Source organism: Klebsiella sp. BIGb0399 (assembly GCF_003752615.1).
Taxonomy (GTDB): Bacteria; Pseudomonadota; Gammaproteobacteria; order Enterobacterales; family Enterobacteriaceae; genus Klebsiella; species Klebsiella lignicola.
In genome coordinates, this window is the sequence record NZ_RKHT01000007.1 from 397,219 (window position 1) to 454,023 (window position 56,805).

General features: G+C 55.5%; 56 protein-coding genes and 1 pseudogene (1 of these 57 only partly in view). 24 read left to right on the top strand and 33 right to left on the bottom strand.

The window, feature by feature from the left end:
- The 14 genes from fimE to EDF82_RS16580 all read right to left on the bottom strand — a co-directional run.
- Positions 1–478: the 5' portion of a type 1 fimbria switch DNA invertase FimE gene (fimE, locus tag EDF82_RS16515; protein WP_123756605.1), read on the bottom strand. It extends 119 nt beyond the left edge of the window; 478 of the gene's 597 nt are visible here — the first part of the coding sequence; the start codon lies at positions 476–478; its stop codon lies off the left edge, out of view.
- Positions 479–960: 482 nt separating this feature from the next.
- The gene (locus tag EDF82_RS16520; RefSeq protein ID WP_123756606.1) at positions 961–1,566 is read right to left on the bottom strand and encodes a tyrosine-type DNA invertase; all 606 of its coding nucleotides are present in this window, start codon (positions 1,564–1,566) and stop codon (positions 961–963) included.
- A gap of 995 nt (positions 1,567–2,561) precedes the next feature.
- A complete protein-coding gene (locus EDF82_RS16525; protein WP_123756607.1) occupies positions 2,562–2,807 on the bottom strand; it encodes a hypothetical protein in 246 nt (81 codons plus the stop codon).
- 193 nt (positions 2,808–3,000) lie between these two features.
- Positions 3,001–4,272, bottom strand: coding sequence for an MFS transporter (locus tag EDF82_RS16530; RefSeq protein WP_123756608.1), 1,272 nt, complete (start codon positions 4,270–4,272; stop codon positions 3,001–3,003).
- 187 nt (positions 4,273–4,459) lie between these two features.
- Complete coding sequence (locus EDF82_RS16535) at positions 4,460–4,954, bottom strand: flavin reductase (RefSeq protein WP_123756609.1); 495 nt, start codon at positions 4,952–4,954, stop codon at positions 4,460–4,462.
- 11 nt (positions 4,955–4,965) lie between these two features.
- Positions 4,966–5,934, bottom strand: a complete 969-nt coding sequence (locus EDF82_RS16540) for a PDR/VanB family oxidoreductase (protein WP_123756610.1) — start codon at positions 5,932–5,934, stop codon at positions 4,966–4,968.
- Positions 5,935–5,958: 24 nt separating this feature from the next.
- On the bottom strand, positions 5,959–6,699 hold the full coding sequence (locus EDF82_RS16545) for an SDR family NAD(P)-dependent oxidoreductase (protein ID WP_123756611.1): 741 nt from the start codon (positions 6,697–6,699) through the stop codon (positions 5,959–5,961).
- Between the two features lie 7 nt (positions 6,700–6,706).
- Entirely contained in the window at positions 6,707–7,186 is a 480-nt protein-coding gene (locus EDF82_RS16550) for an aromatic-ring-hydroxylating dioxygenase subunit beta (protein ID WP_123756612.1), read from the bottom strand.
- Positions 7,183–8,490 (bottom strand): Rieske 2Fe-2S domain-containing protein, encoded by a 1,308-nt coding sequence (locus EDF82_RS16555; RefSeq protein ID WP_123756613.1) that lies wholly within the window; start codon positions 8,488–8,490, stop codon positions 7,183–7,185. Before EDF82_RS16555 ends, EDF82_RS16550 begins: the two co-directional genes overlap by 4 nt.
- A 53-nt stretch (positions 8,491–8,543) precedes the next feature.
- Positions 8,544–9,071 carry a nuclear transport factor 2 family protein gene (locus tag EDF82_RS16560; RefSeq protein ID WP_123756614.1) on the bottom strand — a complete coding sequence of 176 codons (528 nt, stop codon included), beginning with the start codon at positions 9,069–9,071 and terminating at the stop codon, positions 8,544–8,546.
- Between the two features lie 3 nt (positions 9,072–9,074).
- The gene (locus EDF82_RS16565; protein ID WP_123756615.1) at positions 9,075–9,419 is read right to left on the bottom strand and encodes an IacB protein; all 345 of its coding nucleotides are present in this window, start codon (positions 9,417–9,419) and stop codon (positions 9,075–9,077) included.
- A 19-nt stretch (positions 9,420–9,438) separates the two neighbouring features.
- Positions 9,439–10,605, bottom strand: a complete 1,167-nt coding sequence (locus EDF82_RS16570; RefSeq protein WP_123756616.1) for an acyl-CoA dehydrogenase family protein — start codon at positions 10,603–10,605, stop codon at positions 9,439–9,441.
- Positions 10,606–10,673: 68 nt separating this feature from the next.
- Entirely contained in the window at positions 10,674–11,816 is a 1,143-nt protein-coding gene (locus EDF82_RS16575) for an amidase (protein WP_123756617.1), read from the bottom strand.
- Between the two features lie 357 nt (positions 11,817–12,173).
- On the bottom strand, positions 12,174–12,644 hold the full coding sequence (locus tag EDF82_RS16580; protein ID WP_123756941.1) for a MarR family winged helix-turn-helix transcriptional regulator: 471 nt from the start codon (positions 12,642–12,644) through the stop codon (positions 12,174–12,176).
- Positions 12,645–12,754: 110 nt separating this feature from the next.
- On the opposite strand from EDF82_RS16580, the gene EDF82_RS16585 reads away from it, so the two are divergent.
- Entirely contained in the window at positions 12,755–13,714 is a 960-nt protein-coding gene (locus EDF82_RS16585; RefSeq protein ID WP_123756618.1) for a nickel/cobalt transporter, read from the top strand.
- On the opposite strand, the gene EDF82_RS16590 is transcribed toward EDF82_RS16585, so the two are convergent.
- Complete coding sequence (locus EDF82_RS16590) at positions 13,711–14,217, bottom strand: MarR family winged helix-turn-helix transcriptional regulator (protein ID WP_123756619.1); 507 nt, start codon at positions 14,215–14,217, stop codon at positions 13,711–13,713. The genes EDF82_RS16585 and EDF82_RS16590 overlap by 4 nt on opposite strands.
- 81 nt (positions 14,218–14,298) lie before the next feature.
- Between EDF82_RS16590 and EDF82_RS16595 the strand changes: the two genes are divergently transcribed.
- Positions 14,299–15,171 carry an EamA family transporter gene (locus tag EDF82_RS16595; RefSeq protein ID WP_123756620.1) on the top strand — a complete coding sequence of 291 codons (873 nt, stop codon included), beginning with the start codon at positions 14,299–14,301 and terminating at the stop codon, positions 15,169–15,171.
- 95 nt (positions 15,172–15,266) lie between these two features.
- Here the strand turns inward: EDF82_RS16595 and EDF82_RS16600 are convergent, their stop codons facing one another.
- Positions 15,267–15,479, bottom strand: coding sequence for a YdgH/BhsA/McbA-like domain containing protein (locus tag EDF82_RS16600; RefSeq protein WP_015585822.1), 213 nt, complete (start codon positions 15,477–15,479; stop codon positions 15,267–15,269).
- Between the two features lie 365 nt (positions 15,480–15,844).
- Here EDF82_RS16600 and EDF82_RS16605 point away from each other — a divergent pair, with 365 nt between their 5' ends.
- The 8 genes from EDF82_RS16605 (at position 15,845) to EDF82_RS16640 (ending at position 23,253) form a co-directional block, all read left to right on the top strand.
- Positions 15,845–16,171 carry an antibiotic biosynthesis monooxygenase gene (locus EDF82_RS16605; RefSeq protein WP_123756621.1) on the top strand — a complete coding sequence of 109 codons (327 nt, stop codon included), beginning with the start codon at positions 15,845–15,847 and terminating at the stop codon, positions 16,169–16,171.
- Positions 16,164–16,550, top strand: a complete 387-nt coding sequence (locus EDF82_RS16610) for an amino acid-binding protein (RefSeq protein ID WP_123756622.1) — start codon at positions 16,164–16,166, stop codon at positions 16,548–16,550. The genes EDF82_RS16605 and EDF82_RS16610 overlap by 8 nt, the downstream gene beginning before the upstream one ends.
- A gap of 9 nt (positions 16,551–16,559) precedes the next feature.
- Positions 16,560–17,258 (top strand): helix-turn-helix transcriptional regulator, encoded by a 699-nt coding sequence (locus EDF82_RS16615; protein WP_123756623.1) that lies wholly within the window; start codon positions 16,560–16,562, stop codon positions 17,256–17,258.
- 442 nt (positions 17,259–17,700) lie between these two features.
- Entirely contained in the window at positions 17,701–18,309 is a 609-nt protein-coding gene (locus EDF82_RS16620; protein WP_123756624.1) for a fimbrial protein, read from the top strand.
- Between the two features lie 96 nt (positions 18,310–18,405).
- Positions 18,406–19,107, top strand: coding sequence for a molecular chaperone (locus EDF82_RS16625; protein WP_123756625.1), 702 nt, complete (start codon positions 18,406–18,408; stop codon positions 19,105–19,107).
- An 11-nt stretch (positions 19,108–19,118) separates the two neighbouring features.
- Positions 19,119–21,605 carry a fimbria/pilus outer membrane usher protein gene (locus EDF82_RS16630; RefSeq protein ID WP_123756626.1) on the top strand — a complete coding sequence of 829 codons (2,487 nt, stop codon included), beginning with the start codon at positions 19,119–19,121 and terminating at the stop codon, positions 21,603–21,605.
- Entirely contained in the window at positions 21,596–22,588 is a 993-nt protein-coding gene (locus EDF82_RS16635; RefSeq protein WP_123756627.1) for a fimbrial protein, read from the top strand. The genes EDF82_RS16630 and EDF82_RS16635 overlap by 10 nt, the downstream gene beginning before the upstream one ends.
- A gap of 77 nt (positions 22,589–22,665) precedes the next feature.
- Positions 22,666–23,253 carry a fimbrial protein gene (locus tag EDF82_RS16640; RefSeq protein ID WP_227540144.1) on the top strand — a complete coding sequence of 196 codons (588 nt, stop codon included), beginning with the start codon at positions 22,666–22,668 and terminating at the stop codon, positions 23,251–23,253.
- 47 nt (positions 23,254–23,300) lie between these two features.
- Here the strand turns inward: EDF82_RS16640 and EDF82_RS16645 are convergent, their stop codons facing one another.
- The 6 genes from EDF82_RS16645 to EDF82_RS16675 form a co-directional block, all read right to left on the bottom strand.
- Complete coding sequence (locus tag EDF82_RS16645) at positions 23,301–24,017, bottom strand: EAL domain-containing protein (RefSeq protein ID WP_123756629.1); 717 nt, start codon at positions 24,015–24,017, stop codon at positions 23,301–23,303.
- 160 nt (positions 24,018–24,177) lie between these two features.
- Positions 24,178–24,753, bottom strand: a complete 576-nt coding sequence (locus EDF82_RS16650; protein ID WP_123756630.1) for a helix-turn-helix transcriptional regulator — start codon at positions 24,751–24,753, stop codon at positions 24,178–24,180.
- A gap of 4 nt (positions 24,754–24,757) precedes the next feature.
- Entirely contained in the window at positions 24,758–25,462 is a 705-nt protein-coding gene (locus EDF82_RS16655) for a flagellar brake protein (RefSeq protein ID WP_123756631.1), read from the bottom strand.
- Positions 25,463–25,983: 521 nt separating this feature from the next.
- Entirely contained in the window at positions 25,984–26,850 is an 867-nt protein-coding gene (locus EDF82_RS16665) for an aldo/keto reductase family oxidoreductase (RefSeq protein ID WP_123756632.1), read from the bottom strand.
- A 152-nt stretch (positions 26,851–27,002) separates the two neighbouring features.
- Positions 27,003–28,232 carry an amino acid permease gene (locus EDF82_RS16670; RefSeq protein WP_123756633.1) on the bottom strand — a complete coding sequence of 410 codons (1,230 nt, stop codon included), beginning with the start codon at positions 28,230–28,232 and terminating at the stop codon, positions 27,003–27,005.
- A gap of 134 nt (positions 28,233–28,366) precedes the next feature.
- Complete coding sequence (locus EDF82_RS16675) at positions 28,367–28,828, bottom strand: multidrug/biocide efflux PACE transporter (protein ID WP_123756634.1); 462 nt, start codon at positions 28,826–28,828, stop codon at positions 28,367–28,369.
- Between the two features lie 136 nt (positions 28,829–28,964).
- On the opposite strand from EDF82_RS16675, the gene EDF82_RS16680 reads away from it, so the two are divergent.
- From EDF82_RS16680 to EDF82_RS16695, 3 genes are all read left to right on the top strand, one after another.
- Positions 28,965–29,834: a LysR family transcriptional regulator gene (locus EDF82_RS16680; RefSeq protein WP_123756635.1), complete on the top strand. Its 870-nt coding sequence runs from the start codon at positions 28,965–28,967 to the stop codon at positions 29,832–29,834.
- Positions 29,835–29,951: 117 nt separating this feature from the next.
- Positions 29,952–31,130 carry an acetyl-CoA C-acetyltransferase gene (locus tag EDF82_RS16685; protein WP_123756636.1) on the top strand — a complete coding sequence of 393 codons (1,179 nt, stop codon included), beginning with the start codon at positions 29,952–29,954 and terminating at the stop codon, positions 31,128–31,130.
- 243 nt (positions 31,131–31,373) lie between these two features.
- The gene (locus tag EDF82_RS16695) at positions 31,374–32,069 is read left to right on the top strand and encodes an oligogalacturonate-specific porin KdgM family protein (protein ID WP_123756638.1); all 696 of its coding nucleotides are present in this window, start codon (positions 31,374–31,376) and stop codon (positions 32,067–32,069) included.
- A gap of 219 nt (positions 32,070–32,288) precedes the next feature.
- On the opposite strand, the gene EDF82_RS16700 is transcribed toward EDF82_RS16695, so the two are convergent.
- Positions 32,289–33,464 (bottom strand): oligogalacturonate lyase family protein, encoded by a 1,176-nt coding sequence (locus EDF82_RS16700; RefSeq protein ID WP_123756639.1) that lies wholly within the window; start codon positions 33,462–33,464, stop codon positions 32,289–32,291.
- Between the two features lie 553 nt (positions 33,465–34,017).
- Here EDF82_RS16700 and kduD point away from each other — a divergent pair.
- Positions 34,018–34,779, top strand: coding sequence for a 2-dehydro-3-deoxy-D-gluconate 5-dehydrogenase KduD (gene kduD, locus EDF82_RS16705; RefSeq protein ID WP_123756640.1), 762 nt, complete (start codon positions 34,018–34,020; stop codon positions 34,777–34,779).
- A gap of 308 nt (positions 34,780–35,087) precedes the next feature.
- The gene (locus EDF82_RS16710; protein ID WP_123756641.1) at positions 35,088–36,506 is read left to right on the top strand and encodes a sugar porter family MFS transporter; all 1,419 of its coding nucleotides are present in this window, start codon (positions 35,088–35,090) and stop codon (positions 36,504–36,506) included.
- On the opposite strand, the gene EDF82_RS16715 is transcribed toward EDF82_RS16710, so the two are convergent.
- Positions 36,507–37,502, bottom strand: a complete 996-nt coding sequence (locus EDF82_RS16715) for a LacI family DNA-binding transcriptional regulator (protein ID WP_123756642.1) — start codon at positions 37,500–37,502, stop codon at positions 36,507–36,509.
- A 109-nt stretch (positions 37,503–37,611) separates the two neighbouring features.
- Between EDF82_RS16715 and EDF82_RS25675 the strand changes: the two are divergent.
- From EDF82_RS25675 to EDF82_RS16725, 3 genes and pseudogenes are all read left to right on the top strand, one after another.
- A pseudogene (locus EDF82_RS25675) lies at positions 37,612–37,689 on the top strand (hypothetical protein); the annotation flags it as partial.
- 58 nt (positions 37,690–37,747) lie between these two features.
- Complete coding sequence (locus EDF82_RS16720) at positions 37,748–38,989, top strand: MFS transporter (RefSeq protein WP_123756643.1); 1,242 nt, start codon at positions 37,748–37,750, stop codon at positions 38,987–38,989.
- 18 nt (positions 38,990–39,007) lie between these two features.
- Positions 39,008–40,441 carry a glycoside hydrolase family 32 protein gene (locus tag EDF82_RS16725; RefSeq protein WP_123756644.1) on the top strand — a complete coding sequence of 478 codons (1,434 nt, stop codon included), beginning with the start codon at positions 39,008–39,010 and terminating at the stop codon, positions 40,439–40,441.
- 53 nt (positions 40,442–40,494) lie between these two features.
- Here the strand turns inward: EDF82_RS16725 and EDF82_RS16730 are convergent, their stop codons facing one another.
- The 6 genes from EDF82_RS16730 to EDF82_RS16755 all read right to left on the bottom strand — a co-directional run bounded on the left by EDF82_RS16730 (position 40,495) and on the right by EDF82_RS16755 (position 46,740).
- Positions 40,495–41,622: an oligogalacturonate lyase family protein gene (locus EDF82_RS16730; RefSeq protein ID WP_123756645.1), complete on the bottom strand. Its 1,128-nt coding sequence runs from the start codon at positions 41,620–41,622 to the stop codon at positions 40,495–40,497.
- A gap of 64 nt (positions 41,623–41,686) precedes the next feature.
- Entirely contained in the window at positions 41,687–42,973 is a 1,287-nt protein-coding gene (locus EDF82_RS16735) for an ABC transporter substrate-binding protein (RefSeq protein ID WP_123756646.1), read from the bottom strand.
- A gap of 16 nt (positions 42,974–42,989) precedes the next feature.
- Positions 42,990–44,117, bottom strand: coding sequence for an ABC transporter ATP-binding protein (locus EDF82_RS16740; RefSeq protein ID WP_123756647.1), 1,128 nt, complete (start codon positions 44,115–44,117; stop codon positions 42,990–42,992).
- 12 nt (positions 44,118–44,129) lie between these two features.
- Positions 44,130–45,032: a carbohydrate ABC transporter permease gene (locus tag EDF82_RS16745; RefSeq protein WP_123756648.1), complete on the bottom strand. Its 903-nt coding sequence runs from the start codon at positions 45,030–45,032 to the stop codon at positions 44,130–44,132.
- Entirely contained in the window at positions 45,025–45,915 is an 891-nt protein-coding gene (locus EDF82_RS16750; RefSeq protein WP_123756649.1) for a carbohydrate ABC transporter permease, read from the bottom strand. The genes EDF82_RS16745 and EDF82_RS16750 overlap by 8 nt, the downstream gene beginning before the upstream one ends.
- Before the next feature lie 504 nt (positions 45,916–46,419).
- The gene (locus EDF82_RS16755; RefSeq protein ID WP_123756650.1) at positions 46,420–46,740 is read right to left on the bottom strand and encodes a cupin domain-containing protein; all 321 of its coding nucleotides are present in this window, start codon (positions 46,738–46,740) and stop codon (positions 46,420–46,422) included.
- Positions 46,741–46,879: 139 nt separating this feature from the next.
- Here EDF82_RS16755 and EDF82_RS16760 point away from each other — a divergent pair, with 139 nt between their 5' ends.
- Positions 46,880–47,572 carry an aspartate/glutamate racemase gene (locus EDF82_RS16760; protein ID WP_123756651.1) on the top strand — a complete coding sequence of 231 codons (693 nt, stop codon included), beginning with the start codon at positions 46,880–46,882 and terminating at the stop codon, positions 47,570–47,572.
- Here EDF82_RS16760 and EDF82_RS16765 read toward each other — a convergent pair.
- A complete protein-coding gene (locus tag EDF82_RS16765) occupies positions 47,559–48,485 on the bottom strand; it encodes a LysR family transcriptional regulator (protein ID WP_123756652.1) in 927 nt (308 codons plus the stop codon). The two genes, EDF82_RS16760 and EDF82_RS16765, sit on opposite strands and share 14 nt — an antisense overlap.
- Before the next feature lie 135 nt (positions 48,486–48,620).
- On the opposite strand from EDF82_RS16765, the gene lysA reads away from it, so the two are divergent.
- Positions 48,621–49,883, top strand: coding sequence for a diaminopimelate decarboxylase (lysA, locus tag EDF82_RS16770; protein ID WP_123756653.1), 1,263 nt, complete (start codon positions 48,621–48,623; stop codon positions 49,881–49,883).
- Here lysA and EDF82_RS16775 read toward each other — a convergent pair.
- A complete protein-coding gene (locus EDF82_RS16775) occupies positions 49,849–50,877 on the bottom strand; it encodes a LacI family DNA-binding transcriptional regulator (RefSeq protein ID WP_187043083.1) in 1,029 nt (342 codons plus the stop codon). The genes lysA and EDF82_RS16775 overlap by 35 nt on opposite strands.
- A gap of 313 nt (positions 50,878–51,190) precedes the next feature.
- On the opposite strand from EDF82_RS16775, the gene EDF82_RS16780 reads away from it, so the two are divergent.
- From EDF82_RS16780 to EDF82_RS16795, 4 genes are all read left to right on the top strand, one after another.
- Complete coding sequence (locus EDF82_RS16780; protein WP_123756655.1) at positions 51,191–52,528, top strand: PTS sugar transporter subunit IIC; 1,338 nt, start codon at positions 51,191–51,193, stop codon at positions 52,526–52,528.
- Positions 52,529–52,535: 7 nt separating this feature from the next.
- Positions 52,536–53,963: a glycoside hydrolase family 1 protein gene (locus EDF82_RS16785; protein ID WP_123756656.1), complete on the top strand. Its 1,428-nt coding sequence runs from the start codon at positions 52,536–52,538 to the stop codon at positions 53,961–53,963.
- 67 nt (positions 53,964–54,030) lie between these two features.
- Positions 54,031–54,804: a GntR family transcriptional regulator gene (locus EDF82_RS16790; RefSeq protein ID WP_123756657.1), complete on the top strand. Its 774-nt coding sequence runs from the start codon at positions 54,031–54,033 to the stop codon at positions 54,802–54,804.
- Positions 54,801–55,280, top strand: coding sequence for a GNAT family N-acetyltransferase (locus EDF82_RS16795; RefSeq protein WP_123756658.1), 480 nt, complete (start codon positions 54,801–54,803; stop codon positions 55,278–55,280). The genes EDF82_RS16790 and EDF82_RS16795 overlap by 4 nt, the downstream gene beginning before the upstream one ends.
- Here the strand turns inward: EDF82_RS16795 and galR are convergent.
- The gene (gene galR / locus EDF82_RS16800; RefSeq protein ID WP_123756659.1) at positions 55,241–56,257 is read right to left on the bottom strand and encodes an HTH-type transcriptional regulator GalR; all 1,017 of its coding nucleotides are present in this window, start codon (positions 56,255–56,257) and stop codon (positions 55,241–55,243) included. The two genes, EDF82_RS16795 and galR, sit on opposite strands and share 40 nt — an antisense overlap.
- Between the last annotated feature and the right edge of the window lie 548 nt (positions 56,258–56,805).

The window sequence follows — 56,805 nt, forward strand, 5'->3', positions numbered from 1 at the left end:
GATAATCCTGAATCAAACGCGTATCGGTGCCTCTTTCCGCAAGTTCATAGCCACAGGCGTGGCGCAACATATGCGGATGGGTTTGGGTCGCGGTGCCCGCGTGCTCGCCGGCGCTGCGAATAATCCGATAGGCCTGCTGGCGGGAGAGCTGGGTTCCTCGGCGTGAAATAAAGATCGCACTGGTTTTCTGCGCGGCTTTCCAGCCGGCACGTACCTGACTCCAGCGTTCAATCGCTTCCAGTTCGTCAAATCGCAGGGGGTGAATGGTCGAAAATCCATTTTTCAGCCGGCGGACATTGATCCGTCCCTCAGTAAGATCCAGATCCCGATAGTGCAGGTCGAGAAGCTCACTGATACGCATACCATGGCGGAACGCCAGCAGTATCAGACAATAGTCCCGCTCTCCGGTGGGACCCTGCTGGGCAGCCAGCATCATCGCCTGAACTTCTTTGGCGGTAAGAAAACGACGTCGATTCACAATACATTGCTCCTGAAATTGATGAACGAAGGCGCCGCCCTGAAAGAAATCAGGGCGGCTAAAAAATAATCCGCAATGTTAAAGGTGTATTCAAAAAAACAAATGCTCACATTACATTTACACATAGTTAAAATATCGCCAGGCGATAAATCTTATTTTTATGGATTTTAGGTCATATCACAATAGCGTTAAGCGCAGCGAATGCCAGGTTCATAAAATTACAGGAGAAAAAGTTATGGGCGGCGAGGATTTAAACGGAAAATATAATGCTGAATGGTTTAATCCGACAATAAATAACGAATTGAAATCCTGGTTATTTACAAGGATATCACTTGTCGGGCTATTATGAATGAAACCAGAACTTGCGGGAACAATAATCTTAATTAACGCATGGTTAATATTTGCTAATGTTTTTAGTAACAGTTGCTCATTTTAACGCCATCCATGGCATCAGACTCTGAACCCCGTTGCTGAGACGGGTATCAACGCAAGAGGTTGTTGCGCTGCTTCTCTTTCTTATTGTCCCAGATGCCGTAAAAACGCCCGGCGTTGCTGGCGGTATACCAGACGGTATGACGGATATTGCGATGGCCGAGATAATCCTGAATAAGGCGGGTATCGATACCCATATTCGCCAGCGCAAATCCACATGAATGGCGGAGCATGTGGGGATGTATTTCAATGGTCAATCCGGCGTTATCTCCGGCAGTCGAAATAATCTGGTAAAACTGCTGGCGGGAGAGTGGATTGCCTTTGCGGGATAAAAACAGCCATTCGCTGTCAGCATCCGGATATGACCTGCGAATATCCAGCCAGACTTTTAACGCCTGAATTTCTTTATTTAATAACGGATGGGTCGTTGAAAACCCTTTTTTAAGTCGGCGGATGTAAATACATTTAGAGCGTAAATCAATATCCGAGATTTGCAGACGGCAAATTTCACTGGCGCGAAAACCATGAATAAAGCAGAGTAAGGTCAGGCAATAGTTACGTGCAGCGTGGACTCCGCTATTTGCTGCTTTGAGGAGCGACTCAATCTCGTTTTGAGTCAGGAAGTTCCTCTTCTTGATTTCAGCAGTACTCTTCATGTTATTCCCTTTTAATTGAAGGCATTCATTCCGTGTGGTCTTCGTTGCCAGGCCAGCGCGTTGATCAGTAGGTGTTGTTGAACATTTATTTTTCGTCATAGCGCGGTATGCTTTTATAACGGATAAAAGTTCCTCAGCATATATCATGCTGAACCGGGGACTCCGAATGCGGGCTGGTTTTAAACATGAAGCCTCTCCCTTCGTCGCGGGGGAATAACCTCATGTAATATTGTGATATAACGTTTTTTGTTAATAAATATTAATATTCGGGGAGGGTTCCATATTCTGCTCATCCTACATTCCTTCTGGTTATGCACTCCTGGAATACGGAGGCGCAGGGGGCGGGCGGCCCACTGAATATTGCATAAAGTGCGTCGCAGTATGGCAAAAACGATATGCCAGACCGGATAGCATTCACTGCATGACGATAACCGTGATTAAACCATACTGCAAAATTATGCCGGAGAATAGCAATAATAAACCTGAGGTATGTATTCCCGGGTGATATATGACTTAATTGTTGAGGTGTATCACGCCGGAATCCGGTACTTTTGCGAATCAGGATTGCTGGCTTATCTCGTTTTACTGGAGTGTTTAGAATGATGGGTTCTGGTGGCGGTGACAATATAATGTTGTTTAATATCAAATTGTTGCTGATTTGTTGTAAATGATTTCAGGAATTTTCAAACGTGTTTTTATTGTATTTTTGGTATGCGGAATTGAGGGGCGAAACAGGGGGCGGTAAGAGATGGGTTAAATATCTCCCGGCTTTCGTCGGACTGCGTCAAATAGCATACTTATGGCGCGAATAGTTGCCCACGAAATTATCCCGGCCAGCCATCGCGCGGAAATAAAAAGTCACTGAACGTAACCTATAGTAACGTATTTGTTGGCGGATATCGCCTGCTCCGTGGAGATTCTGTTTGAAGAATGTAAATCTTGACCTGCGTAATAGCAGGCGTGTTTACCACACACCTGCTGTTTTTGTCAGTGGATCACCACTTCTCGTCGCGGGCATCCTGACGACCGTCGCGGCGATTCTCGCGTTTGTCCTGACGGCAACCGGCATTGCTCTTGTTGTTGTCCCGGACGCATTGCTGCTTGGTATCACGTCCTTCCTCGCGAGAGTCCTGGCGGATATTTCGTGCGTCCTGGCGGTTATCGCTGCGGTAAGTTGCATGGGCTGACAGCGCTGGCAGCAACAGGGCTGCGGTGATCAGAGGAATAATAAACTTTTTCATATAAATTGCCTTTCTGATAAATCCAACATTCCAATATATAAAATAGAAGACGGTGCCATTGTGGCGTGGAACTATTTATCAGGTTCAGCAAAAAGTGCCGGCTTAATCATTGTTTTGTTTAAATTTAAATTTGAAGGCTGGGGGTTCAGAACGGGCAACATCCTTGTTGCACAGACCATCATGCCGATGGGTATTACAGGGCCGGTTGCCGCTGCGGGCGTGCGGTGGTGGGCTGGCGAATACTGAACAGCGCGACCAGCGCCAGTAATGCAAAGGCCAGCAGCATCAAGGCGACCGGGACGTAGCTGTCCCACTTGATTAAAAACGCCACCGCCAGCATCGGGCTAATCCCGCCGGAGATCACGGCGCCAATTTCATGGCCGAGCGCCAGACCGGTATAGCGCACTTCCACCGGGAACAGCTCCACCATCATGCACGGCTGGGCGGCAATCATCGCCCCGTGGCACACCGGCAGGGCCAGCAGCATCGCCAGCAGAATCGCCGGGAAGCTGTGCATTTGCAGGAGCCAGAAGAACGGAAACGCCACCAGGGCCATGCCAATCACGCCGATGTAATAGAGCGCTTTCCGGCCGATGCGATCTGACAACCAGCCCCAGGCGAGAATGGTGACAATCTCCACCGCCATAGCGATGGTCACCGCGGCAATCACCAGCCGGGTTTCAATGCCGATATGTTTGCAATAGACCACTGAGAAGGTGAAAAAGATATACACCGCGCCGTTTTCCGCCAGCCGCAAACCGATGGCCTGCAAAATGGCTTTCGGGTGATGTTTGAAGGCGCTACGTACCGGTAGCTGCGCGTCCTCGGACTGCTCTTTGCGGGCGACGAACTCGGCATTCTCCTCGATATTGCGCCGGATATAGACCCCCACCAGAAAGATAAACAGGCTCAGCAGGAACGGGATGCGCCACGCCCAGGCCAGTATATCTTCCTGGGGCAGCAACTGAACCAGATAGAACGCCAGCGACGAAAGGACAAAGCCGCCGGAAACGCCCACCTGACTCCAGGCGGTGTAGTAGCCCTTTTGATGTTCCGGGGCATTCTCGCTCAGCATCAGTACGCCGCCGCCCCATTCGCCGCCGGAGGCCACGCCCTGCACGAAACGCAGGGTAATCAGGGCGATGGGCGCCAGCACACCGATGTGCTCGTAGGTTGGCAACAGACCTATCAAAAAGGTGCTGGCCCCCATCAGCGTCAGGGTGATGATCAGGGTCATTTTGCGACTGTATTTATCTCCGAGATGGCCGAAGGCGATACCGCCCAGCGGCCTGGCGATAAAGCCAATGGCAAACCCCGAAAAGGCCAGGAAGGCGCCGAGCAGCGGGTCATCGGTGGCCGGGAAGAACAGCGGCCCGAACACCAGCGCTGCCGCCGTGCCGTAGAGAAAAAAGTCGTACCACTCAAGAGAGTTACCCAGAAAAGAACCGATAATCAATTTGCGCATTGATTGGGGTTTGCTTACCGGCGTATCGCTCGCAGTTCCAGACATCACATGTACTCCAGTGCAGGTGAAAAGAGGGCGCCGACGAGTCAGCACCTTGACGCCACCCAAAGGCGATGGGGAGGCGTAATGCGATAGGGTATTTTTTTGAGCCTGATGGACAGGCTCTTATGGGTTGTTATGCAAACACTTAGCGGTACGGTTGCGCGCTGAGGGTATGGAACTGACGGTTGAACCACACCAGTCCGTCGCCGGCCTGGTTGTGACGGATCTGTCGAACCTCACAATAAAACACGCTGTGGCTGCCCACTTCATGGCTGGTGGCGATCGTGCAGTCGACGTTGGCGACGGCAGACGCCAGCACCGGTGAACCGGTTTCCAGTGCCAGCCACTGGTCATGCAAAAAACGCTCCTCCGATCGCAGCTGGCTATTGGCGAAGATGCCGGAAAGATCCTGATGCTGAGCGGAGAGTACGTTCACGCACAGCACGCCGTTCTCTTTAAACTTGCTATGAGCGAACGAGGAGCGATTCATACAGACCAGCAGCGTGGGCGGCGAATCGGTGACGCTGCACACGGCCGAGGCGGTAAAACCAAAGCGGCCCGCCGGACCATCGGTAGTGATGATGGTGATGGCGCTGCCCAACTGCGCCATGGCATTACGGAAATCTGATGTCAGGTTCATAGCGGTATCCGTTATTTCAGTTTGACGTATTCGAAGCTTTCGATAACCAGCCGGGGAGTTCTGGCACGTGAACAGCACAGCAGGATCTGATCGTTATCTTCACGTTCTTCATCGGTTAAGTATTCGTCGCGGTGGTCCGGAACACCGCTACACACGTTGGCAAGGCAGGTTCCGCACACCCCCTGTTCGCAGGAGACTTTGACCTTGATCCCCGCCTTCTGCAGCGCGGCGACGATAGTCTCGTTCTCCTCGACGGTGACGGTTAAGCCCAGCTCCGGGACATCGACGTCAAAGCGGTCGCCGCCGGTTTCGACTTCACGATTGAAGTACTCCTGATGCAGGCGTTCCGGGGAATAGCCGTAGCCGCGCGCGGCATCGGATAGCCAGGCCATAAACCCTTCCGGACCACAGACATAAACATGCGCATCAGCATGGTGCGGCGCCAGCACGTCTTCGGGGCGGATCTTGTGCCCTTCGTCACTGATATGCAGATGGACATGTTGGCTGAAGTGGCAGTCCGCCAGCTCGTGCAAAAAGGCCATTCCCTCGCGGCTGTGCCCGCAATAATGCATCTCGAAGGGCTTGCCGGCGCGGAACAAGGCATCCGCCATGGCCAGCATCGGCGTAATGCCGATCCCGCCGCCTACCAGCAGGCTGCGGCTGGCGTCCATCGCCAGCGGGAACAGATTGCGCGGTGGGCTAATCGCCACTGTGGCGCCGACCTGCAGCCGATGCGCCGCCAGCGATCCGCCGCGCGAAGCCCGATCCTTCAGGATGCCCAGACGATACTGCTCCGGGTGATGCGGGCTGCTACACAGCGAATACTGGCGGACGATCTCCTCGCCGAGGTGGAGATCGATATGCGCCCCGGCGCTAAAGGCGGGCAGGGCGGTTCCGTCCAGCGAGGCCAGCGTCAGGACGACGACCTCGGTTCCCTGAATTTCGCGTTCTACGACGCGTACGGTCAGCGTTTCAACCATCTTTCTTCTCCACCCTGCAAGGGCTTAACGCATATAGATGCCGCCGTTGATATCCCAGGTCGCCCCGGTGATAAAGGTGGCGGAAGGGGCGGCCAGCAGCTCTACCGCGCGGGCGACCAGCAGCGGATCCCCCAGGCGTTTCATCGGGATCATCTCCAGCAGCGCCGGCATTTTTTCTTGCGGTACCGCCGCCCGCACCGACGGGAGATCCAGTGGGCCAGGTGCGATGGCGTTGACGCTGACGCCGGCGGCGCTTAGCGCGCGGGCGAACACTTTGGTCAGGGTCAGAATGCCGCCTTTCGACGCCGCGTAGTGGGCGCCGGAAGCGGTGCCGCCGTTTTGCCCCGCCAGCGAGGCGAGGTTGATAATGCTGCCCTGCTGACGCTCGCTAAAATAGCGGCCGACGGTCTGGCAGCCGAGAAACGTGCCCCGCAGGTTGGTGCTGGTGACGCTATCGAATTCTTCGACGCCGATCTCCATGATCGGCGTGGTCAGGGTGAGCGCGGCGTTATTCACCAGCACATCCAGCGCACCAAAGTGGCGGCACACCTGATCCAGCGCGGCCTGGAACTGCTTGGCTTCACGGATATCCAGCGCCAGCGGCAGCAGCCGCTGCTGGTCGGCGTCAATCTGTCGGGCGCTCTGGCGCGCGGCGTCGAGAGAGATATCGGCCATCGCAACCTGATAGCCCTGCTCCCAGAGATGGCGGCTGATGACCAGCCCAAGGCCGTTGGCCGCGCCGGTTACTAATACGGTTCTGTTCATTGCGGCCTCACAGGATGTAGCCAATGCTATGCAGATAGTCATCGCCGTTAATCAACCGGACGACCTTCTGCGCAATAAGGAAGCTCTCTCCCTGCGGCACCAGGGTGTAGCTCAGGTCAGCAACGTAGTGCTGCTCGTTACCTTTACGGTATTCATAGAGAAACTGGGCGCAGCGGATCTCGACCTGCTCGCTGTCCTGCGCCACCAGACGATGGCGGCCGGTCATGCGAATGGTGCGCGCCCGTGGTGTCGTGGAGATCGACTCGCCGCTGTACAGACGATGGACACGCTTTTCGCGCATCGCGTGGTTGTCATAGGCGTAATTCAGCGCATTGGCGAAATCGGTGGTCTGCTGGTCGACGGGGATGATGTACATCCCCTGCGGCTGCCACAATGTCAGCCATTCGCGAAACTCACCCTGGTCGAGCAGGTCAGCTTCGAGGTTAATAAAGTGGATGGCGGCGGTTAAGGTGGACTGTGCGCTCATTTTTGCCCCCGGCTTTCGGCAGTCATGTACTTTTTCCATTGCTGATAGGCGGCACGCATGCCGGTTTCGGCGCTGACGTCGCTGCGCAAACCGTCGGCGGTGCGGGTCTCTCCCGGCAGGCCGCGGTTGAGCATGATCCACAGATCGTTACCCGCGCCGCCGCCGCGCTGGACGCGCTCCCATGCTTCTGAATCATCCGGCGTGCCAAAGCCCATCGGCCCCTGGAAGTGTTCGTGCATCCGCAGGCGCGCCTGGTTGGCGATCGCCGGGCCATCTTTCATGGTCAGCACCACGTGGTGGATTTCGGTTTCCTGTACCGACACGGGCTGCAGTACGCGGAAGAACGCCATCGAGCAGGCCACGTTGGGGAACAGGTTCAGGTTAAAGCCGCTGCCGCCCACCGCGCGGACGATGCGACGCACCTGCAGCTCTTCATGACCTTCCTCGCGTAGCGCCTGGGCCAGTTCGAGGAAACGGTCCGGCACCGGCGCATCGAGGTTCTTTTCGAGATCAATCAACTCCGGGATCATCACCATCACGCTGTGCCCGTTGCCGAGGTCTTCGACAAAACCTTTGCCGTCGACGAAGTTGAGCATCTCTTCCGTCTGCTTATCGACCGAGCTGAGGAATGATTTATGCACGATGGGGAAGTGGTAGCCGTCGGTGGTATTTTCCAGCTGGATCTTCCAGTTGCCAGGGAAGCGGAAGCGGTGGGCGGTGGTGGCCTGCAGCGCATAGCCCGCCCCCTGTTTCATAAACAGATCCATCCACTTCATGGCCGGGCCGAGGAAATCCGTCAGCGGTTCGATCTCATGGTCGAAGGTGGCGAAGATCATCCCGGCGTAGCTTTCGGTTCGCAGACGCACCATCCCGAGCTGGTCTTTTTCCAGGGTATCGCCGTAGCTTTCCGGATGCGGCACGCCGCGCAGGGCGCCATCGAGGCCGTAGCCCCAGCCGTGATACGGGCAGACGAAGCTGTTGGTTTTTCCGCTGCGGTGTTCGCAGACGGTGGCGGCGCGGTGACGGCAGCGGTTCAGCAGGACGTTGATATTGCCCTTGCGGTCACGCACCACGATGACCGGCTGGGTGCCGACCATCGACGACTTAAAGCTGCCGGTGTCCGGGACTTCGCTTTCGTGCGCCACCCACACCCAGGTGTGGTTAAAAATCTTCTCAATCTCGAGGGCGAAGATATCGCCGGAGGTGTACAGCGAGGTATGCACCCGGTCTGACTGCACCAGGGCGGCTAACGTGGCGGCGCAGTAGCCGCTCTCTATATTTTTAACCGGAATACATTCAGACATTGCTCAATCTCCTGAGGCCCCGTGATGGTTCTGCGGGCGGACTGCCCGCGGAATCATTCCGGAGACTGCGTTGCATTAGGTACGGGTAAATCCGCCTGCGAGTGCCAGTAATCCACCGGGCGACTCAATAAATTGCGGGTGGTGAAATGATCGATCAGCCAGTGGTCGTCGGCTTTTTTAAAGCGGATGACCAGTTCAGCGCTGTTGAGATGCGACCCGCCGGCGCGGAAGGTGGAAACCTGCAACATTTTCCAGCGTCCGATGGCCTCTTTCTCCGCACAAATATCAATATATTCTGACGTTAAATAATGAACGTTAATAGCAAAGTGAGAGGGCTCGCTAATATAGTTGGCCATCATGCTGGCAATGTTTTCGCGTCCGCAATAACGCCCTAATTTCATTTGATATAAACTGCCGATACCTTCCCAGATAGCCGCTTCGCTAAATAAGTCAGCAATTTTATTGGCGATATCCGGATGGGATAAATCGTCGCATAAATGCATATACTGGCTCATCAGATTACGGATCTGGTTGGCGGCTTCGAGTTTATCCAGGCGCTGCAGCAGTTTATCGTTATTCATTTATCAGGCCTGAATAATTAATTCACGCCCGGTACGGGCTTCGACTTTACAATATTTCCACAGGCGGTCCGGACCGCCGCCAACCTGCACGCTGCGGAACAAATTGCAGGCGGCGGTCACGGCGTCAAAATCGCGGGCGTCGGCGAGGACGTAGGTGGTCCACGGCCAGCCGGTAGAGGGCCCGACCATTACCCGGTCGTCATCCATATTGCCGATCACCTGAATACCGTCGGTGTTTTCAATCCCTATCATCATTTCGCCAAACGCGGCCCAGACCTGCTTGCCGACCTCCGGGGTGGCATCGAAAAAGTTCTGATTTACGCCGATACAAAATAGAACACGGATCATCGTCATACTCCTTAAAAGGTTATAAATAGCCGGGCAGCGGCGAGTGGCCGAAGAACATGTTCCCGGCATTGATGTAAGTCAGTTCGCCCATAAAGGCATGCTGAGTGATCACCATCGAATCGCGGGCATAGCGCTGCAGCGGGCTACGCATGGCGACGCCGGGCATACCGGCCAGCTTCAGCGCGCGGGTGGTCACGGAGGAAGAGACGCGGGTGATATGCGTCGAGGACAGCCGCAGGGCGTTGATCATCTCTTCGCCTGGGGTATCACCGCGTAAAATGGTCTGCCAGACGTCGTCGATGGCGTCGTAGAACCAGCAGCGGGCCGAGCGCAGCTCCGCTTCGCAGTGGGCGATTTCCATCTGTGCGAACTGGCGGTCGGCGAGACACGGAGCGCCGGTGACCGAACTCTGGCGCTCGGCGATGGCGTAGATCTCGCTGAGCGCGGCGCGGGCGATACCCAGCGCTACCACCGAGAGTACCTGGGTTGCCAGCGACAGCACCGGGTAGCGGTAAAGCGCGCCGTCCAGATTGAGTTCGCCGCCGCGAATAAAGGTCCACTCTTCGGGGACAAACGCCTCTTTGAGCACTACGTCATGGCTGCCGGTGCCGGCCAGACCGACGGTATTCCATACCGGGTCGATGGTGAAGCGATCGGCGGGAAGCACCGCGATACGCGGCAGCGGGCGGGCAGAGCCGTCATCCGGCAGAATGCCCACGCCGATAAGCTCTGCGCCGGTGCAGCCGCTGGCGAAGCTCCAGCGCCCGCTGACCTGGAATCCGCCGTCCTGGGCGGTGGCTTTTTGCGGAGGGAAAATCCCGCCGGCAAAGACCACATCCGGGCCATGGCGATAAATTTCATCCAGCGTGCTTAAGGGCAGGCCGCCGAGATAGAAAGGGTTCATGCCAAAGCTGGCGACCCATCCGGCGGAGCCGTCGGCGCTGGCGATGGTTTCAATCAGCTGGCAAAATTCGGCGGGTGAAATTTCATCCCCGCCATATTGCGCCGGGACTAATGCACGATAAACGCCAATTTTTTTAAAGCGCGCAATAATATCGCCAGAGATATATCGCTGCTGTTCAAATTCCTCACTGCGCGATTTTAATTCGCCGAGTAATTCGTTTAATTCACTATTTGTTGCGTGCCGGGTCTTTTCCGCACGCAGTGATGCCGACGGGTTTAACATGTGACATTGCCTCTTCCAGTTAAAGAGAGTGAATTATTTTTGTTATTCTTATTAGTTTGCGAGTCTGATTATTTTAACTTTGCCATTAATGCTTCGGCAAAATGGAGTAAATCGAATTCTTTATTTTTCCGCCCGACGATTTGTAAGGCCACCGGGCGTTGATTTATTTCCCCGATGGGAAGCGTCAGCGCCGGATGGCCGCTGAGATTAAACGGCCGCACCAGCCGGGTCAGGTTCACCACGTTTAGCGGGTCGGCGGCTTCGGCCAGCGTCGGCGGGAAGGCCGGCAGGGTCGGCAGTAAAATCACCGGCGTGCGGGCCAGTTGGGCATCAACGGCCTGGCTGAAGATCTGGCGTATATCTTCGGCGGCCCGGCGCTGGGCCGGGCTAATGTCCACCCCCGCGCGGATGCGCACGGCCACATCCTGGGCCAGCAGCGGGGAGTCGACGATGGTGTGAAACGCCTGCCAGTTTTCCTGGCTGATTATCGTCAGGCCGGCCTGATGGGCGTCGGCAAAACCTGGCAGCGAAGTCTGCGCCGCATGGATCCCCGCCTGTGTCAGGCGGGCAAGGATCAACTGTTCAATGTCGGCCGTCGCCAACCCGCAGAGAAAGGCCGTAGCCGGCTGAGCCGGGGCGGCCGGGGCGCGCTCGCCCAGTACGGTTTCCAGCACCGGTCGCAGGGTTGCCACGTCGCGACTGAAGAAACCAACGCAGTCCAGCGAACTGTCGGTGGGCATCACTCCCTGGCGACTCACGCGGCCCCAGGTCGGTTTCAGACCCACCACGCCGCAACAGGCCGCCGGCATACGCACCGAACCGCCGGTGTCGGTGCCAATCGCAAAATCGACCTCGCCCGCGGCGACCACGGTGGCGGAACCGCTCGACGATCCGCCGGGGATCAGCGCCGGATAGTGCGGGTTGACCGGGGTTCCGCTCCAGCGGTTGATGCCGGTGACGCCAAAGGCCAGCTCATGCAGGGTCGTTTTCCCGCGCAGCTGATAGCCGTTATCCAGCAGTTGCTGAACCACCCGGGCGTGGGCTTCAGCCGCCGGCACATTCTGCCGCACCGGGCTGCCGGCCTGGGTAGCGTGGTCGGCGATATCAATGGTGTCTTTGACCGCAAACGTCACTTCTCCGGCGCCCAGCGTAAAGCGCGAGATAAATCCTGAAGGCGCGGATGTCATGTCTGAGCAATGTTCATTAGCCATGGTTCTTTATCCGTTTAACGATACTGAGCGAAGTGATATGGGCATAAAACGTACAGTGTCGAACTTGAGATAATCTTGTCATTAAAACTTGAAAGTTCAAGTAATTTGTAACGTATTTTTCACATCGAATTTGATGATATGAATTTTTTATAAATAAAAAATAATTTTTAATTTATTGTTTTTTATGATTATTATTGGGTGGTTATATTTTAATCTCTTGAGGGTGGTCACAAAAAACAGCGCAAAAATATAAGTTAATAAAATGATAAAAACTGTGCGAAAAACGTAGGGGAAACGGGAAGAACGACAATACCCTTTTTACTATCAAGGTTATTGTCGCGTCGTCAGAAGGGGGAACTAATCGTTGAGGTTGTGGAGCAGCAGGGACAGCACGTGATTCATTTTCTTTTCCTGGGCGGGGGTAATGCCTTTAAATGCCCTGGCGAACACTTTTTTGCTCAGCACCTGGGCCTCGGCGACCTTTGCCTGACCGGCGGGCGTCAGCTCGGCTTCCGTGACGCGGCCATCGCTGGCGCTGATGTGGGTGGTCAGCAGTCCGTCATCGCGCAGGCGTCCCACGATTTTGGTGACGGTGGGCATTTTACTGACGGCATACTCCGTAATACGGGAAATACTGGCCCGGTGATATTGATGAACCAGCATCAGCACCCGGAAACGGGAAAGATCGATATCGATTTTTTTTAATTCTATTTCCATCAACTGCGTATACTTTGCATACACGTTGACCACCCAGAAGAAGGGAAACTCCTCTTTATGGAAGCGGCTCTCGTGGCTGTCGGGGTGTTCAGAGGTGTTATTTTGATCCACAAGCATCTCCTTGCCTGACGACGGTAGAATGGCTGATGGTATGCGTAATTGACGGGTATTGTAAAATGCAATCTACGCCTGCTGAGGTAGGCTCTTAATGGCTAAAAATGATGACAACTCGCATTCTGACGCGTGACTGGCGTCTTCTCTCACTGGGGCTGCCGGTGCTGGCGCTGCTGTGGGCCGGGGTGGCGCTCCATGCGCACTGGGGCGCTTTCCTGCAATGGTGCCTGGCCACCCAAATCACGCTGCACCGCTATCTGGTGATGTATCTTTTGCAGCTCAACAACCATGAGTACAGCGGCGGGCTGTGGCTGCTGGGCGGGGCGTTTCTGTATGGCGCGCTCCACGCGGTAGGCCCCGGGCACGGTAAATTTATCGTCACCACATATCTCAGCACCAACCAGGAGAGCCTGCTGGCGGCGCGGGTGGTGCCGTTTCTCGGCAGCCTGATGCAGGGCGTCAGCGCTATTCTGTTTGTCTTTATTCTGGCGGTGGGGCTGAATCTGGCTTCCGGCGATCTCAGTACCAGCCGCTGGTATGTGGAGAAAATCAGCGCCCTGATGATCGGGGCGTTCGGCGCTTTTGTGATTTATCAAACCCTCAGGGGCCTGCGGCCGCGGAAGATGACCATCCGCGCGGCGACCCCGTTGCACCAGCACGACGACCATTGCGGCTGCGGCCATCATGGCGTCGGGCATGACCTGACTCAGGTTGACTGGAAAACCCGGCTTGGGGTGGTGCTGGCGATTGGCGCCAGGCCCTGCAGCGGGGCGATCATGATCCTGCTGTTTTCCAACGCTCTGGGGATCGTCAGCTGGGGTATTGCCGCAGTGATGACCATGTCGCTGGGGACCGCGTTATCGATCCTCGGCCTGTCGCTGGCGGTCCGCTACGCGCGTGAACGGGCGGTCAGCCTGTTTGCCGGAGACGATGAGCGCCGCCTGACGTGGCTGGTCCCGACGGTAAAAATTATCGGCGGGGTGATCCTGATGTTATTCGCCTGCGTGCTGTTTTTAACGGTGATCCCGATGAGCGCGAACGGCGACTATATCGCCGCCGGTTGCTAGCGCTCTTCCAGCAAACGCATCAACAGCGCCAGCGACTGATCCAGCTGCTGGCGCTGGGCGGTGGTCAGCCCGGCCAGCAGCTGGCGTTCGTTTTCCACATGGGTTTCTACCGCCTCATCGATCCGCTCGCGCCCTTCAGGCGTCAGGGCGACCAGCATGCTTCGCGCATCGTTCGGGTCAGCTAACCGGCTGACAAAGCCTCTTTTCTCCAGCGCTTTCAGACGATGGGTCATGGTGCCGGAGGTGATCATCAGCGTCGAAAAAAGCTGGGTGGGAGAGAGGATAAACGGCGCGCCGGCCCGGCGCAGCGTTGCCAGCATGTCAAACTCCCAGCGCACCAGATCGTGGCGAATAAACGCGACTTCTATTTGCGGTTCCAGCAACATGGCGCAGCGCTTCAGGCGCCCGATCGGCCCCATCGGGCTGCAATCGAGATCCGGGCGCTCCCGTTTCCACTGTTCAAGAATGCGATCTACGGCGTCAGCCGGGCGGGACTTGTCCAATTGTGCTCACTTATCTTGATATCAAGACATTTATCGATACATACTTAAGCCATCAATTTACCTTGAAGTGAAGATAAAATCATGCGCTTTCTCTCGCGATCGCCCGTTGTAGATTTACTGTTAACCGCCCTGGCTCCGGCTATCTGGGGAACGACCTATATTGTGACCTCGCAGTTTTTGCCGCCGGACCGGCCCTTTATCGCGGCGCTGCTGCGGGTGCTGCCGGCAGGCGTGGCGCTGCTGATCTGGTGTCGGCGTTTTCCGCGGCGCGGGGAGTGGTGGAAGCTGATCGTCACCGGGATCCTCAATATTGGCGCGTTTCAGGCGCTGCTGTTTATTGCCGCCTACCGTCTGCCCGGCGGACTGGCCGCGGTGATTGGCGCGATACAGCCGCTGCTGGTGATGCTGCTGGCCTGGTGTGTCGACCGACAGCGTTCGCCGTGGCTGGCGGTGATCGCGGCGTGCAGCGGCATTATCGGCATGGCGCTGTTGCTGCTGTCGCCGGACGTTGTGCTGGATCCGCTGGGGATCCTGGCGGCGTTCGCCGGGGCGGTGAGTATGGCGCTGGGCACCTGGCTGTCGCGGCGTTGGGCGATATCGCTGCCGGTGGTGGCGTTGACGGGCTGGCAACTGCTGATTGGCGGTGTGGTGCTGGCGCCGGTGGCATGGTGGGTGGATCCGCCTTTGCAGCAGGTGACAATGACCCAGGTCGCAGGCTATCTGTGGCTGTGCGTGGCCGGGGCAATGCTGGCTTACGGGCTATGGTTCCGGGGGATTAGCCGTCTGCCTTCGGTTGCGGTATCGGCATTAAGTTTGCTGAGCCCGGTGACGGCGGTCTTGTTAGGCTGGATTTTTCTTGGACAGAAAATTGAGGGGCTGGCGCTGGTGGGGCTGATCGTGGTGCTGGTGAGCGTGCTGACTATCCAGCGCGCGCTAACAAAAAAAGCCCCATAAAGGGGCTCGACATTGCTGCATGGTGCTTGTGCGGCGGGAACCAAACGGGCCGCCTTTCAGCGGCCAGTCTGGCAGTTCCCTCTGCAACCATTCTGTTATTTAGACAGCTCGGCGGTCATATGAACCTGATTACCGGTATACGCTTCGGTAATGTGGTAAGACGCGCCCTGATCTTTAGCGATAGTGGCAATTTTTGCTTCTGCGCTGTCGAGGGTATCTGCAGTGACGCTGACCGGGTGCTGAGCAAAGCTAGCGAAAGAAACCAGGGAGAGCATACCGGCAGCGGCAAGTAATTTTACGTTTTTCATGGTGTGTATCCTTTTAACTTTTTAGGTGGAAAGCGTTGTGCTTTCGATGGGTTTATAATAAGCCTGCTAACTATAACCAGCGTGGCAAAAAGTGCGATTTAGATCACACTTTTGTGCCGGAAGGATGACGGTCAGATGACGTTTGGGATCTTGTCTCTATCGAAAACAATGGCTTAGTTGCCTGTTTGTGAGCCCGGAAAATTAAAAAAAAGTATTGCTGATACCATGATTTTTTGAAGAGTACGGAGAAGACATGCCTGCCAGCCGGGTTAAAAGAGGGCAAATGATACTTCGCTGGCCGACGAAGCATCGGCTGAACCGGAGTATTACAGTGGCGTTATCACTGACAGCAGAAGGACGACACGATGATCGCGGTACTCTTTGAAGCCGATGTCACACCGGCAAAACAGGCGCGTTACCTGGCCCTGGCGGCGGAGCTGAAACCGTTGCTCAGCACCATCGATGGTTTTATCAGCATCGAGCGCTTTCAAAGCCTGACGACGGAGGGGAAAATTCTCTCCCTCTCGTGGTGGCGTGATGAACAGGCGGTGCTGGCCTGGAAACAGAACCTCTGCCACCAGGCGGCCCAGCAGGAGGGCAAGGCAGAAATCTTCGCCGCCTGGCAGATTCGAATTGCGCAGGTTATCCGCGCCTACGGCTCGGCCAGCCGGGAGGAGCACGGTGATGTATGATATTCATGTGATCCTGCCCAATACTCCCGGCCAGCTGGCGAAACTTGGGCAAACGCTGGGGGAACAGGGCGTGGGGCTGGAAGGGGGCGGCGTGTTCACCTGCGGCAATCAATGCCATGCCCATTTTCTGGTGGTTGAAGGCGAACGGGCCAGAACGGTGCTGGAGCAGGCGGGGATCCCGGTCGCGGGCGTTTGCCAGCCGCTCATCCGCAGGTTAAAACAGGAACAACCCGGTGAACTGGGCGCGATAGCGCAGGCGCTGGCTGAGCAGGGAATCAATATCCTGACCCAGTACAGCGATCACGCCAATCGCCTGATTCTGGTCACCGATAACTTTTCACTGGCGCAGGACGTGACGCGTGCCTGGGCCACCACCTGACGAGGCGCTATGTTAAAACCGGCCAACATTATTGCTGATGATGAGTCACTGGCAGAATCCATCACCGCGCTGGCTGCCGCCATGGCCGACGCCTCGCGGATGAAAATGCTCTGTGCCTTAATGGATGGCCGGGCGTGGACCGCCACGGAGCTGTCGACGGTAGCTGAGGTTTCCGCCTCAACCGCCAGCGCCCACCTTAACCGACTGGTCACCAGCCAGCTGCTGGTGTGCCTGGCACAGGGGCGCCACCGCTATTATCGACTGGCGAGCAGTGATGTGGCCGGGCTGCTGGAAAACATGATGGTCATGGCCGGCAAACACGCAACGCAGCTCACCACCCGCACCCCGGTGAATTTGCGCACGGCGCGCACCTGCTACGATCACCTGGCAGGCGAAGTCGCGGTCGGGCTCTATGATTTCCTATTGCGCGAAGCGTGGATCACGCCGGATGGCGAGGCGCTGACGGCGACCGGAGAGGCACAGTTTGCTCGTTTAGGGGTGATCCTGCCAACCGGGCGGCGCCGGGTGTGCTGCGCCTGTCTGGACTGGAGCGAGCGGCGTTTTCACCCCGGAGGCGCCGTGGGGGCCGCATTATTGCGCCATGGTCAGCTCAACGGCTGGTTTGTTGTCACCCCGGGATTTCGCCAGGTGACGATCGCCCCGAAAGGCAAGCAGGCGCTACGCCAGCACTTTCAGTTGCAGCTGTAGGGCGTTATTTGGCGATATTGATGGCTCCCTCAGTTTATTATTCAGAATATTCGCGATAGCCAGCAAATAGCGTTATTTGTCATGATATTCCCTCCTCGATATATATCTATTGCGCCTTTTCCTTTTCAATGTAAATAACTTGTTGTTTGTTTTTAGCTATTGTTAAGTTTTTATCAATAGTCAAAACTTATCGCCTGTGGGATGTAACAAGTTATAAGCAAATGTATATTTGTTGCCGATAAATAGCATTCTTTGACGCCGATAGCATTACCGAACGCCATCAATCGCGTTTGTGTCCTGACGCCTTAAATATTGCGGCTTCCGGTCAGTCGAAGTTTCTATTCACAGTTGCACAAGTGAGCATCGCATAACGCTTCTGACTTTTGTGCAGATTTACTGCTGGTTTTATTGATATAAAACTCACTCTGACAAGGAAATGGCAATGAAAAAGGTTCTTCTCTCTGCAGCAATGGCGACTGCTTTTTTTGGTATGACTGCGGCAAATGCGGCTGATACCAATGTTGGTGGTGGCCAGGTTAATTTCTTCGGTAAAGTGACCGATGTATCCTGCACCGTTTCCGTTAACGGCCAGGGCAGCGATGCTAACGTTTATCTGTCTCCGGTTACCCTGACTGAAGTCAAAGCGGCTGCTGCAGATACCTACCTGAAACCAAAATCTTTCACCATCGACGTCAGCAACTGCCAGTCTGCAAGCGGCGAGAAGCAGGATGATGTCAGCAAACTGGGCGTGAACTGGACCGGCGGTAACCTGCTGGCTGGCGCGGCAGGCAAACAAGTCGGCTACCTGGCGAATACCGAAGCTGCAGGTGCGAAAAACATCCAGCTGGTTCTGTCCACCGATGACAGCAGCACCCTGGCTAAAAAAATCATCCCGGGTGATGCGACTCAGCCGAAAGCTACCGCTGATGATTCCGCAGTCCAGGACGGCGCGCGCTTCACTTACTTCGTCGGTTACGCGACCAATACCCCGGATAGCGTAACTACCGGTGTGGTTAACAGCTACGCGACCTACGAAATTACTTACCAGTAATTTTCGCCAGAAAATAAAACCGTCGGTTGCTCCGGCGGTTTAAAACAATAATAAAGCGGCCATTGCTGCCGCTTATTTTTTTCTTCTGAGGTCAGCATGAAGCATATTGTCCTTTTTTTCTGTTTCATTTTTAGTTTCGCGGCTCATGCCAACAATATTATCGTCAACGGCACCCGCTTTATTTATCCAGGAAATGAAAAAGAAATAACGGTGCAGCTTTCTAATACCGCCGACCGTCCGGCCCTGGCGCAAGCCTGGCTGGATAACGGTAATGCCGACGCGACGCCGGATACCATTACCACGCCATTTATTATTACCCCGCCGATTTCTCGCGTTGACGCGAAAAGCGGCCAGACCTTACGCATTAAGCTGGGTAGCGCTGCCGGGCTGGCACAGAATAAAGAGACGCTGTGGTGGCTGAATCTGCTCGAGATACCGCCGGTGGTCGCCAATCAGAAAAATGAAGGCGAGAACATCCTCCAGCTGGCGATCCGTTCGCGCTTTAAGTTTATCTATCGTCCTGTCGGACTGGGCAACCGCGACGCCGCGCCGGAGCAGCTGACGCTGACCGCCAATGGCAGCAGCCTGGCAGTTAACAACCCGACGCCGTTTTATCTCACCATCAGCCGTATTTCCCGTGAGGGCGGCAAAGCCCTGAACAGCAAAACGGTGATGCTGGCGCCGCAGTCAAGCCAGACCGTAGCACTCTCTGGCGCCGTGAACCGCGGCGAGACCCTGACGCTCAACAATATCAATGACTATGGCGCAGATGTGGCGGTGAAAGTCGCGGTTAAATAAGGGATTCGATCATGACGCAGAGGTCTATCTGCCCGGGAAGATTAAGCACGGCGATCGCGATGGCGCTGTTCTGCTTCCCGCCATTTTCCAGCGGACAGGAAAACCCGGGAACGGTATACCAGTTTAATGATGGTTTTATCGTTGGCAGCCGGGAAAAGGTCGATCTGTCTCGCTTCTCCGCCAGTGCCATCACGGAAGGGACCTATTCGCTCGATGTTTACACCAATAACGAGTGGAAGGGGCGCTACGATCTCAACGTCACCCGTGACAAAGAGGGTAACCTCGGGATCTGCTACACCCGCGAGATGCTCGAGCGTTACGGCATTTCGGCAGAAAAACTCAACCCGCAACTGAGCAAGCAGGCAGGCTTCTGTGGCCGTCTGCAGGCGTGGTATGACGACGCTTCCGTTAAAGACAATCTGATTCAGTCCGCTCTGCGGCTGGAGATTACCATTCCGCAGATCTTCCAGGATCAGCGTCTGAAAAACTTTGTCAGCCCGGAATTCTGGGACAAGGGCATTGCCGCGCTGAATCTTGGCTGGATGGCGAATACCTGGACCAGCCACACCTCGGCGGCTAACGGCTCGGATAACAGCAGCGCCTATCTTGGCATCAATGCCGGTCTGTCCTGGGACGGCTGGCTGTTCAAGCATATCGGCAACCTCAACTGGCAGCAGCAGCAGGGGAAAGCGCACTGGAACAGTAACCAGACCTACCTCCAACGGCCGATCCCGCAGATTAATTCAATCGTCAGCGGCGGGCAGATTTTCACGAACGGGGAATTCTTCGACACCATTGGCCTGCGTGGGGTAAATCTGGCGACCGATGACAATATGTTCCCGGACGGCATGCGCTCCTACGCCCCGGAAATCCGCGGCGTGGCGCAAAGCAACGCGCTGGTGACGGTGCGCCAGGGCAACAATATTATTTATCAGACCTCGGTACCGCCGGGGCCGTTTACGTTGCAGGATGTCTACCCTTCCGGCTACGGCAGCGATCTTGACGTTACCGTCAAAGAGGCCGATGGCTCGGTGCAGGTCTTCAGCGTCCCTTACGCCTCGGTCGCGCAGCTGCTGCGCCCGGGCATGACCCGCTATGCGCTGTCGGCCGGTAAGGTCGATGATAATTCGCTGCGAAACAAACCGATGCTGTATCAGGCCACCTGGCAGCATGGTCTGAGCAACCTGTTTACCGGCTATACCGGCGTGACCGGCTTTGATGATTATCAGGCGTTTCTGCTGGGGACCGGGATGAATACCGGTATCGGTGCATTGTCGCTGGATGTCACCCAGTCGCGGTTGAAGAGCGACACTCTGGATGAGAAAGGGCAGAGCTATCGCGCCACCTTCAACCGGATGTTCACCGAAACCCAGACCAGTATCGTGCTGGCGGCCTATCGCTACTCCACCAAAGGCTATTACAACCTCAGCGACGCGCTGTACACCATCGATCAAGAGAAGAACCGTAACCGCAACTACACCCTGTGGCGGCAGAAGAACGGCATGACCTTTACCGTGAACCAGAACCTGCCGGACGGCTGGGGCGGTTTTTATCTTAGCGGCAGCGTCTCTGATTACTGGAACCGCTCGGGAACCGAGAAGCAGTATCAGCTCAACTACAACAATACGTACGGGCGTCTTTCGTGGTCCGTCGGGGCGCAGCGCGTCTATACGCCGGATAACAGCGGGCATCGTCGCGACGACCGCGTCTCGCTGAACTTCAGCTACCCGTTATGGTTCGGCGAGAACCGTACCGCCAACCTGACCTCGAATACCTCGTTCAACAATTCGCGCTTTGGCAGCTCGCAGATTGGCATTAACGGCGCGCTGGATCGCGAAAATAACCTCAACTACGGCATCTCCACCACCACCGCGACCGGGGGGCAGCATGATGTGGCCCTGAACGGCAGCTACCGCACGCCGTGGACCACCCTCAACGGCAGCTACAGCCAGGGCGAAGGCTACCGCCAGAGTGGGCTTGGGGCTAGCGGGACATTGATAGCCCATCGTCATGGCGTGGTGTTCTCGCCGGAAAGTGGCAACACCATGGCGTTGATTGAAGCGAAAGATGCCGCCGGCGCCATGTTGCCGGGATCGCCAGGTACCCGCGTCGATAGCAATGGTTACGCCATTTTGCCGTATCTGCGTCCGTACCGGATTAACTCGGTCGAGATCGATCCGAAAGGTAGCCAGGATGATATCGCCTTTGAGCGTACCGTGGCGCAGGTTGTTCCGTGGGAAGGCAGCGTGGTGAAGGTGTCATTCGCGACCTCGGTGCAGAACAGCATCACCCTTCAGGCACGACAGGCGAATCATCAACCGCTGCCGTTTGCCGCCACTATTCTTGACCCGTCAGGGAAGGACATTGGCGTGGTAGGTCAGGGCAGCATGATGTTTATCAACGATGCCAGCGTGCAGCGCGTCACGGTGAAGTGGAACGACGGGCAATGTTCGGTCGATCTGGGTCAGGCAAAAACAAAGGAAACGGTATGTCGCTGAGTAAACGACTGATCATGGCGGCTGGCCTGCTGGCCCTGGGGACATCCACGGTGTGGGCGGACTGCTCGCGCCGTTCGGCCAGCACGGTAAAGTTTGATATGACCCTGGGACGGGTGGTGGTGTCGCCGGACCTGCCGGTCGGGGCGGTTATCGTTAAACAGGACTGGACCATGCCGGGCGGCAATGGCGTCAGCTACTACTGCACCAATAACAACACCTTCCGGGCCGACATTGTGGCTGCTGGCGTGCACGATCTGGGAAACAAGGTCTACTCCACCAACGTGCCGGGGATCGGCATGCGCTTTAGCCGTGGCGGCTCGACGGTGAATATTGTTTATCCCGGTAGCTACACGTCCAACGGGGGACGGGGGACGAACTATACGCTGGAAGGCTCGCGTTTCACCCTCGAACTTATCAAGACCGCCGCCGTCACCGGCAGCGGAACCCTGGCCGCGGGGAAATACACCTCGTATGACTGGGAAAGAGGCAACAATCCGATCCTGGAAACCTACCTGAGCGCCAACGCGATCACCATCGTCTCTCCCTCCTGTACGGTGGTGGGCGGTAAGAATATGAACGTTCCGGTAGGCACCATTAAACGTAGCGACCTCAAAGGGGTCGGCACCACCGCCGGTGGGCGGGATTTCAATATTGAACTGCAGTGCAGCGGCGGGTTAAGCGACACGGGATTTGCCAATATTCAGACGTCGTTCTCCGGCACGCTGGCGACCAGCACCACCCTCAAACAAGGGGCATTGCTCAATGAAAAAAGCGGTAGCTCAGCCGCGAAAGGGGTCGGCATTCAGGTGCTGCGGGACGGGGTTCCGCTGGAATTTAATAAAAAGTACAGCATCGGCTCTCTACGTAATCAGGAGACGCGTTACTTTACGCAAGCCTATCATGCGCGCTTTTACCAGTATCTGCCGACAACCAGTACCGGCGAGGTGGAGTCGCATATGATCTTTAACCTGACATACGATTAATTCGGGAGGTCGGCATGAAGGATTATGGATGGGGTACCCGTAGCAAACGACGTCTGAGACTGGCGGTGGCAGGCAGCATGATTGTCACCTCGTCGGTCTACGGTTTTATGCCGGAATATGATAACGGGCGAGTCGATTTTGCCGGGAAGGTGACGGATATCTCCTGCAGCGTGGCGCTCAACGGCGGCCATAATGCCGGCAGCGGCAACGTCTGGCTGGCGCCGGTGAGTCTGGCGGAAGTCCACGCGCGTGGTGCCGGAGCATTGATGAAACCGCAGCCTTTCACGCTTGAGCTATCGAACTGTCAGCTGCGTCATGACGGTGGCGCGGCGGACAGTCATGAGATCCGCTCGGTGAATGTGCGCTGGGTCGATGGATTTATGCTGACGGCGGTGGCGAACGAAAACGCCGGCTATCTGGCGAATACCTTGCCGGACGGGGCGCGAAATATCTATCTGGCGCTGTCGACCAATGACAATAATACCCTCGATAAGAGCAATAAAATTGTGCCCGCCGACCCGCAGCAAAACCGGGTATCGATGGTAGAAAAATCGGTCAATGGTGGGGTATTTACTTATTATATTGGCTACGTGTCGCCGACGCCGTTGCAGGCAACCAGCGGCCCGATTACCAGCTGGGCCACCTGGGAATTAGTGTATAACTGAGGGTGTGCGTTTTTCGCCAGTAAAAATACCGGAGGGTTCCGGTATTTTTACTGAGTAATATTTTCCTGAACCAGTTGTTCAATACTGACTTCTTTCCAGTAATGCCCCTGAACGGCAAACCATTCCATTCCCTGCAGCCAGTTTTTATGCGCTTCACTTTCCACGCCTTCAATAATGACGTTATGGTTATTACGTGAAAGGAAGGTTACCAGCGCATCCATTAGCGGGCGTCCGGACTCTTTTTTCATTAAATGCCAGAAGAAGTCTTTATCAATTTTGACATAATCAAAATGATATCCTCGAATAGCATTAATACCGGCATAGCCAGAGCCAAAATCATCGAGCCATAAGGTGGAGGCGGGGGAGGATTGCCAGTTGGCAAGTGCATCGTTAAGCAAGCTGTTGGCGTTTTCAGTCACCTCAAAATGCACACAGCCCAGGCGTTTTATATAGGCGTCTATTTCAGGATGATGGAGAATGCTGAGGATGTGGTCGTCGACATTGATTGTCGCCGAAATGCCATTATCAATAAACCATGCTTTGTGCTTTTCAATTAATGCTAATTGCTCCATAAAAATACTTTCGCGCAGCGCGGCATTGGCATGGCGAAAGAAAAATTCCGGCGCGACCGGCATGGTATCGAAACGACTTAAGCACTCTACGGCAACCAGGGTATCTTGTGGCGAGAACATTTTTTGAAAGACATAACGTACGGCGATATCACTACGAGACAAATTGTTATCTGAAAATAGGGTGGCTGTCATTTTTTCGCGCCAGGAAGTTACACATGGTTGTTGCAGGGTGTAATGATTATAGGTGACCTTGTTGTAGTTGGGAATAATTATTAAATGTAACTTCTCAATTAATTATTTGGTTTTGATTGGTATCTACTTGTTTTTATGCTGAAGGAGGAGAATACCTTTTTTAGCATTGATACAGGTTGACTATTTTTTGGTTCATCATCCGCGAATTATCCATACCCAGCTTTTTCATGATATGCCTTTTATGGCTGTGTACCGTTTTATGGTCGATGTCCAGCAGGGTGGCGATGCGTTTGTTGTTATGACAGCTCATCGTCAGCTCAAGAACCTGTAGCTCTCTGGCGGAGAGTTTCTTCTGCGCCGGGGCCTGGCGCCCGTTGCGCGGCGTGCTGGTGGCAAGGTAAAAATCACCAAGCGTTGATTTTTCGTTGAGTATCAATACATTATCTATACCGATCAGCTCCAGACACAGGTCGGCAATGTCACTTTTCACCACTAAAATCAGCCGGGAGCAGTTCAGGAGATACCCGCGCAGCATATTCAGTCGCGACATCGTTTCGCCAGCCGATATGTCCTGATGGATGACATTAATGATGACGATGCCGGCGAAAGGCATCCCTGCCTTTTGCGCAATATCCTGATAACGAAATACTGATATATTTTTATTGTTATCAATCATATAGCGATGTATCGATTGTCCGATGAGATTATCATCAGTGTACAGCGATATCCTGTCCAAAAGCTCAGACTCTCTTTTTACGCTTGGCTTCCAGAATCAAATCCAGCAGCATTTTCTCTATTCTGGTTTTGTCATCATGATGGCGGAATTTAAACTGGCAGGAAACCTGATGGTAGCTCTCCTGGTCTACGCAACCATCGTCGAGGGTGACCTCAATGACATTTTTGATGACTAAATCGATAGTGATTTCGCCGTATTCTGCTAATGACAGAATTGAATTTTTCAACACCGACTGATGGCCCAGAAATTTTAAGTTGGGGTTTTTCGCCATCAACGCGCAGCCGCCATCTGATATGTCTTTAATTTCGAAAGTATAGTTCTCACCATTTTTATGTCGGCCACGACAAAAGAAATCATAGTGGTGATGCAGACGAAAGCGCGGGTCGCGTCGGCGTTGAATCACCTGAAGACAGTCAGGGAGGCTAAATGAGAACTTATTACCCTGTTGGTGCTCGCTGCCATAATTTTCCAGCAGCGTTGAGTTGAATTCAATCTTGCCTGAATCGCTATGCAGAATGAATTTATATCTGTTCCCCGGAGGGATTTTGCTATGCGTGACGATATGGAACTCGGCAAAATCAACCCGCGTGAGTTGAGTCATGATGCTTTTGTTATTGAGGAAGATTTCTATCTCGGACTGCTTTCTGAGTTCTTCCCTGAAAATAGCAATGATCTCATACCTGCTGGTTTTTATTGTTCCCTCAGTCATTTAGATTCCTTGTTGATTTTTATTGTGTGTAGTTAATTTTTTGTATGGCAATGCCAACATTCTGATTGTATTAACCAGATGTTTTTCTGAGCATTTGATGTTATTAGCTATCTTTGTAGCTGGATTGATTTGTATAAACGTCGAATCAGATATTGTTTTTCCTGTAATCAAGAGTTCAAAAAAATCTGGAAGGCAAAAACGACAGAAGTCCCCATAAAGGAGACTCGTCTAAAAAGTATATTTCACTGCTATGTATGAGGTTATTGGTTACGGAATAGTGCAAACAACTACCTGCTTATTCTATACCCTAAATAATTCGAGTTACAGCAAGGCGACGACGCAGGAAATCCCCGGGAGCTTACTGAAGTAAGTGACTGGGGTGAGCGAGAAAAGCCAACGTACATGTAACTTGAAGTATGAAGGGTATATATAGTGCCAGCACTGTTGGGCTTATTCCAGGCAAATAATGGCAGGGCGCGGCAACCGGTGCGAAAAGCCTTCGCGCCGGTTGCCAACGACCGTCAGGCCTGCAAGTGATCTAACGTTGCGATGGCCTCGGGCGGAAGGGTCAGTGCGCCAGCGGCGAGGTTTTCCTGCAAATGCTGAAGCGAGGAGGTGCCTGGGATCAGCAGAATATTGGGCGAGCGTTGCAGCAGCCAGGCGAGCGCTACCTGCATCGGCGTTGCCTCCAGCGCGGCGGCCACATCGTTCAGCTCCTGCGCCTGCAGGGGGCTAAATCCGCCCAGCGGGAAGAAGGGGACGTAGGCAATATTCTGTGCGGCAAGCAGGTCGATCAACGCATCATCACCGCGGTTGGCGACGTTGTACTGGTTCTGCACGCAGACGATGGGCGTCAGCTTTTGCGCGTCGGCCACCTGCTGTGCGGTAACGTTGCTGAGGCCAATGTGGCGGATAAGCCCGCGTTCTTTAAGCTCGAGCAGGGTGGTCAGCGGTCCTTCGAGCGACCCTTCAACCGGTCCGTGGGCGCTGAGCATGCTGCGCAGGTTCACGACCTCCAGCACCTCGAGACCCAGGTTACGCAGGTTATCTTCCACCGCTTGCGTCAGCTCTTCCGGGGATGTTGCCGGGAGCCAGTTCCCTTGTTCATCGCGACGGGCGCTGACTTTGGTCACGATGCAGAGATCGTCGGTGTAAGGGTGCAGGGCCTGTCGAATCAGCTGGTTGGTCACGTGCGGGCCGTAGAAATCGGAGGTGTCAATATGGTTGACTCCGGCCTCCGCCGCCGCCTGCAGCACCCGGATGGCGCCTTCCGGGTCGGCCGGCGGGCCAAAGACGCCAGGGCCGGCCAGTTGCATGGCGCCATACCCCAGACGATAAACCTGACGATGACCTAATGTGCCGCTTCCGGATTGTTTTACGCTGGACATGGATTTTCCCCGATGATGAGCAAAGCCTAAGAGGCTGTCCCATTAGGCTATTTGGCATAGGCTCTAAGTGTAAGTCAGAGGGGAAACTTGTTGCGACAGGAATGTTGACAGAACGTGCGGTGGCGGTGGGAACCGCCGCCGCAGAGGGGAGCTTAGCTGAAGAACATCACGGAAACGCACATCAGTCCGACCACCAGGGTAATGAAGTTACCCACAGAGCGGTACGGCTTCAGGGCCGGAATAATGTAGGTCGACAGCGTTGGCATGATGAACAGAATCATGGCGATCAACGGACCGCTGATGGCGTAGATCATCGAGATGGCATTCGGGTTGATAAAGCAGACCACGAAGGTCAGCGCCGAGACCAGCAGAATCGAGATCGCACGGTTAAATGCACGGCTTTTGCGCACGCCTACCTGACCCAGCGTCGTTTTCACGATTTCGCTGGCGCCTTCAATCACCCCAAAGTAGGTGCCCAGGAACGATTTGGACATGGCGACCACGGCGACCACAATTCCGGTCACCGCCAGCCATGCCGGAGAACCAGGCATCATTGAGAGGGCCGAGAGGATCGTCACCCCTTCATTTCGCGCATTTTCAATATAGGAGGCCGGAATGGCCAGCAGGCAGCTAAAGACAAAAAACAGTACGCTGGCGCAGATGATCGTGTAGGCCACCTTCATGATTTTTTTGCATTTACCCATGGCCTGCTCGCCGTATTTCTCCTGCTGATCGATAGCAAAAGTCGAAATGATAGGCGTATGGCTAAAAGCGAAAACCATCACGGGAATCGAGATCCAGATCTGGTGGAACGTGTGCGAGGTCAGCTGCATCTGGCTGGTGAGATGGTCTGGCTGCCAGTCGCGGATCAGATAGACGGACAGGAACAGGAAGCAGGCAATCAACGGGAACACCAGAAAACCCATCACTTTAATGGTGATGTGGCGACCCATCAAAAAGATCAGATTCAGCACCATCACCACGCCGAGACTCAACAGCGCGCGAACGCCTGGGGTGATCGGCATATGCCGGCCCAGCTGCTCCGCCAGCGAGTTGGTAATGGCGACCGCGTAAATCAATACCACCACAAAGAAGGCGAGAAAATAGAGCGCGGTGATCAGGTTCCCCACTTTCTTGCCGTAGTAGTGATTGACCGCACCGGTGATCCCGAGGCCGGGGGCGGCTTTCGCGGAGAGGATGAACTGACTCAGGGCTTTATGCGGCCAGTAGGTTAACGGCCAGGCGACGAGGGCAGTAATGAACAGGACAATGGCGCCCGCGGATCCTAGCTGGATCGGCAAAAACAGGGTACCAGCGCCTACGGCAGTGCCATATAAGGCAAAACTCCAAAGAGTTTCTTCTTTTGACCAAATTTTAGACATCGTGTGAATTTATCAACCGTAAAACCAAAAAAAAGGAGTGTAATTTACCACAACAATGGATGAGCCGTGGCGATAGTTTAGGATGACAAATAAGCGCGGCGATCGCCGGGTGGCCTCCCGGCGTCGCGCATCGATTAGCTGCGGGCCAGCATTCGCTGCTGGCGATATTTCAGGACCCGCTCGCGCAAGGTATCCCACAGCCAGTTAAACAGCATGGTGTAGGGCAGGAAGAACAACATAAAGCCAATTTCCAGCATAAATGCCTGGATCAACGACACGCCGAGGACCAATGCCACGGCGGTGACCCCAATAATAATGAAACCGCTCTCAAAGCCGATGGCGTGCAGCGCGCGAACTCTCAGGGTGCGGACCACCCGGGAAACGGGCCACAGGCGATCGAACACGGCGTTATAAATCAGGTTCCAGATCATCGCCAGGGTGGCGAGCAGAATGCTCAGCCCGCCCATCTCGACGACCGAGCGCTGCATTAGCCAGGCGGCGGTTGGCGCGAGGATCAGCGTGGCGAGCCCTTCAAAGCTGACCGCATGGATAACGCGTTCTGTCAGCGTTTTACGCTGAAACGTATTCTGTTGCATGGTGTATGACCTCCGAAAAACCGTTATTCCGATCGTTCTCCTCAGGGAGGAGAAATCTGTTGTCAGAATTTATGCCGCATTTTATGGATAATTGTGATAAACAAAAGATAGGTTCCATCGATAAAGTAGATAGTTCATGCGCTACTCACCTGAAGCTCTGACCGCCTTTGTGGAAGCGGTCGCCTGCGGTTCGTTTTCTGCCGCCGCCCGCCGCTTGCGGAAAAGCCAGTCCACCATCAGCACCGCGATTGCGAATCTCGAAACCGACCTCGGGGTGGAACTGTTTGACCGTTCCACCCGGCAGCCCACGCTCACTCCGCAGGGCGAGCAGGTGCTGAGCTACGTCAAAGCGATTCTGGCGGCCAGCGAACGCCTGGATGAGCTGGCTGTTTCGCTCTCGGATGAGACCGAGGCGCGCCTCACCTTCGTGCTTTCCGACACCCTGCACCCGGACGTGCTGGAAGACCTGCTGCAGCAGTTCGACCGGCGTTTCCCCCATACCGAGTTTGAGTGCCTGATTGGGGAAGATGAGGATGTGATTGACCTGCTGCAAAAGGAGCGCGCGCAGGTCGGGTTAATCGAGGCCAGAGAACGCTATCCGACGGAGATCGGCAGCACCCGCCTGCCGTTGCAAACCGCGATGGCTATCTACGTTGCGCCGACGCATCCGCTGGCCCGCCAGGAACGGGTGATTTGGGATGAGCTACACAGCTGGCGCGAGCTCCGTCTCAGTACTTTCCTCGGTAACCCGGCGGAACCGGCAAAGGGGCAGGTATGGTCCGCCCCCAACTATCTATTGCTGCTCAGTATGACGGTGCAGGGGCTGGGGTGGTGCATTTTACCCTGCGCGCTGGTGGAGGAGTTTGCCGGTTCTGGCGGGCTGGTGGCGCTGAACATTCCTGGCTGGCCGCGGGCTATCTCCGTGGATTTATTATGGAATAAGCGGGCGCCGCCGGGAAAAGCCGGGAGCTGGCTGCGCCAGCATTTACAGCACCAGGAGCGCTAAGTCAGTCGCAATTCTTTGTGATTTACCTCACTTTTTTTAAACAATTGCGAAATTTTTTGATAACAATTCTCTACTATGTTGCTGTTTCTTTGCGCAGAGGCAGGGCAGAGGTAGAGGATGAAAGATGTCGTTATCGTCGGTGCGTTGCGGACCCCCATCGGTTGTTTTCAGGGGACCTTAGCACGTCACTCGGCGGTGGAGCTGGGGAGTCTGGTGGTGAAAGCGCTGGTGGAGCGGGCCGGTATCGACCCCCACAGCGTGGATGAGGTGATCCTCGGACAAGTATTAACGGCTGGCACCGGGCAAAACCCGGCGCGGCAGTCGGCCATTCGCGGCGGGCTTCCGAATACCGTTTCCGCCATCACGATTAACGATGTCTGCGGATCCGGGCTGAAGGCGCTGCATCTGGCGACCCAGGCGATCCAGTGCGGCGAAGCCGATGTGGTGATTGCCGGTGGCCAGGAAAATATGAGCCGGGCGCCGCATGTCCTCACCGATAGCCGTACCGGTGCGCAACTGGGTAACAGTCAGCTGATTGACAGCCTGGTGCATGACGGCCTGTGGGATGCCTTCAACGATTACCATATGGGCGTGACCGCGGAAAACCTGGCGCGGGAATATGGCATCAGCCGCGAGCTTCAGGATGCCTGGGCCCTCAGTTCCCAGCATAAAGCCCGGCGGGCGATTGATTCGGGGCGTTTTCGCGATGAGATCGTGCCGGTGAGCACCGAACTGAATGGCGCCCCGCGGATGGTCGATACCGACGAGCAACCGCGGGTGGATGCCAGCGCAGAGGGGCTGGCGAGCTTGTTGCCGACCTTCGACCGTCTGGGATCGGTGACCGCCGGTAACGCCTCGAGCATCAATGATGGGGCGGCGGCGGTGATGATGATGAGCGAGAGCAAAGCGCAGGAGCTTGGCCTGCCGATCCTCGCGCGGATCCGCGCATTTGCCAGCGTTGGGGTCGATCCGGCGCTGATGGGCATTGCGCCGGTGCATGCGACGCGCCGCTGTCTGGAAAGAGCCGGATGGCGCCTGGATGAGGTCGATCTCATCGAAGCGAACGAAGCCTTTGCGGCGCAGGCGATTTCGGTGGGAAGGGTACTGGAGTGGGATGAGCGTCGGGTCAATGTCAACGGCGGCGCAATTGCGCTGGGCCATCCGATTGGCGCTTCTGGCTGTCGTATCCTGGTGTCGCTGGTGCACGAGATGATTAAGCGCGATGCCCGCAAAGGTCTGGCGACGCTGTGTATCGGCGGCGGGCAGGGCGTGGCGCTGGCGGTAGAACGCGAATAAGTTCTTTCTTTAACGATTATTTATCAAGCCTCCGGTCGGAGGCTTTTTTTATTCCTGTTTTTTGCAAATTACCACCGTGAAAACGTCCCGCCGGGGCGTTTTTTGGTGAGCTTTGTCACGTCTTCTTGTGCCATGTTTTTTGAAACAAATAATTACGATCTCGATCACTAAAACATGAGTGTATAAAAAATAAAATTCAGTTTCATAAAATAGAAACATAATTTTAATTTTGAGGGGTACCCCATGTTTGCAAGAACTCTGGCTCTGGCTGCGCTCTGTGCTGCAACTTTCTCTGCATCTGCTGTAACCGTCGATTTGCGTCATGAATTTATTGATGGTGGTAAAACCGATAAAACTAACGCCGACCGTGTTGCGGTCTCCCATCGTTTTGCTAATGGCTTCGGCTTCTCCGTCGAGGCGAAGTGGAAATCAGGTGGCGATAATACCGACCAGCCATATTCAGATTTCGTTGGTAACGGCCACGAAGAGAGCATTAGCTGGCAGTGGAAGGCCAATAAGAATTTCTCCGTTACCCCAGGATTTAATATTGAGAGCAACGATAGCCGCTCAATCTACAAACCAAACCTGCGCGTGCAGTACAGCTTCGATAATGGCTTCTATGTCGCCGCCCGTTACCGTTATGACTACACCCGTTATCCGGCCAGCGCGGGTAAAGAAGATGACAAAGTGAACCGTGGCGATGCGTGGGCTGGTTATGTTCTCGGCGACTGGCGTGCTGAGCTGAACTATGTGTACGCGCGTAGTTCTGAAGGCGTGAATCGTAACGACAACAAACCGTACTCGCAGGAATACAACCTGAAAGTGGCGTATAAGCTGGATAAAAACTGGGCGCCGTATGGTGAACTGGGTAACGTTGGGGTGAATGACCGCAGCGATCGTCAGACGCGTTTCCGTGTCGGTGTAGCTTACACGTTCTAAGAAAACCGATTTCGATGATAACCCTGGCGTAGTTGGCCGGGGTTTTCTGTTTTTGGCGAGGCGGAAAGACGGAGGGAATCGTTATTGAGACAGGGAAACATGCCACCTGGTTTAATCAAGTTATCTCACCACCCCATTCCCCTGCATCAGCAGCCAAAAAAAGCCCTCCGCGGGGGAGGGCAAGGCCAGTTACAGAAACACTCAATCAAATAGTCTACTTTATGCTTTTAACATCTCTCGGTTTTCAGGCAATTTGGCGATATAAAGCGCCGGCTTACCGTCTTTATCAGAGCTGTACAGAATGGCACTGTCGTCCGGCGTGAACGACGGATGCGGGTGGGTAACCTGGCGGCTGTTCGCCACCGTCGCCCAGGAGGTATCGTGACGCGCGACGCGATAGTAAGCCTGCTTCGCGACATCGAAAACATACAGATACGGATCGTTATCGATGGTGTAGCCGCTGGTATCTTTCACATCCACCGGCGTACCGGAACCGTCGCCAACCAGCAATGTGCCATCGAAATTACTCATCAGATGGGAACAGGCCGGCATCTGCATCAGCGCCGTGTTGACGCCGGTATCCGGGTTAAAGCTGTAAATGGTGCGCCCCTGCTGACCTTTCAGATAAGAGACGTACACCAGCGCTGAACCGTTCGGTACCCAGAACTCATGGGTGCAGCTCTCGCCTTCCGCATGCTCTTTGACCTTGCGAACATTGCTACCGTCTTCATTGACCATCCACATGCGCGCATCCACCAGATCGTGCGGACCTTCGTGGCAGAAGGCGACGGTGTTGTCGTCGAATGGGCGATAGATCGGGTGGCCCAGCCAGTTTTTCTCTTCATGAATCACGCTGCTGGCCCCGGTTTTTAAATCGACGCGCAGCAGGCGGCAGTGCGGACCTTTATGGAAGAAATCGTGGAAAATCTGCCAGTCGTTGAGCGGCGTCCAGTCGCTTTTGGCAATCTCGATGCCGACCAGTTTGGTGCAGTCGCTGTTGGCAACCCAGGTGCCGTAGCCGACCCACTCGTCGGAAACGCGATACACTTCGCGCTCTTTAAGGGTGGTGAGGTTCACTTCTAACAGCGTGCGGTCGTTCTTCACGTAATACAGTGAGGCGTCATCCGGAGAGAGGAAGCCGCCGAAGGTGTTATCGCCAGCCCCTTCAGTTAACTGGATGGCTTCGGCTTTCGCGATATCTAACAGATAGTAGTTCCAGTTACCGTCGAACTCGCCGGCAAACAGCAGATGGCTGCCATCATTGAAAAAACACTTCTGATAGAAATAGTTACGATGACAGGTCACTTCCGGTGGGGTTAAACGGGTAATTTCCGCGCCGGTATCCGGATCGTGACTGACTTCGTAGTTTAGTTTTACCCGCATGCCTTTAGCCATGATGTACTCCTTTTCTTTCCTGCAGTATCGCCAGCCGCGAAGGGGCGCGTCGCCAGGTGAAGTTGATTTAAAAGATGGGTGTTAATTTATCAAAACATTGTTTCATTATTTGTGATGGCTAACGCAAATCACCATAAAATCTTGCACTGGATCGCAGTTTCTTCCCGCCGCTGGCCGCACGACGACGGCTAACTTTGATTTCATACCCACTTATTGTCTTGTTTTGTCTTTTTTTAAAGTTTGTTTAATTGACTGTATTTTAATGTTTTTTTAATGATATTGCTTCACGGTCAGGGATGCGCTTCGTGATCCGTTTTGCATTTTTGATAATTATACCGTGAAAATATGAAACATCGTTTTAATAAAAATTGAAAACAATTTTCTCAAGGGGTAAGATGACCTCAATAGCAAAGCAAAACTGTGTTTTATTTTTCTATTGCGGATAACGCTCCGGGCGTTTCCCCAGGCGTCAGGAGCCGTGCGGGTTGCGGGCCGGACTACGAATAGAACCTTGCCTGTGTTGTACGGGCTCTGAAAGATTAAGGAATAAATTATGATTCTCGATGCATTCTCTCTACAGGGTAAAGTGGCAGTAGTGACTGGCTGCGACACCGGACTGGGCCAGGGTATGGCGGTAGGTCTGGCGGAAGCGGGCTGCGATATTGTGGGCATCAACATTGTTGAACCGACAGAAACCATCGAGCGCGTCACCGCGCTGGGCCGTCGTTTTCTGAGCCTGACCGCCGATCTGCGCCAGATTGATGGCATTCCGCAGCTGCTGGAGCGTGCGGTAGCTGAATTCGGTCATATCGACATTCTGGTGAACAACGCCGGTCTGATTCGTCGTGAAGATGCCATTGAGTTCAGCGAGAAGAACTGGGATGACGTCATGAACCTGAACATTAAGAGCGTGTTCTTTATGTCTCAGGCGGCGGCGAAGCACTTTATCGCCCAGGGCAACGGCGGCAAGATCATTAACATCGCCTCGATGCTCTCCTTCCAGGGTGGCATCCGCGTTCCGTCTTACACCGCATCGAAAAGCGCCGTGATGGGCGTAACCCGTCTGCTGGCGAACGAGTGGGCCAAGCATGGCATCAACGTGAACGCTATCGCGCCGGGCTATATGGCCACCAACAATACCCAGCAGCTGCGCGCTGACGAACAGCGTAGCACCGAGATCCTTGACCGTATCCCGGCGGGTCGTTGGGGTCTGCCGTCTGACCTGATGGGTCCGGTGGTGTTCCTGGCATCCGGCGCATCGGATTACATCAACGGCTATACCGTTGCGGTCGATGGCGGCTGGCTGGCGCGCTAATTCATTGCCTCTTAGCGTCCGATAAAAAAACCTGCTGCGGCAGGTTTTTTTATATCGCAACAATAATTGTCCATACTCAAAAGCAGGAATAATCCATATTAATTTGTTATGAATTTCATGAATCCCTTTATTTAAGCGGCTTTATAGGTGGTCATATATTATTCATTGTTGTATTGAAAGTTGAATGTCCATCACAAAACAGACTTTGCCAGCCAATTAATCCATATCTTTGACCTGTCCTCCCTGACACATTGTCGCGTCAATCACGTACTTTCAGTGCACGTCTTACTTTGCTCAGGCAGGAAAAAATGACTTCAATCAGTGATGGCGTGACGGCAATACCGCGTAATCAGCGCGATACCCGACGCATGAACCAGTTCGTTTCGATTGCCGCCGCGGTGGCAGGTTTACTTTTTGGCCTCGATATTGGGGTCATTGCCGGGGCGTTGCCCTTCATTACCGACCATTTTGTCTTATCCAGCCGGCTTCAGGAGTGGGTGGTGAGCAGCATGATGCTGGGAGCGGCGATTGGCGCCTTGTTCAACGGCTGGCTCTCTTTTCGCCTTGGCCGCAAATACAGCCTGATGGTCGGAGCGGTCCTGTTTGTTGCCGGTTCTCTCGGTTCGGCATTTGCGACCAGCGTGGAAATGCTGCTGGCAGCGAGGATCGTGCTTGGCGTTGCCGTCGGGATCGCCTCCTATACCGCGCCGCTGTATCTTTCTGAAATGGCGAGTGAAAACGTCCGCGGCAAGATGATCAGCATGTATCAGCTGATGGTCACGCTGGGCATCGTGATGGCGTTCCTGTCCGATACCGCCTTCAGCTACAGCGGCAACTGGCGGGCGATGCTGGGGGTGCTGGCTCTGCCGGCGGTGCTGCTGATTATCCTGGTGATTTTCCTGCCGAACAGCCCGCGCTGGCTGGCGGAAAAAGGGCGCCATGTTGAAGCGGAAGAGGTCCTGCGCATGCTGCGTGATACCTCAGAAAAGGCCCGCGACGAGCTCAATGAAATCCGCGAAAGCCTGAAGCTGAAGCAGGGCGGTTGGGCGCTGTTTAAAATCAACCGTAACGTCCGTCGTGCGGTGTTCCTCGGCATGTTGTTGCAGGCGATGCAGCAATTTACCGGGATGAACATCATCATGTACTACGCGCCGCGTATTTTTAAAATGGCCGGTTTCACTACCACCGAACAGCAGATGATTGCGACCCTGGTGGTTGGCCTGACCTTTATGTTCGCCACCTTTATCGCCGTCTTTACCGTCGACAAGGCCGGGCGCAAACCGGCGCTGAAAATCGGCTTTAGCGTGATGGCGCTGGGAACCCTGGTGCTGGGCTACTGCCTGATGCAGTTCGATAATGGCACCGCCTCCAGCGGCCTTTCCTGGCTGTCGGTCGGCATGACCATGATGTGTATTGCTGGCTATGCGATGAGCGCCGCGCCGGTAGTGTGGATCCTGTGCTCCGAGATTCAGCCGCTGAAATGCCGCGACTTCGGGATCACCTGTTCCACCACCACCAACTGGGTGTCGAACATGATTATCGGCGCGACGTTCCTGACGCTGCTTGATTCGATTGGCGCCGCCGGCACCTTCTGGCTGTACACCGTTCTGAACGTCGCGTTCATCGGCGTGACCTTCTGGCTGATCCCGGAAACTAAAAACGTCACTCTCGAGCACATCGAACGCAAGCTGATGGCGGGCGAAAAGCTGCGCGATATCGGGATTTAATTACAGTGATGAGCGGGGTAGCCACGGGCTGGCGACGCGTACCGTCTCCCGATGGCTTTCCCCGTTAATGATATGCAGGGCGCTCAGGCGCCCGATATCGTAATGCGGTAGCTGCACCGTCGATAGCGGCGGTAAAAACAGATCGCCAATCCCCACCATATTGTCATAGCCCACCACCGCCACGTCCTGCGGGATCCGCAACCCCAGCCCCAGCAACGTTTGATAGACCATAAAGGCGATTCGGTCGTTACCGCAGATCACCGCGTCGAACTGCGCTTTCCCTTTGTGGATGCCGGCCAGCACCATGGCGGGAATATCATGATAGTGGCGATCGCCCAGGGCCATATAGTGATGGGTGAGCGTTTCCGGCGCGATACCGGCCTCCCGGCAGGCGCGTTCCAGCCCCCGACGGCGGCGCACGGTTGCCAGATGGTTTTGCGGAAGATGCAGGCACAGCGGGTTGCGATAGCCGGCGGCCAGCAGCGCCTGCACCGCGGCGTACTGACCCTGCTCATCATCCGGAATATAGCTGGCGACCGGATCGTTCAGGCTTTCGCAGTTGGCGAGGACGCAGGGCAGCGTCAGCAGTTTGGCCGGTACCGGCACCTGGCGCAGCCCCATGGTGGTGTAGATGATGCCGTCAGGACGGTGGGAGAGCAGCAGGTCGACGATGGTGTCCGGGCTGTCGTCGGAGAACATATTCACCACGAAGCTGTTCCAGCCGTGCGCTCGGGCGGTCTCTTCGATAGACAGCGTGATATCGACCGAAAACGGGGTGGTGACGGTATCCAGCGCCAGCACGCCGATGGTATTCGGCGTGGCGTGGGCGCCGCGGATTTTCTTGGCGGAAAGGTCAGGGACGTAGTTGGTCTGCTCGATGGCGGACTGCACGCGGGCCAGGGTCTCGGGCTTGAGACGCTCCGGGTTATTCAGCGCCCGCGAAACGGTCATCAGAGATACGTTTGCCAGTTTTGCCACATCTTTCAAGGATGCCATCTTTCATACTCCACCGTTGCTGCCCTGCCACAGGCTATACAACTAACTCACTGATGTAAAAGGATCATGCGATATTCTATCGCACGCGGTGTGGATGCTGGTCTGACGAATCTTTGATCGCGATCGCATCTCCGTTATGTTAACGTTAACTTTTGTGATTAACATCATGTATCGCAGCAAAACGGCATGATTTATGTTTTTTGTTAACGTTACCATTGCATTCGTCACCCCTACACGAGCATGTCATGATGAAAGCACATCACTCTCACAGCTATCCGTTACTCAGTGCCTTACTGTTTTTCTTTTTTGTGACCTGGTCTTCCTCCGGCTCTTTGCTCTCTATCTGGCTGCACCAGGAAGTGGGGCTGAAGGCGGGCGATACCGGAATTATCTATGCCGTGCTGTCCGTGTCGGCGCTGTTTGCGCAGGTCTGCTACGGCTTTATTCAGGACAAGCTCGGGCTGCGTAAAAACCTGCTCTGGTATCTCACCGTGCTGCTGATCCTCTCGGGGCCGGCCTTTTTACTGTTTGGCTATCTGCTGAAAATGAACGTGCTGCTTGGCAGCATCTTCGGCGGGATCTATATCGGCTTAACTTTTAACGGCGGTATTGGCGTGCTTGAGTCCTACACCGAGCGCGTGGCGCGCCAGAGCCAGTTTGAGTTTGGCCGGGCGCGGATGTGGGGATCGCTGGGCTGGGCGGTGGCGACCTTTTTTGCCGGACTGCTGTTTAACATCAACCCGAAACTCAATTTTGCGGTCGCCAGCTGCTCCGGCCTGGTGTTCTTTATTCTGCTGGCGCGGCTGCGGGTCTCTTCCGCGCCGCAGGCCATGCAGGAAGCGATCGCGGGCGGCAAAGTGACGCTGGAAGATGCGTTGCGCTTGCTGACGCTGCCGCGCTTTTGGGCGCTGGTGTTTTTCGTCGTCGGCACCTGCATTTACGGCGTCTACGACCAGCAGTTCCCGGTCTATTTCTCCTCGCAGTTCGCGACCCTGCAGGAAGGGAACGCGATGTACGGCTATCTCAACTCATTCCAGGTGTTCCTGGAAGCCGCCGGCATGTTCTGCGCGCCGTGGCTGGTTAACCGCATCGGGGCGAAAAACGGGCTGATTTTTGCCGGGATGGTCATGGCGTTGCGGATGATCGCTTCTGGCCTGGTGGAAGGGCCGCTGCTGATTTCCATCACCAAGCTGCTGCACGCGGTGGAGCTGCCGGTGTTGCTGGTGGCGATTTTTAAATACAACAGCATCAACTTCGATAAACGCCTCTCTTCGACGCTGTATCTGGTCGGCTTCGCCTGCACCAGCTCGGTGATTGCCACGGTGCTGTCGCCGCTGGCGGGCTACAGCTACGAGATTTATGGCTTCGCCCGGTCCTATCTGATCATGGGCCTGCTGGTGTTCTGCACCACCTTTATCTCCATTTTCTTGTTGCGCTCCAGCCGGTCATCTTCGGATCCGTTGATGTCGCAACCCTCCGCTATCTGAATGAAAAGAGTGACGAATATGACTTACACCATTGCTAACGCCGAACAGGAACTGCAGCAGAAAAGCGACGCGTTGAATCCGCGCTGGTATCCCCGCTATCACCTCGCCGCACGGGCGGGCTGGATCAATGACCCGAATGGCCTGGTCTGGTTTGACGGCTGGTATCACGCTTTTTATCAGCATCATCCGTACTCCACGCAGTGGGGACCGATGCACTGGGGCCACGCCCGTAGCAAGGATTTGGTTCACTGGGAGCATCTGCCGGTAGCGCTGGCGCCGGAAGGGCCGGAGGATAAAGACGGCTGCTTCTCCGGTTCCGCCGTGGTGGATGGCGATACCCTGGCGCTGATTTATACCGGGCATAAATTCCACGGTGAGGCCGGCAACGAAGAACATCTTTATCAGGTTCAGTGCCTGGCCACCAGCCGCGATGGCGTGCACTTCGAGCGTCAGGGAACGGTGCTGGATACGCCGCCGGGGCTGCATCATTTTCGCGATCCGAAGGTGTGGCGTGAAGGGGAAAACTGGTACATGGTGGTCGGCGCCCGCGTCGGCGATACCGGGCAGGTGCGGCTGTACCGCTCGGCCGACCTGCGCCAGTGGCACGATGAAGGGATCCTTGATGAAGCCGAAGCCGGGATGGGCTATATGTGGGAGTGTCCCGACTTCTTTACCCTTGGCGAGAAGCGGGTGCTGATGTTCTCGCCCCAGGGCATCGCGGCGGAGGGCTATCGCAACCGGAATCTGTTCCAGAGCGGCTACCTGACCGGCGATTGGCAGCCCGGGCAGCCGTTTGTCCGCGACGGCGAGTTTGTCGAGCTGGATCTCGGCCATGATTTTTATGCGCCGCAAAGTTTCCTGACGCCCGACGGCCGTCGCCTGATTATCGGCTGGCTGGATATGTGGGAATCGCCGCTCCCGGAACAGGAGGATGGCTGGTCAGGGATGCTCTCGCTGCCGCGGGAGCTGACGCTGGGAGCGGACAATCGTCTGCTGATGCGCCCGGCACAAGAGGTGGAGTGCCTGCGCGGCGCCTGGTTCCCCTGGCCGGTGAGCGCCCTGAACAACCAGCAGTCGCTGATGGTGGAAAACGCTGAAGCGATGGAGGTGATTCTGCACTGGGATTGCGCCGGCAGCACTGCGGAACAGTATGGGCTGAGCTATGGCGACGGCCTGCGCATTTACGTTGATGCCCAGATGCAGCGGCTGGTCGTGGAACGCCACTATCCGCAGCACGGGCTGTGCGGGGTTCGCAGCGTCGCGATCTCCCTGACGTCGCCGCTCACGCTGCGCCTGTTTTTCGATCGGTCTTCGGTGGAAGTGTTTGTCAATGACGGTGAGGCCTGCCTGAGCAGCCGTATTTACCCGGAGGCTGAGCGCCGGTCGCTGTCGTTATTCGCCTGCAACGGTAGCGCGCTGCTCTCGGAAGCCGGCGCCTGGCAGCTAGAGTAATCGGCCAGATTGTGGAAGCCCCGTCCGTGATGCCGGACGGGGAGTCACAAGGTTCAGACTTCGGCCAGATACAGCGCCGGCATGCCTTCTTTGTCAGAGGTAAACAGCACCCAGCGGTTATCCGGTGAAAACGAAGGGTGGGGGTGGCTGACCTGACGTTCGCCGTTGATCACCGTCCAGGTGGAGTCATGGCGGCACAGCGCTTTCTGCTCGCCAGAGCGCAGATCGAACAGCCAGATGTAGGGATCGTTAAGCTGAATATCGCCGGTATGATGAGGCGAACCGTCGCCGACCACCAGCGAGCCATCATGGTTGCTCATCAGGTGAGAGCAGGGCGGGATCGTCATTAGCTGGTGGTTCTCCAGGGTCGCCGGATCGGCGCGCCAGAGATAGCGGTGCGGATCGTTCTCCTGATGGGCGACGTAGTACAGCGCCGAACCGTCGGGAACCCAGAACTCATGGGTGAAACTTTCCCCGGGCTGGTGCTGACGGACTTTACGCATATTGCTGCCATCGGCGTCGATAAGCCACATTCTGGCGTCGATCGCATCGCGCGGACCTTCATGGCAGAAGGCAACCGTGCGGTCATCAAACGGCCGGTAGATCGGATGGCCCAGCCAGCGTTTTTCCTGCAACACCACGCGCTGTTCGCCGCTATGCAGATCGATGTCGATCAGCCGACACTCGGGTTCGGTAAAGTAAAAGGCGCGGAATTTGCCCCAGTCGGTCAGCGGCTGCCAGTCGCTTTTTTTGATCTCAATTCCCACCAGTTTGCTGCCATCGCTGTTCGCTACCCAGGTGCCGTACGCCACCCACTCATCATCCACTTCGTAGACAACCTGTTCTTCCAGCGAGGCCAGATCCACCCGGCGCAACTGATGGTTATTTTTGACGTACCACAGCGAGCGGTCATCGGCGGATAAGAAGCCGCCGAAGGTGTTGTCGCCGGGACCGTCGGTTAGCTGCATCGCCTGCTGCGCGGCGATGTCTAACAGATAGTAGTTCCAGTGGCCTTCAAATCCGCCACCAAACAGCAGTTTACCTCCGTCGCGGGTGAAGCATTTTTGATAGAAGTAGTTGCGGTGGCAGATGACGTGCGGGGGCGTCATCCGGATCACCCGATGACCGGTTTCGCTGTCTTCCGTGGTGCGAAAATTCAGCGGGATGATTTTGCCTTTCATGACTCACTCCTGATAAAAAAATACCCCGCAGCTGGCGCGGCGGGGTAGGGACAGTGATATCGGATTAACGCATCGCGCGGCGCAGAATACGGTCAGACTGACGCTGGAAGTCTTCCGCTGTCTCTTCAACGGTTTTTTTGCCGTAGTCGATGTACTGCAGCGAAGTACCAAACTGAGCCACGATCTGCGGGTCATCAAAGTATGGCGAAACCGGCAGCTTGGTTGGCAGCGATTGCGCCAGCTTCAGACCAGCAACCGCCGGGTCATCGGCTTTAATGGTGCCGTCTTCGGTCAGGAATTGTACCGCCACTTTGCTCAGCGGCACGCCGCGCTCCAGGCCGAGGGTATCGACCCCTTCTTTGCTGTTCAGCAGGAAGTTAATCACTTTTGCTGCCGCTTCCGGATTTTTCGTCGATTTACCGATCGACAGCATCTGTGCTGGTTTAAAGAACAGACCGGCATCGGTAGCGCCCGGCAGCATCGGGTAGGCGCCCAGATCCAGTTTTGCTGGTGGCTTCAGGTTATCGGAGTATTTGTTGATGGTGGAGTTCCACATATAGGTTCCTCCCCATTCGCCCTGGATCCACGGCTTCATTTCGTACATGTTGCTCTTACCGAAAGAGGCATAGTACTTGGTGTCCGGCATCACGTGGCTGTCGACCAGCTTTTTGTACATCTGGAAGAATTCCACCCACTGCTCTTTGCTGTAGGAGAATTTCTTCGTTTTTTCATCGATAGCCGGCTGGTTATATTTCTGAATCATATAGGAATTCAGCAGAGCCAGCGTATCCTGGTGCTCCAGCACTACCGGGTAGTACTGTTTACCCAGTTTGCTCTCAAAGGTTTTCCCGGCTGCCATCAGCTCGTCCCAGGTTTTTGGGTATTCGACGCCGGCTTTCTTCCAGGTTTCATCGTTGAAGTAGAACACGCGAGCGGTGACGGAGATCGGGATCCCGTTGAGCTTGCCGTTCACGGTGGTGGATTGCAGTTCTTTCGGATCGAACTGGCTCAGGTCGATCACGTCCTTCATCTTGTTCAGGTCGTAGAAGCCCTCACCGTTTTTCGAGAAGATCGGCAGCCAGTTCCAGTTGGTCTGCATCACATCCGGCTCGGTTCCCCCGGCGATCTGGGTGGTCAGGCGCGACAGGTGGCCATCCCAACCGGTGTATTCGGCTTTAACGTTAATATCCGGATTTTGTTTATGAAACTCTTCCAGCGCCTTCAGAGTGACCTGGTGACGGCCGTTGCCGCCCCACCAGGACATACGTAAATCAACATCCTTCGCCATAGAAGGCAATGCGGTCAGGCCCAGAGTTGCGGAGATTGCGGCGCTTAAAAGCACTTTTTTCATTTTAATACTCCAGTAGTTACAGAGAGATATTCTGTTCTGTAGTGGCATCAAAGAGATGGCACTTGTTCATATCGAATTTGAACCAAACCTTACGGTGAAGCCCTTTTTCAATCATCGGTTTTGCTTCATCGGAAGGAACGCGGGCGGTCAGTTCATAGTCGGCGACCTTCAGGTAGACGAAGAACTCGTGACCCATATTCTCGACGCGGACCATTTCGCCGGAGCAACCGCCTTCGGCAAAAGGTTCATCGGCAATGGAGACGAACTCCGGACGTACGCCGTAGAACAGCGACTGATCGGTGTGGCTGCTGGCTTTCTCCTGCAGCGCCGCGCTTAACGGCAGCAGTTCATCACCAATGGTCAGGTGCAGACGACCGGCGCGATCCACCAGTTTACTCTGGCGGATGTTCATCTCTGGTGCGCCGATAAAGCCGGCCACGAACATGTTTTTCGGTTTATGGTACAGGTTGTCCGGCGTATCGACCTGCATGATATGACCCAGCTTCATCACGCAGATACGGTCACCCATGGTCATCGCTTCGGTCTGATCGTGGGTTACGTAGACGGTGGTGGCTGGCTTGCCGGATTTCTTCAGCTGCTTGTGCAGGTCGGAAATACGGATACGCATCGAGGCACGCAGTTTCGCATCGAGGTTAGACAGCGGTTCATCGAACAGGAACACGTCCGGTTTTTTGACGATGGCGCGACCGACCGCGACACGCTGTGCCTGGCCGCCGGAAAGCTGGCGCGGCAGACGGTCAAGCAGCTCTTCCAGCTCCAGAATTTTGGCCGCTTCATTCACCTGGCTTTCAATCTGCTCTTTAGGCAGCTTGCTGAGCTTGAGGCCAAAGGCCAGGTTCTCACGCACGGTCATGTGCGGGTAGAGAGCATAGTTCTGGAACACCATCGCGATACCGCGCGATTTTGGCGCAAGGTTGTTGACGATTTTCTCACCGATGCGCACTTCGCCACCGCTGATGGTTTCCAGTCCTGCCAGCATGCGCAGGGTGGTGGATTTGGCACAGCCGGATGGCCCGACGATAACCATAAATTCGCCATCCGCAATTTTCAGGTCGATAGCATGTACCGCTTTGAAGCCGTTGGAGTAAACTTTTTCCAGTTTTTTGAAAATAACTTCAGCCATGATATTTCCCTCTTAACCTTTAATTCCGCTGCTGGTAACGCCCTGTACGAAGTAGCGTTGTGCCAGGAAGAACACGATGATGGACGGCAGAATGGAGATACTCGCCATTGCCAGAATTTCGTTCCACGGAGCGCCTTCCGTGACGTCGATGGACATTTTCAGTGCCAGCGCGATTGGGTATTTATCAACGCTGTAGACATAGATCAGTGGGCCGATAAAGTCGTTCATTGACCACATGAACTGGAACAACGCCACGGAGATGATCGCCGGTTTCAGAATCGGTACCACCACATACCACAGCACCTGGATAGAGTTACAGCCATCAATCTGCGCCGCTTCTTCCATATCACGCGGTACACCGCGCAGGAACTGAATCAGCATGAAGACGAAGAACCCTTGGGTCGCGAATGCCAGCGGCAGATACAGCGGCAGATAGCTGTTCAGCATGCCCATTTCACGGAACATCAGGTACTGCGGGATCAGCAGGACGGTGCTTGGCAGCAGCATGGTGGTGATCAGGGTCGCGAACCAGAATTTCTTCCACGGGATCTCGAAGCGGGCAAAGCCGTACGCCACGATGGTGGAGGAGATAATGGTCAGCAGCACTTTCGGGATCACATACTTGAAGGTGTTCAGCATGTAGTGACCGAAGTTGTACTCGGTGCCGGTTTTCCAGCCGTTAATAAAGCCATCCCAGGTGGCATGAGCCGGCCACAGGCTCAGGGTGGTGAAGATCTCATGGTTCGGTTTGAACGACGCAGAGAACATCCACACCAGCGGATAGAGCATCAGCAGGCCAACGAACAGCAGGATTACGTAGCGGATCATCCGGCTGATTTTTTCGCGACGCAGAGTACGGGCAACCTCACGTTCCGCAATTTCCATCGCCGGGGTCATTTGTTGGATATCAGCCATTTTTGCCTCCCTTATCGGCGGAGTAGAACACCCAGTATTTCGATGACTTGAACGCGATGGCGGCAAAGACCGCGACGACGAGGAACAGCACCCACGCGAGCGCGGCACCATAGCCCATATCAAAGTACTTAAAGGCCGTATCGTAGATGTAGAGCGAGAACAGATAGGTGGAGTAGGTTGGGCCGCCGCCGGTGATAACGTACGGTCCGGTAAACTCCTGGAATGCCTGAGTTGTCTGCATGATGAAGTTGAAGAAGATAACCGGCGTAATCAGCGGCACGGTCACTTTCATAAACATCTGCCACTTCGAAGCGCCGTCGATCATCGCCGCTTCATACTGTGACTGCGGGACGTTCTGCAGCGCTGCGAGGAAGATAACCATCGCAGAACCGAACTGCCAGACGCGCAGCAGCGTCACGGACATCAGCGCCAGAGACGGTTCGCCGAGCCAGTTCACCGGGTCAAAGCCCAGCACGCCGATAAAGCTGTTCAGCAGGCCATCGATCGCAAACAGGGCACGCCACAGGACGGCAATGGCCACCGAGCTGCCGAGAATCGAAGGGATGTAGTAAGCGGTACGGAAAAAGCCGATGCCGCGCAGTTTAAAGTTGAGAACAAAGGCAATGCCTAACGCAAAAGCCAGTTTTAACGGGATCGTTAAAAAGACGTAAGCAAAGGTCACGCCCATGGATTTCCAGAAGAGCGAATCTTCGGTCAACATGTAGCGATAGTTTTCAATGCCGTTAAAGACCGGCGGACTCATCAAATCGTACTCAGTGAAACTGAGGAAGAAAGATGAAACAAAGGGAAAAGCGGTAAAGAGTATCAGCCCGATGATATAGGGCGATATCCATGCCAATCCCAGCATCTTGTTTTCATTCATACATACCTACCTGGCTTACGAGTTTGTAAAACGGATTCGGTGTAATGGCTTTTTCCGTGCCGACGTTCGGCAGGAAAGTTAATCTGGTGCTGGTGTCTTCGCTGGCGTTAGCTTCCTTTTTAACCTTGTGTTTATTATTGAGGGTTGCTCGCAGCTTCCCTGCTGAACCTGTTCGTTTCGTTTTTTACCTACCCGACGTCTTAGTTTTATAAAACGCCGTTTTATTTTTATTTTATTGCTATTTATTACAGAGTCATTCGATTCATAACGGAAATGTGATCGAAGTCGAAACGATGTTTCAAAAAATGCGAGTAGTGAACGATTTCTGTAGGGCGCGGGGCGGGGAAAAAGGGCGAGGCGGGGATTTGAACTATATGGAGTGATAATAAATAGTGAGCTAATGATTTTTTCGTAGAGGATTTTTTTGGTTAACGGAGCTGATGAGAGCAAGGGCGCCGTTGCGCGAAGGGGGCATGTCAGGAATGCCCCCTGATGGGACTAGTTTTACAAGAAATCTTCACGGATTGGGGTGAAGGTGTCCAGCAAGGTGCCCGGCTTCAGGCAGATGCAGCCGTGCATGATATGCGGTTTCTTATAGAGGGTATCGCCGGCGCGGACCACGTGCTTCTCTTCGCCGATGGTGAACTCAAATTCACCGGAAAGCACATAGGTCAGCTGCTCATGCGGGTGGTTGTGCATCGGCCCGATGGCGCCGACGTCGAAATTGACCTCGACGGCCATCATGTGACCGTCGTGCGCCAGGATACGACGGGTGACGCCATTGCCCAGATCTTCAAGGGTGGTCTCTTTGTGAAAAATAAACATCCGGCAGTCCTGTTGTTAAGTGAAACAATGTTTCATTTAATTTATATCAGATTGCCTTGAAAAGAAACGCTCGACAAGAGAAGTGGAAAGTTGATCACAAGTTTGTTTCACTGGAACAAACCCTGTTAAGGAGCAAATGATGAAAACGATTGGCCTGTTGGGCGGCATGAGCTGGGAATCCACCATCCCCTATTACCGCCTGATTAATGAAGGCGTCAAGGCGCGCCTGGGCGGGCTGCACTCGGCCAGCCTGCTGCTGCATAGCGTTGATTTCCATGAAATCGAAGCCTGCCAGTCTTCAGGGCAATGGGATCGTGCCGGGGAGATCCTGGCGCAGGCGGCGTATGGCCTGCAACAGGCCGGCGCGGAAGGGATCGTGCTGTGTACCAATACGATGCACAAGGTGGCGGAGGCTATCGAAAACCGCTGTGAGGTGCCGTTCCTGCATATTGCCGATGGCACCGGGCGGGCGATTAGCGCCCAGGGGCAACGTCGCGTGGCGCTGCTCGGCACCCGCTATACCATGGAACAGGATTTTTATCGTGGCCGCCTGCAGCAGCAATTCGCCATCGAGACCCTGATCCCCTCCGCCGACGATCGCCAGCGCATTAACGAGATCATTTTTGACGAGCTGTGCCTCGGGACATTTAGCGAGGCGTCACGCGATATCTACCTGCAGATCATCGCGGAGCTGGCGGATCAGGGGGCTGAAGCGGTGATCTTTGGCTGCACCGAGATTGGCCTGCTGGTTCCCCCGGCGCTCAGCCCGCTGCCGGTGTTTGATACCACGGCGATTCACGCCAGCGATGCGGTGAATTTCATGCTCTCTTAAGTACCGCTTCGAGCGGTGCCTGAATGCGCGTCAGGCTGCTTTGCAGATGCTGAATAAACGCCTCGACCAGCGCTGAACCGGGGCGGTGCAGCGGGCGGATCAGGCTGACGGTAAACGGGACATCGACGCTAAAGCGGCGCACCACCACGCCGCTCTCGGCATAGTCGAGGGCGGTCAGCGGGTTGACGACGGAGATGCCGACGCCTGCCCGCACCATCGCACAAATGGAGGCCGCGCTGTGGGTCTCCACCACCATCCGGCGTTTGATCTGATGCTCCTGGAACAGGGCGTCAAGCAGCTGGCGATAGCTGTCGGTCCGCGACAGGCTGATATAGTTTTCACCGTGGAAATCTGCCGGCGTCAGCACCGGTTTGCTGGCAAGCGGATGGTCCTGCGGCAGCACGCAGACTTCGTTGAGGGTCAGCAGCGGCGTACGCTCGGTGCCGGCGGGGGTGTGCAGGGTTTCCGTCAGGCCGAGATCGTGGCGCTGGGCGGAGAGCCACTCCTCCAGCAGCGGTGACTCCTGGGGGACGATGTGCAGGCTGACTTCCGGATAGCGCGCCAGAAACGGCTGCAGCAGCAGCGGCAGAAACGACTGGGAAAACACCGGCAGACAGACCACCGACAGTTCCCCCTGGCGGAACTCGCGCAGGCTTTCCGCGGCGCTGACGATACGGTCCAGCCCGTACCACGAGCGCTGCACCTCTTCGAACAGCCGTAGCCCCTGTACCGTCGGCTGCAAACGCCCACGGGCGCGGGTAAACAGCGTCAGCCCGATCACCTTCTCAAAACGCGCCAGCTCCCGGCTGACGGTCGGCTGGGAAGTATGCAGCAGTTGCGCCGCCTCGGTCAGGTTGCCGGTGGTCATCACCGCGTGGAAGATTTCAATATGACGCAAATTGACGGCTGGCATAGCGACTCGCAGAAAGTGTCCGGTATCCATATCATTTTTGCATAGAGTCACGATAAAACGATATTTTTTATTCTCTTCACCCTATGGCGTAATCATAAAAAAACACGCACAGCACAGACAACACCGGAGTTCACCATGCCACGCTCGCTTTATGCCACCGATACCGACCTGACCGCCGAGCATCTGCTCCGCCTGCCTGCCGAATTTGGCTGCCCGGTGTGGGTCTATGACGCGCAGATTATCCGCCGCCAGATTGCCCAGCTCAGCCAATTCGATGTGGTGCGTTTCGCCCAGAAAGCCTGCTCCAACATCCATATTCTGCGCCTGATGCGCGAGCAGGGTGTGAAGGTGGATTCGGTCTCGCTGGGGGAAATCGAGCGTGCGCTGGCGGCAGGGTACGATCCGCAGCAGCATCCGGAAGACATCGTGTTTACCGCCGACCTGATCGACGACGCGACGCTGGAACGCGTCAAAGCGTTACAGATCCCGGTCAACGCCGGTTCGGTCGATATGCTGAGCCAGCTAGGGGAGGTCTCGCCGGGCCATCGCGTGTGGCTGCGCGTTAACCCGGGCTTCGGCCACGGCCACAGCCAAAAAACCAATACCGGCGGCGAAAACAGCAAACACGGGATCTGGTACAGCCATCTGCCGGCGGCGCTGGAAGTGATCCGCCGCTATCAGCTGCAGCTGGTGGGGATCCACATGCACATTGGTTCCGGGGTCGATTATGGCCACCTCGAACAGGTGTGCGGCGCGATGGTGCGCCAGGTGATTGAATTTGGTCAGGATCTGCAGGCGATCTCCGCCGGCGGCGGCCTGTCGATCCCCTATCGTGAAGGCGAAGAGACGATCGATACCGATCACTACTACGGTCTGTGGAACGCCGCGCGGGAACAGATCGCAAAACACCTGGGTCATCCGGTGAAGCTCGAAATCGAGCCTGGCCGTTTCCTGGTGGCGGAATCCGGGGTGCTGGTCTCCCAGGTACGCAGCGTTAAAGAGATGGGCAGCCGCCACTTTGTGCTGATTGACGCCGGGTTTAACGATCTGATGCGTCCGTCGATGTACGGCAGCTATCACCATATTTCAGCGCTGGCGGCAGATGGCCGCGACCTGCGCGATGCGCCGCTGGTCGAGACCGTGGTGGCCGGGCCGCTGTGCGAATCCGGCGACGTCTTTACCCAGCAGGAAGGGGGCAAAGTGGAAACGCGTCTGCTGCCGGACGTGGCGCCGGGCGACTATCTGGTTCTGCATGATACCGGCGCGTACGGGGCGTCAATGTCCTCAAACTACAACAGCCGTCCGCTGCTGCCGGAAGTGCTGTTCGACAACGGACACGCGCGGCTGATCCGTCGTCGGCAGACTATTCAGGAGCTGCTTGTCTTAGAGCAGTGCTAAAAAAAGGTCCCGTCGATACCGAGTCGCGCAACACCAGCGTGCCGGTAAACGGCGGGATCGTTTCGATCGGCTGGTCATTGGCGAGCTTAATGGCCTGATCGATGGCGGTGGTGATCATGTTATCGATCGGCAGATAGACCGTCGACAGGCCCGGCTCCAGCCATTTCGCGCTAGGGGCATCATCAAAACCGAACAACGAAATATCCTGCGGGATCCGCAGCCCTGCCTGGTGCAGCGCCTTTGAAGCCCCTAACGCCATATCATCGTTACAGGAAAACAGCGCGCTGAACGTGGTTTTCTCTGCCAGCAGCTCGCAGCACAGCTCGTAGCCGCGGGTCATCGTCGAATCGCCGTATTTCACTTTTTCCGGGTCCCACGCAATCCCGTTCTTTTTCAGCGCCTTGCGATAACCCTGCAGGCGGGCTTTACCGGTCGGCGTGTGCATCGGTACGGTGATACAGGCGATGTCGCGGTGGCCCTGGTGAATCAGATAATCCACCGCCTGGAAAGCCGCATCTTCCTGCTCGAAGAAGACGCAGCGCTCCCGCGCCAGGCTGACGTCACGGTTAATCACCACCAGCGGCATATCGATGGATTCGATCAGCGACATGATCTTTTTTTCGCTCATGTGGCGGGTATAGAGAATGATGGCATCGCACTGGCGGTCGGCGAGCATCTGTACCGCCTCTTCTTCACGCTCCGGCGCATCGTGGCCGTCGGTGACGATCAGCTGTTTTCCCCAGGCTTCCGTCTGCCGTGAGGCCTGCTGTAACAGGCGACCAAAGTAGAAGCCATCGAAGGTGGAGACCACCAGACCGATGCTGTTGCTTGTGCGGTTCGCCAGTGAACGCGCGAGAAAGTTTGGCCGATATCCCAGCTCTTCCATCGCCTTGAAAACCTGTTGGCGGGTGCTCTCTTTTACCTGACCTGTGCCGTTCAACACGCGGGATACCGTCGCTTTAGAGACGCCTGCGCGAATTGAGACATCCAGCATTGTTGCCATTGATCGTTTCCTGATATCACGTGATAGGCCGCAGTTTATCACAGACATTCAGAGGGATATGCGCTCAACGGAGAGCAAACAACCATCGCGATCACGCTTTTTACAGGAACTGCGCGTCGCGAAAAGTGAACCCACACATGCGGTATACCAATATTAAATATTCTAATAATTTGGAATACCACATCGCGCGTTGAGAGTTGAGTCACAGAACTTTTTACCACCAGTGACTATTTTTTGGTATGCCAAAAGGTGTTTAGCAGTACACCTTGTGTGCTAAAAAGCCCTTAAACCAGAGGTATCCTTTATGGCATTGCAGGAAAAACTGATCGACTCGCTGGGGAGTTTCGCCACGACATTCAACAGCTACCGCTACATCATGGCGATAAAATCCGCTTTTATTACCCTGATGCCGGTGATCATCGTTGGCGCCTTCTCGGTGCTGATTTCAAACATGGTGCTGGATCCGAAGAACGGGCTCGCCAGCTTTCAGTCGCTGTCATTCCTCGCCGCCCTGAAGCCCATTACCGGGGCGATTAACTACGCCACCCTGAACTTCCTGAATATCGGTGCGGTGTTCCTGATCGGGATCGAGCTGGGGCGCATCAACGGTATTAAAAGACTGTTTCCCGGCCTGCTGGCGGTTATCTGCTTTATCTGCGTGACGCCGACCACCGTCGAAATGATGGTCGACGGGCAGATGCGTGAAGTGAAAGATGTCCTGATGCGTCAGTTCTCCGATACCCGCAGCCTGTTCCTCGGCATGTTTATCGCCATTCTGTCGGTGGAGATTTACTGCTGGCTGGAGGGGCGCAAGGGGCTGAAGATCAAGATGCCGGATACCGTGCCGCCAAACGTCTCGGCCTCATTTTCGGCGCTGATCCCGGCGATCATTACCACCACGGCGATCGCCACCTTTGGCTTTATTTTCCATCAGGTCACCGGCATGTATCTGTATGACGCCATCTACCAGGTGGTGCAGCAACCGCTGGAACGCGTGATGCAAAGCCTGCCGGGGATCCTGCTGCTGATGTTTGTCGCTCAGCTGTTCTGGGTTATCGGCATTCATGGTAATCAGATGATTAAACCGATCCGCGAACCGCTGCTGCTGGGGGCCATTACCGTCAACATGAGCGCCTTTGAGCAGGGCAAAGAGGTGCCTAACATCATCACTATGCCGTTCTGGGATGTGTATATGAGCATCGGCGGCTCGGGGCTGACCATCGGGCTGCTGATTGCGGTGATGATCGCCACCAAACGCAAAGAGATGAAAGAGATCGCCAAGCTGTCGATAGGGCCTGGGCTGTTCAATATCAACGAGCCGGTGATTTTCGGCATGCCGATTATGCTCAATCCGATCCTCGCCATCCCGTTTATCATCACGCCGCTGGTGACCGGCAGCATCGGCTACTTTGCGACGGTGACCGGATTTGCCGGTAAAGCCGTGGTGATGGTGCCGTGGACCACGCCGCCATTGATTAACGCCTGGCTCTCCACCGCCGGTTCGATGGGGGCAGTCGTGACCCAGCTTATCTGCATCGTCACCGCGGTGATTATCTATCTGCCCTTTGTGAAGATCGCCTCGCGCCGGGCGGAAATTGCCCAGCGTGAAGCAGAAAATGCACAGATCGCCAACAACGCATGAGGATGTCATGAGCACGAAAAGGATTGCGATTCCCCACGATTTTATCCTGGGAGCGGCCGCTTCCGCCTGGCAGACCGAAGGGTGGAGCGGCAAGAAAGAGGGCCAGGATTCCTGGCCCGATCTGTGGTACAAGAACGACCGCCATGTCTGGCATAACGGCTATGGCCCGGCGGTGGCGACCGACTTTATCAACCGCTTTCGCGAAGATGTTCAGCTGATGAAGCTGGCGGGGCTGACCCACTACCGGACCTCGATTAACTGGTCGCGCTTTCTGACCGACTATGAAAACGTCATCGTCGACGAAAGCTACGCTGCCTACTACGACCAGCTGTTCGATGAACTGCTGGCCAACGGTATCGAGCCGATGATCTGCCTTGAGCACTATGAGCTGCCAGGGTATCTGCTGGAGCACTACGGCGGCTGGGGCTCGAAAAAGGTGGTGGAGCTGTTCGTGCGTTACGCGGAGAAGGTGTTTGCCCGCTACCACCATAAAGTGACGCGCTGGTTTACCTTCAATGAACCGATTGTGGTGCAGACCCGGGTTTACCTTGATGCGCTGCGCTGGCCCTACGAGCAGAACACCGCAAAATGGATGCAGTGGAATCACCATAAGGTGCTGGCGACGGCGAAGGTGGTGGCGTTGTTCCGCGAGAAGGGCTATCGCGGCACGGTGGGCTGTATCCTGAACCCGGAAGTGACCTATCCGCGCTCGCAGGTGCCGCACGATCTTCATGCCGCCGAGATGTACGATCTGTTCTATAACCGTGTCTTCCTCGATCCGCTGGTGCACGGCGCCTATCCGCCGGCGTTGTTCGCGCTGCTCGAACAGCACCATGTGCGCTGGGACTACAACGATCGCGAGCTGGCAATTATTCGCGACAACACCGTCGATGAGCTGGGGATTAACCTCTATTACCCGCATCGGGTGAAGGCGCCATCGCGGGCCTGGCATCCGCAGACGCCATTTCATCCGGCCTACTATTATGAACCCTTCGAGCTGCCGGGGCGGCGGATGAACAACTCCCGCGGCTGGGAAATTTACCCGCGCATTGTTTTCGATATGGCGATGCGCATCAAAGACGACTATCGCAACATCCCGTGGTTTGTGGCGGAAAGCGGTATGGGCGTGGAAAACGAAGGGCAGTTTCGTAACCGCGAAGGCACCATCGCGGACGACTACCGGATCCGTTTTATCGGCGAACATCTCTGGCAAGCGCTGCGCGCGCGGGAAGAGGGCGCCAACTGCCACGGCTATATGCTGTGGGCCTTTACTGACAATGTGTCGCCGATGAACGCCTTTAAAAACCGCTACGGGCTGATTGAAATCGATCTGCAAAACCAGCGTGCACGGCGGCCTAAGGCCTCCGCCAGCTGGTTCCGTACGTTAGGAGAAAGACGCGAACTGACGCTGGATATCGACGATGAGTGGCGCTAGCCCGGCGTAAACTTTGCTAAGATAGCGCCGATATGGATTCCCTCGCAGACAACGCACAGGTGATATTGTGGAGAAGGCTATCATTCCGCCGGAAAAGAAACCCTACCAGGAAATTGGTGATGATTTACGCGCACAGATTGCGCAGGGGCGCTATCCCGTTGGCTCGCGCCTGCCGCCGGAACGCAATATCGCCGAAACCTATGGCGTCAGCCGGACTATCGTCCGGGAAGCGCTGCTGATGCTGGAGCTTCAGGGAACCGTCGATATTCGCCAGGGCTCCGGGGTCTATGTCATGCGCATTCCGCACGAGGACGACAGCGAGGAAGAGCAGATGCTGAGCAGCGACGTCGGACCGTTTGAAATTCTCCAGGCGCGCCAGCTGCTGGAGAGCAACATCGCCGCCTTCGCCGCTAAAATGGCCACCCGCGCCGATATCGATAATCTCAAACGTATTATCGAACAGGAGCAGCGGGCGATTGCGACCAATGACACGGCCCAGGATAACGCCCGGCTGTTTCACCTGGTGCTGGCCGGGGCGACGCAAAACCAGATGCTGCTGGCCACCGTGGAGCGGATCTGGCTGCAGATGGACAGCAGCCCGCTGTGGCAACAGTTTAATGCGCATATCGCCAGCCGCGCCTACCGCCTGAAGTGGCTGGGGGACCGGCAAACGATCCTCGCCGCGCTACGTCGGCGCGATGTGATGGGGGCCTGGCAGGCGATGTGGCAGCACCTCGAAAACGTCAAAAACAGTCTGCTGGAGCTGTCTGATGAAGACGCGCCGGATTTTGACGGCTATCTGTTTGAGTCCGTACCTATTTTTCAGGGAAAGCTGGTATGACAATCCTGCCGCTGTATGCCGCACCGCAGCACGCGGAGCAGGTGACGGAATGGTTGTGGCAGGCCTTCGGTGGGGAGACGCTGCCGCGGCCCTTTTTTGCCAGCATCATCGCGCACAGTCAGGAACCGGAGGCGCTGCCGATCACCTTTATCGCCGTCGAGGGCGACCGGCTGTTGGGAACGGTGGGGCTATGGCGCTGTGATTTAATCAGCCGCCAGGATCTGTTTCCGTGGATGGCGGCGCTGTACGTTGCCGAGGACGCGCGAGGCCAGGGGCTCGCCGGAGCACTGCAGCAGCAGGCGATCGCCTATGCCCGCCAGCGCGGGTATCCGCAGCTTTATCTTTACTCCGGTTGCCGCGATTTTTATGAGCGCTTTGGCTGGCACTATATCGGCGAAGGCCTGGATTACCCGGCCACCGCCGTGAGCCTCTACCGCTACGATTTATCGCTTTCCGACGGTGCGCTGACCGAGTGACGGCGAACCAGCGTCGGGCTGAACAGATGGGTGATTTCCGGTGCTGCACGTTGATCTGCCAGCGCCAGCGCCAGTTCTGCGGCCTGAGTTGCCATGGTTACGATAGGGTAACGCACGGTGGTCAGCCGTGGGCGAACGTAGCGCGAGATCAGCACATCATCGAAGCCAATCAGTGAAATTTCCCGCGGTACATCAATACCATTGTCATTAAGCACGCCCATGGCGCCCGCCGCCATCGAGTCGTTATAGCAGGCCACGGCGGTAAAGTTGCGCCCGCGTCCCAGCAGCTCCGTCATCGCCAGTTCACCCCCGCTTTCGTCAGGTTCCGCAAAGGTCACCAGCCGATCGTGGCAGGGTAAACCGCTCTCTTTTAAGGCGTCGTAATAGCCCTGCAGGCGGTCTTCGGCATCGGAAATCGCGTGGTTGGAGCACAGATAACCGATACGGGTGTGTCCCTGTTGGATCAGGTGACGGGTCGCCAGCCAGGCGCCGTAGCGGTCATCCAGCGCCACGCAACGCTGTTCAAAGCCCGCCAGAATGCGGTTGATAAGCACCATGCCGGGGATCTGTTTCATCAACCCGGCGAGCTCGTCATCAGGGATCATTTTGGCGTGTACCACCAGCGCGGCACAGCGATGGCGGATGAGCTGTTCAATGGCCTGGCGCTCTTTCTTCACGCTGTGGTAGCCGTTACCGATCAGCAAAAAGTTACCGGTGTGGTAGGCCACCTGTTCGACGGCTTTGACCATCGCGCCAAAAAAGGGGTCGGACACATCGCCCACCACCAGACCGACGGTTTCTGTCGACTGCTGGGCCAGCGCGCGGGCATTGGCGTTGGGATGATAATTCAGCGTTTCCATCGCCGCGGTGACAGACTGGCGCGAGGTTTCACTGGCTTTGGGGGAGTTATTGATCACGCGGGATACGGTAGCGACGGACACTCCAGCGAGTCGGGCTACATCCTTTATTGTCGCCATACCTGACCTTTTATAGGGTAAGCGTTTACATAAAGGTTATGTTACGGGAAAGCGCGGCAGATTCAAGGCTGGCGGCATCTGCTATCACGCAAATGTGATACAGATTTGCCTTAACGGTGACAAAGTTACACAGCGATTGCGCGCGGGAACAGCGAATGAAACCGGGAAGGGAAGATTCACACCTTTGGTTACACTTTGCGATTAGCTGTTGCGAATGTTCGCTGGTTTATCCATTCAATGCATTGATATTCTGGCTATCCCAGAGGTATTGATAGGTGGAGTCAACGGTTACGTTGGCCACTCTAATTACACCAGCCTGCGCAGATGCGCAGGTTTTTTTTTGCCCGCCGTTCAGCCTTGTTACAGTTACCGAAAATGGCAATAACTGGTTGCACTTAGCGTTATTCCCTTGCGTTTTATCGCTGGTGCGTCAGGGGCAAAAAACAGGACAATCAGGGTCCCAGAGGTATTGATAGGTGAGTTTTTAAGTACGCATTTCGTACTGATTATCTTGCACCAGCCTGCGCAGATGCGCAGGTTTTTTTTAT

Coding starts and splice junctions, on each gene's coding strand:
- EDF82_RS16520 (WP_123756606.1), bottom strand. CDS start 1,566: ATGAAGAGTACTGCTGAAATCAAGAAGAGGAACTTCCTGACTCAAAAC.
- EDF82_RS16525 (WP_123756607.1), bottom strand. CDS start 2,807: ATGAAAAAGTTTATTATTCCTCTGATCACCGCAGCCCTGTTGCTGCCA.
- EDF82_RS16530 (WP_123756608.1), bottom strand. CDS start 4,272: ATGCGCAAATTGATTATCGGTTCTTTTCTGGGTAACTCTCTTGAGTGG.
- EDF82_RS16535 (WP_123756609.1), bottom strand. CDS start 4,954: ATGAACCTGACATCAGATTTCCGTAATGCCATGGCGCAGTTGGGCAGC.
- EDF82_RS16540 (WP_123756610.1), bottom strand. CDS start 5,934: ATGGTTGAAACGCTGACCGTACGCGTCGTAGAACGCGAAATTCAGGGA.
- EDF82_RS16545 (WP_123756611.1), bottom strand. CDS start 6,699: ATGAACAGAACCGTATTAGTAACCGGCGCGGCCAACGGCCTTGGGCTG.
- EDF82_RS16550 (WP_123756612.1), bottom strand. CDS start 7,186: ATGAGCGCACAGTCCACCTTAACCGCCGCCATCCACTTTATTAACCTC.
- EDF82_RS16555 (WP_123756613.1), bottom strand. CDS start 8,490: ATGTCTGAATGTATTCCGGTTAAAAATATAGAGAGCGGCTACTGCGCC.
- EDF82_RS16560 (WP_123756614.1), bottom strand. CDS start 9,071: ATGAATAACGATAAACTGCTGCAGCGCCTGGATAAACTCGAAGCCGCC.
- EDF82_RS16565 (WP_123756615.1), bottom strand. CDS start 9,419: ATGATCCGTGTTCTATTTTGTATCGGCGTAAATCAGAACTTTTTCGAT.
- EDF82_RS16570 (WP_123756616.1), bottom strand. CDS start 10,605: ATGTTAAACCCGTCGGCATCACTGCGTGCGGAAAAGACCCGGCACGCA.
- EDF82_RS16575 (WP_123756617.1), bottom strand. CDS start 11,816: ATGGCTAATGAACATTGCTCAGACATGACATCCGCGCCTTCAGGATTT.
- EDF82_RS16585 (WP_123756618.1), top strand. CDS start 12,755: ATGACAACTCGCATTCTGACGCGTGACTGGCGTCTTCTCTCACTGGGG.
- EDF82_RS16595 (WP_123756620.1), top strand. CDS start 14,299: ATGCGCTTTCTCTCGCGATCGCCCGTTGTAGATTTACTGTTAACCGCC.
- EDF82_RS16600 (WP_015585822.1), bottom strand. CDS start 15,479: ATGAAAAACGTAAAATTACTTGCCGCTGCCGGTATGCTCTCCCTGGTT.
- EDF82_RS16605 (WP_123756621.1), top strand. CDS start 15,845: ATGATCGCGGTACTCTTTGAAGCCGATGTCACACCGGCAAAACAGGCG.
- EDF82_RS16610 (WP_123756622.1), top strand. CDS start 16,164: ATGTATGATATTCATGTGATCCTGCCCAATACTCCCGGCCAGCTGGCG.
- EDF82_RS16615 (WP_123756623.1), top strand. CDS start 16,560: ATGTTAAAACCGGCCAACATTATTGCTGATGATGAGTCACTGGCAGAA.
- EDF82_RS16620 (WP_123756624.1), top strand. CDS start 17,701: ATGAAAAAGGTTCTTCTCTCTGCAGCAATGGCGACTGCTTTTTTTGGT.
- EDF82_RS16625 (WP_123756625.1), top strand. CDS start 18,406: ATGAAGCATATTGTCCTTTTTTTCTGTTTCATTTTTAGTTTCGCGGCT.
- EDF82_RS16630 (WP_123756626.1), top strand. CDS start 19,119: ATGACGCAGAGGTCTATCTGCCCGGGAAGATTAAGCACGGCGATCGCG.
- EDF82_RS16635 (WP_123756627.1), top strand. CDS start 21,596: ATGTCGCTGAGTAAACGACTGATCATGGCGGCTGGCCTGCTGGCCCTG.
- EDF82_RS16640 (WP_227540144.1), top strand. CDS start 22,666: ATGATTGTCACCTCGTCGGTCTACGGTTTTATGCCGGAATATGATAAC.
- EDF82_RS16645 (WP_123756629.1), bottom strand. CDS start 24,017: ATGACAGCCACCCTATTTTCAGATAACAATTTGTCTCGTAGTGATATC.
- EDF82_RS16655 (WP_123756631.1), bottom strand. CDS start 25,462: ATGACTGAGGGAACAATAAAAACCAGCAGGTATGAGATCATTGCTATT.
- EDF82_RS16665 (WP_123756632.1), bottom strand. CDS start 26,850: ATGTCCAGCGTAAAACAATCCGGAAGCGGCACATTAGGTCATCGTCAG.
- EDF82_RS16670 (WP_123756633.1), bottom strand. CDS start 28,232: ATGTCTAAAATTTGGTCAAAAGAAGAAACTCTTTGGAGTTTTGCCTTA.
- EDF82_RS16675 (WP_123756634.1), bottom strand. CDS start 28,828: ATGCAACAGAATACGTTTCAGCGTAAAACGCTGACAGAACGCGTTATC.
- EDF82_RS16680 (WP_123756635.1), top strand. CDS start 28,965: ATGCGCTACTCACCTGAAGCTCTGACCGCCTTTGTGGAAGCGGTCGCC.
- EDF82_RS16685 (WP_123756636.1), top strand. CDS start 29,952: ATGAAAGATGTCGTTATCGTCGGTGCGTTGCGGACCCCCATCGGTTGT.
- EDF82_RS16695 (WP_123756638.1), top strand. CDS start 31,374: ATGTTTGCAAGAACTCTGGCTCTGGCTGCGCTCTGTGCTGCAACTTTC.
- EDF82_RS16700 (WP_123756639.1), bottom strand. CDS start 33,464: ATGGCTAAAGGCATGCGGGTAAAACTAAACTACGAAGTCAGTCACGAT.
- kduD (WP_123756640.1), top strand. CDS start 34,018: ATGATTCTCGATGCATTCTCTCTACAGGGTAAAGTGGCAGTAGTGACT.
- EDF82_RS16710 (WP_123756641.1), top strand. CDS start 35,088: ATGACTTCAATCAGTGATGGCGTGACGGCAATACCGCGTAATCAGCGC.
- EDF82_RS16715 (WP_123756642.1), bottom strand. CDS start 37,502: ATGGCATCCTTGAAAGATGTGGCAAAACTGGCAAACGTATCTCTGATG.
- EDF82_RS16720 (WP_123756643.1), top strand. CDS start 37,748: ATGATGAAAGCACATCACTCTCACAGCTATCCGTTACTCAGTGCCTTA.
- EDF82_RS16725 (WP_123756644.1), top strand. CDS start 39,008: ATGACTTACACCATTGCTAACGCCGAACAGGAACTGCAGCAGAAAAGC.
- EDF82_RS16730 (WP_123756645.1), bottom strand. CDS start 41,622: ATGAAAGGCAAAATCATCCCGCTGAATTTTCGCACCACGGAAGACAGC.
- EDF82_RS16735 (WP_123756646.1), bottom strand. CDS start 42,973: ATGAAAAAAGTGCTTTTAAGCGCCGCAATCTCCGCAACTCTGGGCCTG.
- EDF82_RS16740 (WP_123756647.1), bottom strand. CDS start 44,117: ATGGCTGAAGTTATTTTCAAAAAACTGGAAAAAGTTTACTCCAACGGC.
- EDF82_RS16745 (WP_123756648.1), bottom strand. CDS start 45,032: ATGGCTGATATCCAACAAATGACCCCGGCGATGGAAATTGCGGAACGT.
- EDF82_RS16750 (WP_123756649.1), bottom strand. CDS start 45,915: ATGAATGAAAACAAGATGCTGGGATTGGCATGGATATCGCCCTATATC.
- EDF82_RS16755 (WP_123756650.1), bottom strand. CDS start 46,740: ATGTTTATTTTTCACAAAGAGACCACCCTTGAAGATCTGGGCAATGGC.
- EDF82_RS16760 (WP_123756651.1), top strand. CDS start 46,880: ATGAAAACGATTGGCCTGTTGGGCGGCATGAGCTGGGAATCCACCATC.
- EDF82_RS16765 (WP_123756652.1), bottom strand. CDS start 48,485: ATGCCAGCCGTCAATTTGCGTCATATTGAAATCTTCCACGCGGTGATG.
- lysA (WP_123756653.1), top strand. CDS start 48,621: ATGCCACGCTCGCTTTATGCCACCGATACCGACCTGACCGCCGAGCAT.
- EDF82_RS16775 (WP_187043083.1), bottom strand. CDS start 50,877: ATGCTGGATGTCTCAATTCGCGCAGGCGTCTCTAAAGCGACGGTATCC.
- EDF82_RS16780 (WP_123756655.1), top strand. CDS start 51,191: ATGGCATTGCAGGAAAAACTGATCGACTCGCTGGGGAGTTTCGCCACG.
- EDF82_RS16785 (WP_123756656.1), top strand. CDS start 52,536: ATGAGCACGAAAAGGATTGCGATTCCCCACGATTTTATCCTGGGAGCG.
- EDF82_RS16795 (WP_123756658.1), top strand. CDS start 54,801: ATGACAATCCTGCCGCTGTATGCCGCACCGCAGCACGCGGAGCAGGTG.
- galR (WP_123756659.1), bottom strand. CDS start 56,257: ATGGCGACAATAAAGGATGTAGCCCGACTCGCTGGAGTGTCCGTCGCT.